Below are 57,671 nucleotides of genomic sequence, written 5' to 3'. Positions count from 1 at the left end.
TTGTTATTCTTTGGCCTTCTTGAACAAGAGCTGTGAACCCTTCTCCATTTAATTTAACTGTATCCAAACCAACATGGATCAGAATTTCCAGACCATTATCCATTTTCAAGCCCAGTGCATGATTTGTCGGGAAGATACTTAGAACTTCCCCATCGATTGGGGATACTAGTTTTCCGTTGACTGGCTCGATAGCAAAGCCATCCCCCATCATTTTCATGGCAAACACTTGATCGGGAACTTGTTCTATCGGTAAAATGGTTCCTTCAATTGGAAGGACAAAGTCATTTGCACCCAAAGCTTGGTTTTCCTCTACTATATCCTCTGCCACTTGTGCAGATGGACTTGTTTTCACTTGGCTTGGGTCGACTCCATCCTTGACAAGCTGTTTCATTGCATTTGCAACGAATTCAACGTTCGTTCCTACAATGACCTGTACACTCGATTTATTCAACTTCATGACACCGCGGGCACCATGCCGTTTTAAGGCTGCTTCATTCACATTTCCTGAATCGGCCACTTGTAAACGCAAGCGTGTTGCACAGTTATCAATTAGCTTTATATTCTCTTTACCGCCAAGATCTTGAATGAAAAGCGATCCCATATCGGTATATTTATCCCCTGTTTTCACAATAGTTTCTTCTTCCACTTCTTCCTCATCGTCTTCACGGCCAGGTGTTTTTAAATCCATGATCTTGATGACAAAATAGAAAATCACGAAGTAAACTGCCGCGTATACCAATCCAATCGGGATTAACCATAGCGGTTTTTGCGCAATACCAAAGTTCAAGAAATAATCAATGGCTCCTGCAGAGAATCCAAACCCATGATGGATATCCAATATAACAGCAAGTGCCAGAGAAACCCCGGTTAAAAGGGCATGTATTACATATAACACCGGTGCGATGAACATGAAAAGAAATTCAATCGGTTCAGTGATTCCTGTAAGGAAAGAAGTGAAAGCCAACCCAACAAGCATCCCCGTCACCAATTTACGTTTCTCTTTCTTAGCAGCTGCAATCATTGCTAATGCCGCAGCTGGAAGACCGAACATCATGATCGGGAAAAAGCCGGTCATGAAGGGCCCAGCAGACGGGTCCCCTGCGAAGAAACGATTTATATCACCTGTCGCTCCATTGTACTCACCAAAGACGAACCAAACCATACTATTCAAGACATGATGCAATCCTACTGGAAGCAATAAGCGATTCAATACGCCGAATACGCCAGCACCCAATGCCCCTGCACCTGTAATCCAGTCACCGACACTATTTATTACATCTTGAATCGGAGGCCACACGAAACCGAATATTCCCGCAAGTATGATCATCGCAAGCGAAGTGATGATCGGGACGAATCGTTTCCCTGAAAAGAATCCAAGCCATTCAGGGAGTCTTATGTCGGAGTATCTATTATATAGAAGAGCGGCAACTATCCCCGATATAATACCGCCTAAAACAGCCATGTTGATTTCTTTATCAATCGCTTGTGTACCATTCGTTAATACAAAGTATCCAACAAGGCCTGATAATGCCGCAGCGCCACTTCCATCTTTGGATAATCCAATCGCTATTCCCAAAGCGAACAATATCGCAAGGTTATCGAATATCGCCTTTCCAGCTGCGGCAATAAAGGCAATATCAAGTAAATCCGGTTGCCCTAAACGAAGCAATAACGCGGCTGCTGGTAAAACGGCAATCGGTAACATTAAAGCTTTCCCAATCTTTTGTAAAAAATTTAACATCGAACTCATCTCCCTTGTACCTAACTTCTTTGATCAACAACAAGATGTATTAAGCGTTTTCATTTTATCAATATAATAACTTTTCTTTGGGATTATACTAGCACAGAAAATATATAGATGTCTATACCAATTTACTTGTAAATATACTATATTCTTCGAAAACATAGTAAAAATATCATTTTTGTTCTTGATACTCCTTAACTGGTCTAGACAACTTTTAATAAAAACGATAAAATGAGGGCAAAATATATGAGACCATTTCATGACTCATTCATTAAGTTTTACTTTCATAAAGGAGATTATGTATGAAAACATTCATTATTAATAATCTGATGGTTCACAGCGAAAAGGAAACATACAAAAATGGGTACATTAAAGTCGTGGATGGAAAAATTGCCGATGTTGGTCCAGCCAGCCAATACAAACAGGACGATGATGCCAAGGTGATCACTCTTTCACCGGATTATCAGGTAATTCCCGGTGCCATCGACATTCATATTCACGGGGCATCCAATTCCGATGTAATGGATGCCACACATGACGCATTATCCACAATGGCAAAGACCCTTCCTAAAGAAGGAACCACCAGCTTTCTGGCCACTACAATGACCCAATCCACCCAAGCCATTGAATCAGCACTTCTTAATGCTGGTAAATATATCGAAAATCAAACTCAGGAAAATGCTGAAATAGTTGGAGTACATTTAGAAGGTCCTTTCATTTCACCGGCCCGTAAAGGAGCACAGCCTGAGGATTATATCGTTGATCCTGATGTCACTCTATTTAAAAGATGGCAGGAAATGGCCGAAAATCTAATCAAGCTTGTAACGCTTGCTCCTGAACAACCGAACGGATTAGATCTTGCCGCCCACTTAAGGGGAACTGGCGTCGTCGCCTCCATCGGCCATTCAGATGCAACATATGACCAAATAGATGAAGCAATCCAGGCAGGGACTACCCACGTTACACATCTTTATAATGGGATGCGTGGACTCCATCACCGCGAACCTGGCGTTTTGGGAGCTGCTTATCTTCGAGATGAGCTATATGTTGAACTTATTGCTGACGGCATTCACTGCAGGCCGGAAATGATCAAGCTCGCATATAACCAAATTACCAGCGAACGAATGATACTGATAACGGACTCACTTCGTGCCAAATGGCTTGAAAAGGGAACCTATGATTTAGGTGGTCAGCCTGTTAATGTTGACGAAACGAAAGCAACGCTTTCAGACGGCACACTAGCCGGCAGTATATTGAAAATGAACGATGCCATCAAGAACACAATGAAATATACCGGTTGTTCCATGACTGACATTATAAAAATGACGGCGGAAAACCCTGCCAAACAACTTCGGATTTTTGACAGAAAAGGAAGCATCCAAGTCGGCAAAGACGCAGATCTTGTAATATTGAATGACCGCTTGGACGTTGAAATGACTTTCTGCAGAGGAAATTTAGCTTTTAAAAAGGAGAATGTATAATGAATATCATACAAGTGCAGGACTACACGGAAATGAGCCGGACAGCCGCAGAAATAGTAATCGGAAAAGTCAAAGGAAATCCGAATATCAAATTGGGCCTTGCAACAGGCGGCACCCCTAAAGGAATGTACGATAATTTGATTGAAGACCACGTGCGCAATCATACTTCATATGAACATGTAACGTCTTTTAACCTTGACGAGTATATCGGCTTAAAACCAAATGATCCAAACAGTTACCATTTTTATATGGATGATTCCTTATTCACTCACATCAATATAAATAAAGAGCGTACTCACCTGCCTAATGGCACAGCCGATGACACGAATGGAGAATGTCAACGGTATGACGAAATGATTGATTCCGTGGGCGGGATCGATCTTCAGATACTTGGCATTGGCCAAAATGGCCATATTGGTTTTAATGAACCTGGAACTTCCTTCACATCCGGTACACATGTCGTGACACTTGAAGATTCGACGCGCCAAGCGAATGCACGTTATTTCGACTCCATAGACGAAGTTCCGACACATGCCGTTACGATGGGCATTTCAACAATCATGAAAAGCAAAGAAATTCTGCTGCTGATTTCTGGTGAAGAAAAAGCCGAAACACTGAAGAAATTGATACACGGTGACATTTCAGAGGAATTTCCTGCATCTATCCTAAAAAAACATAATAGTGTTACAATTATCGCAGACCAAAAAGCGTTATCCGGAGTGATAATACCCTAAAGGAGCGAAAGTCGATGATTGATAAAAACTCACCTCTTCCGATTTATTTTCAAATCGAAGAACAAATAAAAAGAAAAATAGAAAACGGTGAGTTCCAAGCGCACGATGCCCTTCCATCTGAACGTGAATATGCCGAGCAATTCAAAATTAGCCGGATGACCGTCCGCCAAGCCATAAATAATTTGGTGAATGACGGATACTTATACCGTCAGAAAGGAAGGGGAACCTTTGTCGCCGATAAGAAATTGGAGCAGCAGCTCAATGGGCTGACCAGTTTTACCGAGGACATGAAGGCCAGGGGATTAAACCCAAGCAGCAAGCTGCTGAGCTTTGAAATCATTCCGGCTGATAAGAAGATTGCAAGTGAATTGCACATTTCCCTTTATGCTCCCGTTTATGAAATAAAACGCATTCGGTTGGCTGATGATGTTCCAATGGCGCTCGAGACCGTGTACATGTCTGCCAATTTAATTAAAGGATTAACGGAAGAAATCATTAACCTTTCCCTTTACCAATATGTGGAGAACTACGTCAAACTAAAGATAGACTATGCTTCACAAACGTTGGAATCATCGATTGCTTCTGAATTGGAAGTGACCCATTTAGCAATTCCAAAGCACTCACCCATATTATTCATTCAAAGGAATACGTTCTTAATAGACGGAACTCCCCTTGAATATGTTAAATCGGCTTATCGTGCGGACAGGTATAAGTTCACTATCAACATAAGCAGATAAAATGGAATATTTTCATCACTATAGTCTTTTAATTGCCAAAGGTAATCGGAGGGTGTCACATATATGAACTCATACTTTGAAGAAGTGCAGGCTTTACTCACAATTGTGGGAGAACAGGAAAAGCAATCAATTAAGGAATCTGTGAAACATATCTCAAAAGCAGTCATGTCGGATGGGATCATCCATTTATTCGGAAGCGGACACTCCCACATTTTGACCGAAGAGGTATTCTACCGAGCTGGTGGGTTAGCCGCAATTCGTCCAATTTTCGTTGAAGATCTCATGCTTTTTAAAGGAGCTTCAAGATCATCCCAACTTGAACGCCAAAATGACCTATCAGAGAAATTCATGAATGATGAAGATATCCGTCCTGGTGATGTTTGTATTGTCATTTCGTCATCCGGCGTAAATCCCGTTCCGATAGATGTAGCCACTATCGCAAAAGAAAAAGGGGCATTCGTTATTGGACTAACATCACCGGAGTATGCAAAAAGTTGTTCTTCACGGCATAAACAGAAGCATTATCTCCACGATGTCGTTGATTTGGTCATAGACAATCATATTGCCAAAGGTGACACATTACTGAAATCAAATAATATACCTTTTGGTTCCGGATCGACCGTGGTCGGGGCCGTTCTCCTCAATATGGTTTTCACGCAAGTCATCCAAACGATTATTGAATCAGGGGAAACCCCTCCCGTATTCCTAAGCAGTAATATCGAAGGGGCAGATGAACACAATCAAAAGATCATCGCGAAATATAAAACAAGAATCCCCCAATTATAAAATGGAATACATATTTTTTTGTTTCGGTTGTTTATTTCTTACTGTAGGCAAACTCCATCGAGTTGGTCTACAGTTTTTTGAGAGTTTGGAAGTTGAGCGTTGACCTTCACTGCAGGCGGTCCGGGGTCCGGGGAGCCTCCTCGGCGTTTGCGCCTGCCTGCGGTGTCTCCCCTGCACTCGTATTCCCGCAGGAGTCTCGCACCTTCCGTTCCAGTCAACAGAGTTTTAGTAATTAGACAGAACTCCATGGGCCAACAGTCTTTCTGCAACTTTTATTGAAACGCTTTTCCATCCCCTCTTAACTAAAAGTTTCATTTAACGAATGAGTGCAGGGCATGTATTTGTTGATTCCACACATTCGTTTCATGCACCAACAGACCATAACAGATTTGTGTTGTAGACGATAGTAACACCGATTGAGAAAATTGTTAAACCTGAAGCTGTTGAAGATGCAGCTGACAAAACCAGTACGCCTGATTATGTGTATGATGGAACTTATGATTGTTATTTCTTCCTCCACGGGCGAAAAAAGGGTTTCGGAATAGGAGCATTCCGAAACCCTTTTGTCTACAGTCTGGAGGCATCCGAATGGAGGCCTTCTTTATTTTATATTCCCTTTTATTCCTTATTTTTTAAATACGGCCACCAATTCGCGTTTCCAAACGTTGCAACCATCACCGGAATAAACAATGGCAAGATGACAAACGCATATAAAGCAAGCCCCACCAATATTAATGTGGCTATCTCCAAGAGCGATAAAACTCCTGCTGGCATCATGGCAGCAAAGGTTCCGCCCAGAATGACAGCCGCCGAGATGATCACCGTTCCCATTTTTCTCATGGACAGCAACATCGCTTCCTTGACCGGCTTATCTTTCCACTCGTTAAAGCGATCCATCAAGAAAATGCTATAGTCAATGCCAAGAGCAATCAAGATGACGAAGGCAAAGAAAGGAACTGCCCAGCCAATGCCGGCATAACCGAGAATATTAACAAAAATCAACTCTGTAATGGCTGCCGCTGTATAATAAGTCAAAACGAGCGACACTATCAAATAGACAGGCATGATCAAGGATCGCAGCATGAAAAAGAGAATGATTGCAATACCCGACAGCATCAAAACGACCGTCCTTGAGAAATCCTCCCCAGACATCATGCCCAAGTCATGATGTGTACTTGTGATTCCCCCTATCGCCACCTGCGCGTTTTCAAGCTTTGTATCTTTCGTTACTCTTTCAACGGTTGCCTCAATCGAATCAATTTGCTCGATTGCATCATTGGAATAAGGATTCGCTTTGAATACCACATCCATGGTCATGGTTTTACCATCTTCAGATAAATACGCGTTCAATGCTTCCCCGAATTCTTCGCTTTCCACTACTTCTTTGGGAATGTACATGCCTGTTACCGTTTTATCCGTTTTTGCCAGCCCTGATAAATAACCCTGTGCGGACGATAGTCCATCATGGACTTCATTCAGACCATCCGCACTTTCATTTAAGCCATCAGTCAAATCAGTAAGCTGCCCGCCCAGGCTTGAAAAACCATTTAGGAGTTCTTGCTGCCCATTACTTAAGCTAGTAAGGCCTCCTTTAAATCCTGACAGATTATTTATGACTTCCCCCTGACCATTAGCCATGGTGCTTAGACCCTTTTGTAAATTGTCAACGCCTGAAATCAATTGGCTCAGGCCCTCCCCAAGAGAATTTTGACCCTTTACGATTTCTTCCATATTTTCATTCGCCGTATTCAAACCGCCGGACACTGAACCAAGATTCCTATTGAGCTCTGAAAGGCCTGCTGCCATGGGCTCCAAGCCACCCTGTGCCCCTTGCACTGTTTGCTTGATCGTTTGATAGGACTGATCAGCCTGTAATTCTGGATGAGTGGCTTCCATTTGCTCAAAAGAAGGATTTAAACCGGCAAGGCTTTGTGATACACCCGTAAGGTTAGTTTGGATTTCTTTATATCAACCTGTGAGCTCACTTAACCCATTAGCTGATTGTTTATAGCCTTCGAGAAGCTGTCCGCTTCCGGTGGCGAGCTTATCCAAGTTTGCCTTGACCTCATTCAATCCGTTTTTTATGTCCCCGGTTCCTGAAGACCCATCACGAATGCCTGCTTCAATGCTTGTTAACGCCTTCTCCACCTGACCTACGCCGCTCTTTAATTCATTGGTCCCGGATATGAGCCCCCCTATTCCGTCCGTCGCTTGCTTCAATCGCGGTCCTGAATCGGAAAGCTCACTGCCTGCCGTTTTCAATCCATCGCTGATTTGTTTAATTCCTTCATTTCCTTCCCCGATTCCCTTTTCCAAGGTTTCGGCCTGGTTCGCTACAAATAAATCCTTAATCGGTTCACCTGTCGGGCGGGTCATGGATCGAACTACATCGACTTCATCCACCTTGACTACTTCCTGGCTGATTTTTTCAGCAAGTGCGACGTACTCTTCCGAATCCATGCGTTCGTCATTCTTTATGACAATCTGTGTTGGCATCGATTGTCCTGGTCCGAATTCATCGGAAATGATATTAAATGCCATGATGGAAGGAACATCATCACCCGCTTCTTCAAGGGAGTTATATGAAATCTTCCCATCATACATAAACAAAAAGGGAACACAGACGATTGCGACGATCATAAGCGCCAATAATGGGCGGTTCAAGGAGAAGTTACCGAGAATTCCCCATAGTTTACTTTCACTATGCTCAAGTTTCCCTTTTGCTGGCCAGAATAGCTTTTTGCCAAGAACCGCCATGAAAAATGGAACGATCGTATAAAGGGCGATCATTAAAATGAAGACCCCTATGGCAACGGCCGCCGCAGATTGATAGAGCTTAAAAGTAGAAAAACCAATTGCCGCAAAGCCAATCATTACGGTCAGCCCGCTGAAGAAGATAGTCTTACCGGCAGTTCGGTACGTCCCAACGATCGCTTCAGGCAAGGACTCCTGTGACGATAGCTCTTCCTTGAAACAACTAAGCAGCAGGATGCAATAATCAGTCCCGATTCCAAATAGAATACCTACCAGGAATATTTGGGTGTAAGACGAAATCGGAAAGTCCCATTTATCCACCAGGAATGAGACGATGGATTGTGAGCATAAATAAGTGAAACCGACTGTCACTAACGGAATGATCGGTGCCACCACTGAACGGAAGACTATCAGCAATACAGCCAGAATGAAGACAACCGTGATGCCTTCAGTTTTCCTCAGCCCTTCTTGGGAATTGGCATTAAGATCTTCATCGATCATCCAGCTGCTTGTGTAATAATGCTCGACATCCACTTGCTCCAGCTCTTTATAAAGGGCATCGATCACTTCCTTAGCTTCTCGGTCCCCCTTGACCATCGTGATGGATGTCAAAACCGTTGTTTCGTTCTCCGAGACCAACTGACCTTTTAGCGAGGGCTCTTTAAAATGGGTCATGACCTCTTTGATGCCAAGCTCCGCTTTATTCTTTTCAAGCTTTTGGATCGCTACCTCGATCTCTTTCAATTCCGGGGAAGACAGCTTCTTATCACCATGAAATACGAGAGCCACTTGTGACTCATCCTTATCCTGGATCTCTTTCATTAGCTCATTGGCCATCCCAGAGGAATACTCTGCCGGTACATCCAGCTGGCCCTTATTCCGGACAAGCTCAGCCATATTCGGTGCCGCAAACAATAAACTTGCCGTAATGGCAACCCATACGATAATGACCAGCCATCTTCCCTTTATGATCCCCCTCATTTATATTCCTCCCATTCCTCATTCTTCATTTGAATGAAAATTTGTGAAAGCTTCTCATATGTATCAAGGAATTTAACAATCTCTTCATAATCGAATTTCGTCATGATGCTCTCTACCAATTTATGAATCTTATTTTCCGTTTCCTGTAACAACGCTTCCCCCTCTTTGGAAAGCTTCAAATGGAAGACCCTTCGGTCAACCTGGTCCTGTTCCCGTTCTATCAATCCTTTGCCTTCCAGCCTGTTGATGTTGGACGTGACGGCACTCTTATTAATATAAAAGGCATCACTGATTTCCGTCGATGTACACAACCGCTGTTGTTGAATGAACCGTAAAGTATAGTATTGTTCGTTCGTCAGCACATCACAAATCTGATCTTTTATTAAAAGCTCCCCCATCTTATTGACATAGAAAGAAACCTTCATATATCGATCAATCAATCCAGAAACTTTTTCATTCGTCATCGTTGCACCTCTCAAAAAGTAGTTCAGTCATTTAACTATATGTAGAGTACTATTGTTTTATTTATCATGTCAATCCCATGATAGTTTATTATTTCCAGTTTAACTTATGGTAAATAAGGGAAAACCCAAAATAAGCAAACAATCTACTATTCTAAAGGAGGAAATATAAATGACTCAAACAACTATCGAAACTCAAACGAATAGCAAACTTTTAAAAGGGATTCTAATCGGGGGGCTTGTCGGCGGTGCATTGACCTTGCTCGACTCCAATACGAGAAATAAAGTAAAACGATCTGCCATCCTTTTAAAAGACAACTCCATGAATATGATTGAACAGGTCAAGGAAAATCCCGGCGAAATGAAGGAACAGATGGTATCAGGAGTCAAAGGGGCAACGGAGACGATTAAAGAGGCAATCAATGACGTTGAAACACTATATGAAACCGTCAATGAAGACGTGGTGGGTAAAGTATCCGAAGTAAAGGATATCTCCACTGATGCCCTTGGTACAGCGAAGGACGCAACAAGTGAATTAAAAGACATCAGTTCAAAAGTGGTCGTTGCCGGTAAACAGCTGAAAGAAACGCCAGCACAATCATTGAAATCCAATAATGATAAAGGTGAAAAAGAGAGTGATGAAATCGTTAAAAAATCAGGATTATCCAATCAAAAATCCATCTCATCCAACTTCTAATATATAAAAAAGCTGAGGCATTATGCCTCAGCTTTTTTTGTAGAGAAAATGTGCCCGGAAAATGTGCGTTTCATCAAATGAAGTTCCCGAACAACCAAAACAACACCTTCAACTATATAGGGATGGTTTTATCTAATTTAAAAACAGAGTTGATTGGAGTGAAAGGTACGAGACTCCTGCTTAGAAAAGCGCGTCTAGGGGAGACCCCTCAGGCGCATGCCGAGGAGGCTCCACGACCGCCCGCGGAAAGCGAGTGCCTGAAGCGGAAATCAACATCCAAATCGTACAAGCCATAATAAAAGCTGAGGCATTTTGCCTCAGCTTCTTTGTTTCGGTATATCCTTCACTTGATACCTTAGTTAGAGCCCTCCAATTTATTCGTTATATCATGGTCTTTTTTCACTTCGGCTAACCAAACTGGATATTCCTCTTGTAATCTTTCAGAAAGAAGCGTTTCTTTAATTACTTCTTTACTGTCTTCTAAATTAGCTTTTTTTGCTTCCTTCTTACCGGTTACTTTTATGATATGGTACCCATATTCGGTTTTGACTGGATCACTGACTTTATTTATATCAAGATCAAAGGCAACATCTTCAAACTCTTCCACCATATCGCCTTTTCCAAAATACCCCAGACTTCCACCGTTATCCGCCGTTTCAGCATCAGTGGAATATTCAGCTGCCAACTTAGCGAAATCACCGCCTGCCGCAAGTTCTTTCGCAACCTTTTTAGCCGTTTTTTCGTCTTCGACTAAAATATGACTAGCTTCCACTTGTTCCGCTTGAGCAAATGTATCTTTATTATCTTCAAAATACGTACTGATTTCATCGTCCGTTACAGTAATTCTCGGTTCGACCAATTTTTTCGTTTGCAGGTAAACCACGATGTCCTTTTTTAAAGCATCCATTGAAGAACCGCTTGCTTCCAATTGTTCTTTTAACGACTTTTCATCACCATAGGACTCCACCATAACATCGATTTCTTTCTGGATTTCTTCATCCTTAATTTTGATTCCTGCTTTTTCCGCTTCCAATTCCACCAATTTATTCGTAATTAGCAGGTCTAAAGTATCTGCTCCGTACCCTGCAACAAGCGCGTCATACAGCTCATCCTCATTGATTTTCTCGCCATCGATACTCGCAATTGTCTTATCCATGGACGAAATCATCGCAAATGCCATGATCCCGGCAATGATTAAAATGCTCCCTGCCCAAATATATGCCTTCGTGCTTTTTAATAGATTCATGAATAGTCTCCCTTAAGTTTTCTATTACTATTATGATAGCTTGTAAATATTAATTAATCCTTAAGACTTTAACTTAACCTTCAATATGTATGAACTCTATCATTATACTAACATACTTATATCTCTGCAGATATTTTAGAGCATTTCATTCTGTTATGGATTTAAATTAAATTTTGGATGATTATAACAAAAAACGGTATTATACCGTTATATCAACTCTTGATATATAGGTAACAGAGTGTAATTCGGCTTTCACTCGTAAGTTTCGAGCAATACTCGTGAGTTTCCGGCTTTCACTCGTGAATTTCGAGCTTTTACTCGTAAGTTTCAAGCAAACGAAAAAGCATGGTGTACGGAGGGAATTCCTACACCATGCTTTATTTATTTTGTTATTTACGATGCATCTTGAATTCAAGGAAGAGTTCATTGTAACGGGCCAAGTTTTTCTTCCCAAGGTTTTCGTACACTTCCAGTTTCTTCGTCAGTTCAGGTGATGGATAGAAACGTTCATCCTTAACCACTTCTTCAGGCATATATTTAAGTGCTTCTTTATTAGGTGTCGAGTAACTTACATATTCAGCATTTTGAGCTGCAACTTTCGGGTCCAGCATGAAGTTGATGAACTGGTGGGCCGCATCGACATTTTTCGTTGTTTTCGGGATGACCATATTATCAAACCATAAATTGGACCCCTCTTTTGGAACAACGTATTCGAGATCTTCATTTTCAGCCATGATTTCAGAAGCAACTCCCGACCAAACAAGGCCAATCGCCGCCTCCTGGGCTTCCAATAGCATGCGGCTTTCATCTCCCACTATCGCTTTAATATTCGGGGTGAGGGCATCAAGTTTGGTTTTTGCCTCTTGAAGGTGTTCTTCATCTGTATCATTCAATGAATAATTCAAAGAGTTCAGACCCATGCCCATCACTTCTCTAGCGCCATCCGTCAAAAGGATTTCATTTTTTAAATCTTTATCCCATAAATCCGCCCAGGCCGTTATTTCTTTGCCACCGAGCATCTTGGAGTTGTAAACAATTCCAACCGTTCCCCAGAAGTACGGGACGGAATATTTATTCTCCGGATCGAATGGCAGATCGATGAATCGCTCATCGATATTTTTCAAATTCGGAAGCTTGGAATGATCCAAGGGAACCAGTAAGTCTTCTTGCCTCATCTTATCGATCATATACTCAGACGGAATGGCAATATCATAAGTGGTACCGCCCTGTTCAATTTTAGTCATCATGGCCTCATTCGAATCGAACGTCTCATAAATGACCTTTATACCTGTTTCTTCTTCAAAACGTTCGATTAGATCCGTATCGATGTAATCGCCCCAATTATAGATGGTAAGCGTATTGCTGCTCGTAAATCCCTGCGCTGAATTCAATCTTGAAATCGCATATAGCAGCAAAGCGGATACGAGGGAAATGAGCAAAAACATTTGCAGTAGCCTTTTCATCGTTTCCCCCCCATTCCCGTTTGCCTAACACGTTGAGTTATAAAGTAATAGACGACAACCAACAGCAGTGTCACGACGAACAGCAGTGTCGATAGTGCATTGATATTCAATGAAATTCCACGGCGGGCCAATGAATAGATTTCCACGGAAAGAGTGGAGAAACCATTACCGGTCACAAAGAACGTTACCGCAAAATCATCAAGTGAATAAGTCAATGCCATAAAAAAACCAGCAAAGATACCTGGCAAGATGTATGGAAGGATGACTTTCGTCAATACATCCCACCGGCTGGCCCCTAAATCCCGGGCGGCATCAATTAAAGTAGGGCTCATTTCCTGAAGTTTCGGAAGGACCAGCAGCACAACGATTGGGATACTGAAGGCGATATGTGACAACAGTACCGAGTAGAATCCAAGCTTGATCCCGGCCATTGTGAATAAAATCAGGAAGGAAGCACCGATGATCACATCGGGACTGACGATCAATACATTATTCAATGACAATACCGTATTCTTAGCTTTACTGCTCGTAAAGGAGCGAATTCCAATTGCCCCTATCACCCCGATGATCGTTGCGATCAGTGCAGATAATAAAGCTATCACAAGTGTATTCAATACAATGATCAACAGCCTCGTATCTTGGAACAGCTCCTTGTACCACTCCATCGTGAACCCTTTAAAGTCATACATCGTTCCACCGCTGTTAAAAGAGTAAAAGACTAAAAAGAAAATCGGTGCATAGAGAATGAGAAAAATCAAAACGAGAAACGTTTTTGATATTGGTGATAATTTATTGCCCAATTTACACACCCTGCTTTCGGTTACCCGTTACAAACATAATCAGGAACATTATAATAATCAAAAATACCGCGATCGTGGAACCCATTCCCCAATCCTGTGTTACAAGGAAATGCTGCTCGATAGCCGTACCAAGCGTAATGACTCGGTTACCGGCAATCAATCTTGTAAGCATGAACAATGAAAGTGCCGGGATGAAGACTACTTGGCATCCCGTCTTTACCCCATCTAACGTCAATGGAAAAATGACACGGCGGAATGTCATCCATCGGGACGCTCCCAAATCATTGGCCGCATCCAAAAGGGTGGGATTCATTTCATCAAGCGCATTGAATATCGGTAAAATCATAAACGGGATGAAAATATAAACCGAAACGAATATGAAGCTGAAATCCGTAAAGAGAATCTGCTGCTTTCCGATTCCTACCGCCTCCAGAAATCCATTCGCCACACCATACGTGCCAAAAATTCCAATGAAGGCATAAGCTTTCAAAAGTAAATTAATCCAGGAAGGCACGATAATCAGCAAAAGCCACAACTGCTTATGCTTGGTTTTCGTTAACAAATAGGCTGTCGGGTAAGCGACTAAAAGGGATATTCCCGTAATCAGGAATGCATACCAAAATGAGCTCAATGTCATTTTTAAATATACTGGCGTAAAGAACTTTTGATAGTTAATCAATGATAAATTGCCTTCAATGTCAAAGAAGGAATAGTAAAGGATTAACAAAATGGGTGCGATCACGAATAAAGCAATCCATAAGACATAGGGTATGAAGTAAATATTACGGGATATTTTATTCTTCATGACTTTCCCCATCATGATACGCTTCCAGACGCTTATCGAATTCTTCTTCAGTTTCACCCAATCGCATGACATGGATCGATTCCGGTTCGAAATAAAGACCTATTTCATCTCCGACTGCCACTTTTTTCGTTGATTGGACAAGCCATTCATTTCCATCATGGTCATAACAGCTGATTTCATAATGAACACCGCGAAATAGCTGGGAGTCCACCCGAACTCGCAGTTTTCCGCGATCGACGGAAGTAATCTCTAAATCTTCCGGGCGGATGACAATATCGACAGCTTCATTACTGTTCAATCCTTGGTCAACACATTCGAACTGTCTGCCGACGAACTCCACGAGGTAATCTTCAATCATTTTTCCTTTTACAATATTGGACTCACCGATGAAATCGGCAACGAATCGATTCAGCGGTTCATCATAAATATCCGTAGGGGTCCCGCTTTGCTGGATTTTCCCTTTGTTAAGGACAAAAATCTCATCTGACATCGCTAATGCTTCCTCTTGGTCATGAGTGACGAAGATAAACGTGATTCCCAGCCTCTGTTGCAGCTCCCGCAATTCATATTGCATTTCTGTTCGCAATTTCAAATCGAGGGCAGATAGCGGTTCATCCAAGAGAATGACTTCAGGTTCATTAACAATAGCCCTCGCAATCGCTACCCGTTGCCGCTGACCGCCGGACATTTCCCTGATCTCCCGTTTTTCATACCCCTCCAAATTAACAAAGCTGAGGGCTTCCTTCACCTTGATTTCCACTTCCGAATTCTTCATTTTTTTGATCCGAAGACCAAATGCTACATTTTCAAACACATTTAAATGCGGAAACAGTGCATAATCTTGAAATACCGTATTCACTTGCCTTTTATTGGCTGGCACATCATTGATCTTTTTCCCTTCAAAGTAAATATCACCTTTGGAAGCTTCCGTAAATCCGGCAATCAAACGAAGGATCGTGGTCTTCCCACACCCGGAAGGACCCAATAGCGTATAGAACTTCCCTCTCTCGATTTCAAAACTAACATTATCGAGAACCACCGTTTCATCATCAAATTGCTTCGTAACTTGATCGAAGCGTATTATATTCCCATTTGCCATAGCTTCTTCCCTCTCTCCATTCCCTTACTCATCAATCTTCAACGATTGCATTTTTTTGAATTCTATAAGTATGATTCCGTCACCACGAGTAATAACTCGGACGGACCTTCAAAATCATTGATGATTTGATGTTCATCTGAAGCATGAAAATAAATCGATTCCCCTGCCTTGACGAAATACGTATGTGTACCCAGCTTTACAATGACTCTTCCGCTTAATACATAACCGAATGTTTCCGACAAGGATGGTTCAAATTGTTTGAACTCCCCTTTTTCCTGGAGAGTCAGGCGAATAGGTTCCATTTCCTTTTCATTCGATTCAGGCACGAGCCACTGAATTTGGTATCCCCGTTCTTCATCGATGAAAAATGTTTGTGCTTCTTCTTCATACACTACTTTTTGGACTTGATCCTCATCATCGAAGAACTGTTTCGGCTTGCATCCGAGTACTTCTAAAATATTGAAAAGAGTTTCAATCGAAGGGGAACTAAGATCCCTTTCCAACTGTGAGATATATCCTTTGCTTAAATCCGTTCTTTCGCCCAATTCTTCCTGGGTCAATCCTTTTTTCAAGCGAAGGTTCTTTATTTTTTTTCCAATTCGCATTCCATAACCCTCAATCGGTTTACTTATAGTAAACACACAGTAGATAAAGTTTTATATAAGTAAACTTTCAGTTTAATTTTACGAATATCATTATACAGGAAATGCCAGAAACTTCAAACGGAATTTCCGGCATTCATTAAAAAAGGACTGCCGCCTGGCAGTCCCCCTTTTACAACTTCAGACATATCTCTTCCGCTTTCTTTTCCCCATCAGCAATACAATCCGGGATTCCGACTCCATTGTATGAACAGCCCGCAAGTAAAACATTCGGATAATTCTCGGAGATTTTCGCCTCCAGTGATTGAACGATTTGAGGATGTTTAATATGGTAGTTCGGCATATTTTCATGCCATTTCGTCACTTCACTCGTAATTGGATTCCCAGAAATGCTTAGACTGTTCATAATGTCTTGTAAAGCCACAGAGATCAATTCCTGTTTTGTAAGGGACTGTAATCGTTCATAGTCCGGACTAGAGCTTTTATAAAAAAGCCTTACCAAAAGCTGACTGTTTTCAGAAGTATGCTCCCATTTCCGGCTTGTCCAGGTGCATGCATTACAGATCAAATCACTATTATCGCCTGCAATGAAACCTGTCCCGTCTTTAGGAAGCATGCTGTCCGGGATATCGAATCCAAGATAAACGCTAATCATCGAACTATTGATCAAGCCGTTGAAATCCTCATCCAACTCCCGATCCCCCAATAATTTCTGGGCAATTGTATGCGGTGTACTCAATACGATAAAGTCCGCTTCCAGCGTTTCACCGTTTGCCAATGTAATGATGTACGCCTCATCATTTCTTCTGATTTTATCTACACTGACCCCTTTTAATATCTCGACCATATCGAGGCTTTCCTCTATTCTTTCTACCAATGTTGATAAGCCATTTTTAAACGAAAGGAACTTCTTATTTCCCTTGCTTTTGTATTTCTGCTTATTTTCCGATAGACCTCTTATTATACTGCCATATTCATTTTTATAATCCAGCATCTCTGGCAGTGTTTTGGCAATGGTCAATTCATTTAATTTTCCTGAGTAAACACCTGATAGGACAGGAGATATCTGCTTTTGCACCAATTCCTTTCCTAAGAAACTTTCAAGAAATAAACCGATGGAGTCATTCTTCGTAAATGTCTCATTTTTTGTGTAGAAATCCTTTAAGGCGTCGACCTTACCTTGGGCGGAAACCAGATCACTTTTGGCCAGTGACTCCAGGCTCATTGGTATTCCGAATAGGGCATCTTCGGGGATTCCCTTCAGCATCCCATCTGTATGAATGAATGATTTTCCAGTCGCATTATAGACGACTTGGTCCTCCAGGTTCAATTCTTTAAGAAATGGCTGTATATTCTGTTTCCTGGCGACGATCGAATCGGCACCCGCTTCAATTTTAAAAGGACCATCGTGCACAGTCCTTATTTTACCGCCTAGTTCCTCATTTCCTTCTATTAATATTAATCGTACGGAGAGACTCCTCGCTTTAACTGTCTTTTGTAAATAATACATGGTTGATAAACCGGTAATGCCTCCACCTACGACTACGACTGTTTTCATTAGGACTACACCTCGATTAAGATTTTGCAATAAGTAAAGTGTACCATAAGGCAGCGGCATTATTAAAAGCAGCCCTTTTAAAATCTTCGGTTACATAACGAAACCTGTAACAAATTGGACAAAAAAGACTTCCCCTTTTGGAAAAGTCCATTAGCCAATTTCATTTGTTATTCCTCCCTTATTCGATATCCTTGTTCCCCATATCCAATCTATATTCCATTATCTCCATCAACCCGCTTCTGCCTTCCTTCTGAATGCCTGTATCCTGAAACCCCGATTTCGCATAAAGCGTTTTTGCGTTCACGTTCATCACGTCCACTGCCAGAATGATCGAATCCTTGTTTGGAAAAATCCCTTTTGCGAATTCCGGAAGGATTTGCAAGGCTTTCTTTCCAATCCCTTTTCCCTGATGTTTTTGATCAACAAGGAATCCCCGGAGTAAAATCGCTTTTTTATCGCTGGTGAAAGGGTCGGTGTTTTCGCCAATGTGTAAAACGAAAAAGCCAACTGGGATACCATCGGCCAATATTACGAAAGGGTGCCTGTCGCAATCTTCCCGACAATATTTCAGTGACTCTTCCGGCAGAGCTGAAAAAGGAGTTTGTGTATTCGGTAAATAAAACTGGGAAAGCTGGTGAAGGTGTTCCGGTATATAAGGCGTTAAAGTTATGGTCTCGATTTCCTTTTCCATTATGCACACTCTCTTTCATCAATTATTGAATACAATAATGATTCGATGCCCTGTCCGATATTCCCTTCACAAACCGGAAGGAGCACTGTCGATATATTCGACAGTGCTCCTTCTGTATAATCAATGTGTATTTTCATTGATAGTGAGTGCTTCCCGTAAATTGATTTGCTGGCGGAGTATGTTGGCAACATCACGGGAGATTTGTCGTTTTTCAAACATATCCTGCACTTCGTCCCGTTCTGCCTGGATCGCTTTATAGAACAGCTCCCTTTCATACTCAACCATTTTACTCGGGGTACTGCCTCTGTTCTCACGTTTGCATTTTAAAATCAACACTTTATACTCGTCTATGATCATCGAGGATGTCTTATGATTATCGGCTGTAATTCCGGCCTGTATCTCTTGGATGGCGGCTTTATACATCCTGATTTTAAGATCCCTGACCTTTTCCAATCTCTTAAGATTGATTTTTCTTATTTCACTTTTATTTGGGAAAAATAATTTTAAAACCCTCAGCATACTTCTCCTGAACAGCGTTACTGACCTAAAAAAACGGAACTTCAGTCGATTTGTTACGGCACCTTCCATACGCTGGATATATTCCTTGCATATATACGCCGTCTCCCGGTCCACCTTTTCATCCTTAATGAGTTTATCAAGGAATCTTTGCTCTGCTTCAAGGGCCTTGAAGCGAAGATCCTTCTCTTCTTCCCTTAATGCGGCCGGTTCTTTCTCCTGTTCTACATAGGACAGTTCATTAATCTTGGTACAATACCTGGAAATGATCGACAAAGCCGCTTCCCGGTTTTCATCTGTCATTTGGGACTCAATCACCCGTATAGCGGCTTGATGTGAGTGGATGGCAGCAGCTTTCGTTTTGTCAGCCTGCTTATCCACCACTTCCTCTTCTTCCGACCGTGCCACGATTGGCAGAAATACACTCGCAACAATCAGTGTCAGCAATATGACACCTGCTGCAATGAAAATGATTAATGAACGCTCAGGAAAAGGACTTCCATCTGCCAACACATATGGAATCGAGAACGAACCCGCTAACGTTACAGCTCCGCGAACTCCGGAAATGGTAATGATCCCGGCCGCTTTGAAGTCCGGTTTTTGGGCTCCCGCTTTTTTCGTCATCCAGCCAATCGACCAGGCAGCCGTTAGCCAAATGAATCGTAAAGCGAAAAGGAAAAGTGTAATGATCACGATATAAAGGATCACTTGTCCATTATTGAAGGCTGGATCTTGAAAGATCGTTTTCGCAACGCTTGGGATTTGCAAGCCAAGCAAAACGAATACAAGACCATTCAATACATATAAAATGACGGACCAGGTACTCTTTGAAACGACTTGAAGTTCCACTGTTGGTGAAATTTCCCGATCTCGTTCAATGGCATGGACAATTCCCCCAGCCACGACTGCCAAAATCCCAGAAAGGTGGAAATGTTCCACAGCGAGGAAAATAATAAAAGGAGTCAGGATTTGGATAAGCATATGCATCGTGACATCTTCCATCCCTAAACGGCGAAGAAATACACGAAGCCTGATAATGATGAAAGCTAGTATCGCTCCACCTACAAACCCACCAATTGCAATCCATATGAAACTGAAGGTTGCGTCGACTAAGGAGAAAACACCAGTGACTGTAGCTGCAACGGCAAATTTAAAGGCAACTAAACCTGAGGCATCATTCATCAGCCCTTCGCCTTCGAGAAGGTGCATGATGCTCTTCGGCAATTTGACACGACTCGCCAAAGCGCTTACTGCCACTACATCCGTAGGTGACAGAATGGCCGCCAAAGCGAATGCTGCAGGCAATGGTATCGAAGGGATCATCCAATTAATTAAATACCCGCCTGCCCAAACCGTTATGAATACGAGGCCCAGTGCAAGCATCAGAATGGGTGCTCTCAACTTCCATAGTGCTGTTCGGGGTACATTTTTTCCATCATTGAACAATAGGGGTGCGATGAATAATAGCAAAAATAATTCCGTCTCCATCTCAACATGCATGCCCAGGGGTAAAAGTGCCAATATGACACCGAGTGCTATTTGTATTAATGGTACAGGTATAAAGGGTATAAAATGGTTAATTACATTAGACACTCCTATCAATATAAGAAGGGCTAATATAACAAGAAAAAACTCCATACGAACATCAAACTTCCTCTCTCATCTATAATCATAAATATAAGCGTAACATATTTATACCCAGTCAATCATGCATTAACTATTCTAACCTGGAATCCTTCTGAATAATGATACCTTTTATCAAAAGCGAAGGAGCTTACGTTGTGTACGATGAACACCCGCAAAGAAAAAAGCTGATTGGCTAAACCATGATCAGCTTTCCCCACATGTTGAAAGAAATGGGAACTAAACGACTCATTTAGTTCCCGGGACGAATAGACGAAGATGTTTATGCAGTACATTTGCCTGGAAAGGAAGAAGAATGCCTTCATCGCCATCGATATTGACTGCAAGTTCCTCTGACGTGGTTAAATGGAGCTTGGATGTTTTAATATATTCGACTTCGTCATTCCCCATGATCTCCCCCCTGATCAAACTGGGAATGATCTTGACGATGAGAGGAAGAGATAAATCCTTAATGATGAATGTGTGCAGCTTTCCATCATTCACTTCCGCCTCTGGTGCAAGTTGTTCAAAACCGCCGACAGAGTTAGTCATGGTTGCAATCAGTAAATGAGCCTCCCCCATCCACTTCCCGTGATCATGTTCAACCGTTAAAGGAAACGGAGTCTTTTTAATGATCGCCTTTGCTCCTTCAATGAAATAGGCAAAAGACCCAAGACGGGTTTTTTGTTCAACGGAAACATTATAGGTGGCCTCCGCGATTGCCCCTACCGCCAACACATTCATGAAGTATCGGTCATTGATCTTCCCTATGTCCGATTCCTTAATATGCATATCCTTCAATGTCTCGATGGCTGCATTGGGATTCAGTGGTATTCCCAAAGACCTGGCGAAATCATTGATGGTTCCTAGTGGAATGATCCCGAAGGTAGGCCGATGCTGCTGCTCGCCCAAGCCATTCACTATCTCGTTCACCGTTCCATCACCACCCATGGAAATGACAGCATCGAATCTTTCTGCACAGGCCTCCTTTGCAAAACCCGTCCCATCCCCCTCTCCTTCCGTTTTACGAACGCATACCTCATCAAAAATTTCGCCAAGTGCCTTTTCCGCTTTCGGCAAAATCTTCCCTGCCTTTTCCTTGCCTGAAGATGGATTGACGATAATCATCGCTTTCGACATATGCTACCTCCCATTATTGTACTTCTACTAGCAAGTTACCTCTTTACTGAAGTATTAAAACCATCCAGACAGGAACTTACATATAAATCGCTGCCGTTTGGATATTGCTGACATTTTAGAACAAGTTCTTTTATGTTACATCGACTGTAAAACAGGCATTCAATGATCACCCAACCTCCTGTTTCCCATCTGTTATATTAATGCCCCACTCAACACATTGAAAATTGTTTGTCCGTTTCACTCCCTGATTGTTTTTTCGTTTTATAAAAAGCATTATTTCTTTCATTTCCTACTTGCCGTGGAAAAAATAAAAAAATATACAGATGATAAATCCCTTTCCAATAGGGTTTTTACACTATGGGTGAAAAAAATTTCAAATTTTCTGTAAAATACCTATACATTTTCCAGATTCGGGTATATACTGTATTATAACAACAAGCAAATAACAAAAACTGTACTATAAAGAGGGGGAGCGAGACATGCAAGCAAATCAATCAGATTTACTCATAATCGATTCATTTAAACATTGCCCGGAATGTGGTGAAACACATGTGGACCATTCAAATTCCTATCTGATGGAATGCGATCGCTGCCTTTCCAAACGTGAAGAATAAAGCGGCCGGAAAATATATCTAACATTAAAAGGAGGAAATCATCATGCAAATGAAAAAATCCATTGAGTTTTTTAACAATATCCCTGCTAAACATTGCCCTGAGTGCGGTGACCATATTATCGAGCATGCTGAATCCTACTTAATGGAATGTGACCGCTGCCTTTCCAGACGCGAAGACTGATTAAACCGAATCAAAAAGGAGGAACCATCATGCAAACTATAAATCCACTGGAATTCTTCAGGACACTGCCGCCTAAACAATGTTCGGAGTGCGGAACCCATATCACTGAACAAGCTGAATCTTACTTGATGGAATGTGACCACTGCCTTTCCAAACGCGAACACTGATTAAAACCAAATCATAAGGAGGAATCATCATGCAAACCAAAAACCCACTGGAATTCTTCAGGACACTGCCGCCTAAACAATGTTCGGAATGCGGGACCCATATTATTGAACAAGCTGAATCCTATCTCTTGGAATGTGACCGCTGCCTCTCCAAACACGAAGACTGATTAAACCAAATCATAAGGAGGAATCACCATGCAAACCAAAAACCCATTGGGATTCTTCAGGACACTGCCGCCTAAACAATGTTCGGAATGCGGGACCCATATCATTGAACAAGCTGAATCCTACCTCTTGGAATGTGACCGCTGCCTTTCCAAAAAAGATGAATATTAATAAAAGATGCTGACATCAAGGTGCTATATAGGCCATTTTGATGTCAGCATTAACCTTGTTATCTGCCTCCCTTTCCTTGCATTCAAAAAAGGATGTCCCCTGGACACCCTTCAGTCTTACTATCTTTTCATCTCCCAATATATTTATCTACATACTTCCCGCTGATCTTCCTGCTGCTGTATTGTAAGAAGTCCAATGCAAAAATCATGAATTCAAGGCCCAGACGCTTATCGGAGCGCATAAAATCAGAACCTAGCAGTTTCTCCAATTTTTCAAGCCTATGATATAACGTTTGCCGGACAATGAATAATTGTTTTGATGTTTCCTGTTTAGAACCGTTACAGGCAAGGTATGTCTTCAGGGTAGGCATTAGCTCTCCATTGTTTTGCTTGTCGTATTCAATGACAGGACCTAAATATTCATATACCGTTTCCTCCAGATTGCCATGTTTATTTATGAGTGAAATCATGCGATGCATATGTAAGTCCTGATAAAAGAAGCTCCTGTCATCCTCTGGCAATGTATCCTGAAGCAGCAACGTCTCACGGGCCGTTTCATAACTTTTGTAAATCTCACTTAACCTTTGAACATGCTTACCAAAACCAATCGAAAGCAGCCCCATACGATTACGCCCGCTTACATCCATTTTCATGATTCGATCCAGCGCGTTTGTAACCCTTGATTTCCAATCTTCGGATGAACGATTATCACCTAAAATAAAAACAAGATGCTGATGTATTTCCATGGAAAATATCTGAAAGCCGTACTGTTCAAAAACAGTTCTAAACATTATCTTAAAATAGGTTCCATCTAATTTTGCGGAATTTTTATTATACTTTGGGTGTTGTTTGCAAATGCAAACAATTCCGCCATCCAACTGCATTTTCGGATCAATATAGGAAAGCCTTTCCCGGATCGCTTCGTCACTATATTCACCTTCAATCCAATTTGTAAGCCATATACTTTCTTCCGACATTTTCTTTTCTTCTATATATAACTCCCTTAATAGATGCTGTGCCAATGCGGTAGCCGTTCGATCCAAGATCAATGAATCAAAATCAGTCAACTCCCTGCCGTTGCTGCTGATGAGCAGTTCCGCATAATTTTCGCCAAGCACTTGTATCGGCTGTCCAAGAACGGTTTTATCCAATTTCCGCTTCTCTTCATATATGTCCGCTACCATTTGATAGGTTGTTTTTTTCTTTATTTTTGGAATGCTGGCTATATCATTTTCATTAAAGATAAGAATAACCTGTACATGTAAATAGCTGTGGAGAAATTTTAGAATTGGTTCATAATGGTCAATTTCGAGGAGATTTTTATTTAATTGCTGTGAGTAGTTTTCTAAGTTGGAGATCATCTGATATTGTTTATTGATGATAAGGGAATGTATATCCTGCGTGATTTCCACGAAAGGGACTTCTTCATGAAATAGGATGATAGGGAATTGCCGTTCATTAGCGAGATCGATGGCACATTGCGGCACTGCCATGGTGTTGGCGCCAATCTCTATACAGAGTCCAGCTGCATCGCATTCTATTAATTGTCTTAAGTAGGATAGGAATGTGTCATCGCAGTCTTTCCACCCTAAACCGGTAGTCAGTATCAGTTCGTTTCCATTTAACAAATGGCTGATTTGCGTGACCTCCATGCAGTGGACCCACTTCACTTGGCGCTTTATCCCACTGCTGCCTGCAATTATATCCGTCAGATTAAAATGCTTGCGTGTTAGAATTTCCTCGATTGTAATCGATGTATTCATCCAGCCACATCCTTTTATAAAACTGCTTTAAAATCTATTATAAACGGACACCCCTTAAATCTCCAGACACTTGTCAGAAAATCTAACGTCAAAATTCTACAAAAAACTCGAACAAAAAGGACCCATTCGTGAGGAATAGGCCCGGTCCGTAACTTATTCAATTCAATTTTTTTTTGAAAAGCAATGTAGAGAAGTATTTCCTTCCTTCCGGGGTTTTGATGTTCAATTGCTTCCATTCCTGCTTCGTTCCTTCAATCAGTTCAAAATCGAGAAAGGCTCCACTTAAACTTTCAGAAACCCGGGTGATTCGATATCCTCTTTCAAGCAAAAAATCGATTTGTTCCCTTTCTAAGCGATACTCTTGATATTCGGACATTTCCATTCCCCCTTTTTCAAACGTTCTCCTTGCCGGTCGAAGCCGTAAAAACCAACTTTTCCTCAAGTTCTGGACCTTCCCCGATTATCCAATCCCTTCCAACTGAAATGCCTAAATATTTCTCATCGCTCGGATCGATGATTTCAGCTTGTTCATATCGCTTGAACCACCAATACTTAGCTAATATAAAATAACTTGCACCGCCGAGAAGGAAACCGATAATAAACGAATAATTTGAAAAAATCGTGGCACCGATTCCTCCAATCACCCAAGAAATGATTCCTGCCCAATTCACTCCATTCAAGTACTTATACTGGCCTTCACTTTCATAGAGTTCTTGTACATTCACTCTCCGTTTACGAAGGAAATAGTAATCCGCTACCAGGATGCCGACAATGGATGCCAGGATTCCACCAATTATTAATAAAACTTCTATGATGATGCCGAACAGGCTCCATGGCTGAACTACTATCCCAATAACCCCCGCTACAACGACTCCCGCCCAAAATGGCATTTTAGGACCCATGACATTGGAGAAAATGGTAGCTGCGGGAATGACATTGGCCGTAGTATTCGTCGACCATTGAGCAAATACGATCATGATCAAAAGGACGCCGAGGGCAATTCCACTTGCTGATCCCTGTATGGCAACTACAGGGTCATAATTGGAAACAGCCATATAAGAAACCGCTCCGATAATCACCATGAACGTCTGGGTGATGGGATAGGTGATAATATTCCCAATTATTTGCCCCTTATTGCGCTTGAACCAATTTTTTTCATTTTTTGGTGCCTTTATATAGCGGGAAAGCGTCGGCATATCTGCAGTCAATGTGCCCCAAAATCCCATATTTGCCATAATGACGACCATGAAAGCCGTTGCGGCGGCCCCGCCAGTGACCGGACTTTCAATCCAGGACCATACCTCCCTTCCTTGGGCAACAGCCTGATCGGATAGGGTGAAATACATCCATCCAGAAATTAGAATGATGACGGGCGCCGCCAAGTCGGCGAATCGTTCAATCGACTTTATTCCCATTGCCGTGTTGACTAATTGTAAAACGGCAAAAATGAGGAAGCAGATAAACCAATTATCAAAGTCAAAAAGGGTTGTAAAGATAGCGTTCATTGCAGTGGCTCCAAAGTAAGTATTGAGGCCGAACCAGCATGACGCTACAAAACCGCGCACAACCGAAGGGATGTGGGTGCCAATCGTACCGAACGGCGCCCTCATATAGACTGGAAATGATATTCCATGTTCAACACCGATATCTCCTGTCATTGTCATCAAAAAGCCGAGAACCACACAAGCAATGACCGTTGCAAGAACGACCCAGCCTAAGGATAAACTTTGAACACCGTTCCCACCGATCGCGAAGGCAGCCAATACTACAGCCATGCCCACCCAAATGAAACCAAATCCGGCTGCACTTATGTTTTTCTCACTATGAGGTATAGGCAGCAAATCGGGAGACTTTAAATAATCTTTCTTCTCACTCATAAAAATCCCCCTAATTTAATTTGCAAGATTCCTTACCGAAGTTAGACTGTAAGCTTTTTCCCGGTATCCGGCTTCAACGCCGAATTATATTTTGCCCGTTTCAAGAATTGTCCTTTTCCAGCTTCGCCCACAAATTGTTTGTCTTTAATGACGAATTGACCTCTCGATAAAACGGAAACCGGCTCACCCGTAATTTCCATACCCTCAAACGCATTATAATCCACCGCCATGTGATGAGTATCTGCAGAAATGGCCCTTTCAACCTTCGGGTCAAAAATGACAATATCAGCATCCGAGCCTACGGCAATCGTCCCTTTCTTAGGGAATAATCCAAATAGTTTGGCAGCACGTGTAGAGGTCATGTCGACGAATTGATTCAAGGTAATGCGCTCTTTCATGACCCCTTCAGAAAAGAGGATACTCATGCGGTCCTCTATCGTTGGGCCGCCGTTCGGTATTTTCGTGAAATCTTCACGTCCAAGTTCCTTCTGTCCCTTAAAGTCAAAAGAGCATTGATCGGAGCCGATCGTTTGCAGCTGCCCCGTTTTCAAAGCATTCCATAGCACTTCCTGGTTTTTCTTCTCCCTTAACGGCGGGGACCATACATACTTAGAACCTTCAAAATGGGGCTTTTCAAGATAAGACTGGTCAAGAACCAAATATTGCGGACAAGTCTCACCCCAAATATCCACCCCTTTATTCCTTGCCTCAGTGATCTTTTCAACCGCATCTTCACAGGTGACATGAACGACATAGAGCTGGCCATTTGCCATTTCCGTCAGTTTAGCTGCACGTCCAGTTGCTTCCCCTTCAAGCTCCGGAGGCCTTGTTAATGCATGGTAAATTGGATCGGTGTTCCCTTCGGCAAGCGCCTGCTTTGTAAGATAATCGATGACATCACCATTTTCAGCATGAACCATGACAAGTGCGCCAAGTTCCTTTGCTTGCAACAAAGTGCGGTATAGCGTGGCATCATCAGCTTGAAAAACATTCTTGTAAGCCATGAATACTTTAAAGGACGAAATCCCTTCATTATCGATGATACTTGGCAACTCAGCCAATACTTCATCATTAATCTCACTGATCATTAAATGAAAACCATAATCTATGGCCGCCTTTCCATTGGCCTTTTCATGCCATGTTTCAATTGCTTTCTTTAAAGGCACCCCTTTTTCGGTCAGGCAAAAATCGATGATCGTTGTCGTGCCTCCATATGCAGCAGCGATTGTACCTGTTTCATAATCATCCTTTGTCGTTGTCCCGCCAAACGGCATATCGAGATGGGTATGCGGATCTATGCCCCCCGGAAAAATATATGCGCCTTTTGCATCAATGATTTCAGCCCCCTCAGCCGACAGATCCTTGCCAATCATTGCAATCTTCTCATTTTCAATCAATATATCCGCTTGATACGTATCTGCAGCCGTTGCAATCGTTCCATTTTTAATGATTTTCTTCATATTCGACCCCTCCATCATTTTACGAAATCAACACTTTCACTGCTTATGCCCCCAAGGAACGATTGGCGTTCATTCCACGTCATTGGCGGCAATTCATTTGTCAATTCGATCATATCGATCGCCCCATCGGCCGGACAGACGATCGAGCAAAGATTACAGCCTACGCAATCCTCTTCGCGCACTCTCAAGAATGAGCTGCCTGACGTGTCCTTTAACATATCTATACATTGATGCGATGTATCTTCACACGCAATATGGCATTTATTGCAGTTAATGCACACATCATTATTAATGCGCGCAACGACCTTATAATTAAGATCTAAGTTCCCCCAGTCGGAATAGCGCGGTACGGACTTACCGACAATATCCATCACGGAGGATATCCCTTTTTCATCAAGATAATTGGACAGTCCATCGATCAAGTCTTCAACTATTCTAAAACCGTGATGCATGGCAGCTGTGCAAATTTGCACTCCAGTCGAACCCATCAGCAAAAATTCCACCGTATCCTGCCAATTTGAAATGCCGCCAATTCCCGAAATGGGAACATTGATCATTTTATTCCTTGCACACTCTGCCACCATATTCAAAGCAATCGGCTTCACAGCTGGACCGCAATACCCTCCGTGAGCACCCTTGCCGCCTACATGGGGAATCGTATTCCATGAATGGATATCCACTCCTGCCAAGCTGTTGATCGTATTGATCATGCTTATTGCATCCGCACCGCCGCGCACCGCCGCTTCAGCCGTAACCGTAATGTCGGTTATATTGGGTGTAAGCTTGACGATGACGGGCTTGGATGCAGCTTCCTTCGCCCAGTATGTTTGCTTTTCAACCAGTTCTGGAACCTGTCCCGAAGCAGCTCCCATCCCACGCTCAGCCATACCGTGCGGGCAGCCAAAGTTCAACTCGTAACCATCGACCCCTACATCTTCTATGCGCTTGATGATCTCATGCCACTTTTCCTGTTGTGGCTCCACCATCACCGATGCAATGATCGCATGATCAGGGAACCTCTTCTTCGTTTCATATATTTCCTTCAGATTCACTTCCAGCGGACGGTCCGTTATCAATTCTATATTGTTAAACCCGGCAACTCTTTGTCCATTAAAACTGACCGCTGCAAAACGTGATGAGACATTCAGGATGGGGTCACCCAATGTCTTCCAAACAGCTCCTCCCCAGCCAGCTTCAAATGCACGCTGAACTTGATAACCCGAATTAGTAGGTGGTGCTGAAGCAAGCCAAAAAGGATTGGGAGATTTAATACCTGCAAGATCAATTGATAAATCAGCCATGATAAGCCTCCTATTTTTCATAGTTATTTAAGCAATATCCACCGCTCCGCCCATCAAAATCGAATCAATTTCATAGGCTGTCTTTTTCCCTTGCTGGGCAGCTGAAACAACCATTGCCTCACCTTGGCCTTTTCCGAAGATCACGTCACCGCACGCAAAGATCTTTTCATTCGATGTCCTGTAGGAATCACCCTCCAATGTCACGACGCCATCATCATGTTGAATGCCGAACTGTTCAATCAATCCTACATACCTGGATTGGCCTATGGCACGAATGACGCCATCGACCGGAATGACGAACTCTGATCCGGAAATTTGGACTGGACGGCGCCGGCCATCTTCACCTGCCTCGCTAAGCACCATTTTTACGCACTCGATACCCGTTACCTGACCGCTTTCATCCGATAGGATCCTGGAGGGGGCAGTCAGCCAGTGAAAACCGACACCTTCTTGTTTGGCAAACTCATACTCAAAATCATAGGCAGTCATTTCCTTTTGGGTACGACGATAAATAATGCTCACCTGTTCGGCGCCCAGGCGAATAGAACAGGTCGCGGCATCGATCGCCGTGTTTCCAGCCCCAATCACCGCCATCTTCTTCCCAATGAATTTATCAGTGATTGTCCCTGTTTTCGTTGACTTTACGAAATCGATTGCATCATAAACTTCAGCCAAATCCTCCCCTTCAATTCCAAGCTTAGGGACATCGGACATGCCTATCGCTAAAATGACCGCATCATGGTCGGCAGTCAGCTGATTTGCGGAAACATCCACCCCGACCCGTGTATTCGTTTTAATATCAACATCCAAACTCTTTACTTGTTCGACTTCCCAATAAGAAATGCTCTGAGGTAAACGGAACGATACAATTCCGTAAGTATTTAATCCGCCTGGATTCTTTTCAGCTTCGAAAATGGTTACACTGTAGCCAAGCAAGGCTAACTCCCTTGCTGCAGACAAACCCGCGGGACCGCTTCCTACAATGGCAACTTTTTTGCCATTCTTCTTCCCGGCCTTGAATAGGGCTTGTTTATTTTGGATGGCCCAATCTGTGGAATAACGCTGGAGATTGCCGATCATGATCGGCTTTGTAGAATGGTTCAGGACACATGCCCCCTCACATAACTCTTCAGTCGGACATACCCGCGCACAGCTGGCACCGACAGGATTGGCCGTCATGATTGTCTTGGCCGACCCTTTAAAATTACCTGATGCTATCTTCTTGATAAAACCGGGAATATCTATTCCGGTCGGACAGGCTTGGATACATGGGGCATCATAGCAGTATAAACATCGATTCGATTCTTCCAAAGCTTCCCTTGGGGATAATCCCCTCTCCGCTTCCTGAAAGTTAATCTCTAGACCACCTTTTAACGGGCTCGTCATACTCATCCACTATTTCTCCTTCCAAACATTTATTTTTGAAAAATAAAACGGGAGGAATTGCGTGCATTCTCTACTGTCCTCATATTTAAACGATTGAAAGCATTGCCAACATGGTTTCCATCCATTTAATCACCTAACAAGTCATGGCGATTTCCCAGCCAAGAATCTCTCATTTTGTTTATTATTTTCTCTCTCATTCACTCACTGGCCACGCCCCGGTCCCTGTTTCCTTTAAAAAGCCCCCCCTACTAATCTTAAAAACTCAAATCCTGATGATAAATCAGAGAATTGAGTATTCTTTATTCTATAATGTTGAAAAGCAAGTTACATTATACAAAGTGTAAAGTATTTCCAGGCACTAAATTTGCAATATGTAATATTCATGTTATTTTTCCTAACAATAAGTGATAAGCCTCGTCATTTTTCTACATCCATACTTACTTTTCATCATACTTACTGATATTTTTGGCTGATTTGTTCCGATTACCTGCTTATCAACACTTTGTCCACATAAAAAAAAGCCCAGAAACGAAAATTCTTGGTTTCCTGGGTCTTTTCACATTTATCCACAACTTATTCACATATTATATGGTGTTATTCTCTTTGTTTTTGCAGAACAGAGGCACTTCACCAAAAGTTATCCACATTAACGAATCGACTTTTCCACTTATCAACAACCCATTAAAAATTTATCAACAAGCAGGTTCATTCCGGATGTATAACGTATCGTTTATATTTCTCATAATCCGTTTTCTTGCACTCAAGCTTTATTCGATAACCGATTGCCTCATATTCCGTTTCCGTTATGTGACCATTTTCATTGAAATAAGAAACCAGCTGCCCTTGGTCAAATGGAATCAGCATTTCACAGTGAGTATAGTCGACAAAAATATGCTTGCGAATTTGATTTATCAATTCCTCGATGCCAACTTTGTTTTTTGCTGACATATATACAGAGCCACGATTCACCTGAGGGATATCCAAATCGGTAAGGTCCGCTTTATTATACGCAAAGATCGTCGGAATCCCTTTAATGCCTATATCGTTTAAAGTCTTTTCCGTTATCTCTATTTGCTGCTCATGATTAGGATTGGAAAAATCGACAACATGGATCAACAGATCCGCTTCTACCACTTCTTCCAATGTGGATCGGAATGCCTTCACTAGATGATGCGGCAATTTAGACACAAATCCCACCGTATCCGTCAATAAGAATTCCTTTTTATCCGGCAGCGGAATGTTTCGAACGGACGTCTCAAGCGTAGCGAACAGCATATCCTTCTCCAACACCTGCTTTTCGGCAGTTGGATGGAACATCTCAATCAGTGCATTCATGATCGAAGATTTACCTGCATTGGTATAACCGACTAAGGATACGACAGGGATGGCATTCTTTTTCCGCTGTTTCCTCTGCGTTTGCCTGTGTGCAACAAGGTCTTCCAGTTCTTTATTCAAAACACTTATATTTTCCTCGATCCTCCTGCGGTCAAGCTCTAACTGCTTTTCACCTGCTCCTTTGTTTGTACCGACCCCGCCGCTCTGACGCCCTAGTGACTCCCTTAAACCAACGAGACGCGGGAGCATATACTGCAGCTTTGCCACTTCTACCTGAAGCTGTGCTTCCTTCGTTTTCGCCCGATGCGCAAAAATATCCAGAATCAAGATTGTCCGGTCAATCACCTTGCAATCCATGTCCCTCTCCAGATTACGAAGTTGCGAAGGGGAGAGCTGGTCATTAAAAATGACGACATTAGCTTCTTTATGCTCAACGAGATTTTTCACTTCCTCGATCTTCCCGGTACCGATAAAATGTGATGAGTTCACCCGATGCAAATTTTGTGTGATGGTCCCTGCAACCTCTACCTCACATGCTTCCGTTAAATTGGCCAATTCCTCCATCGAATACTCAAAATCCTTTGAACCGTTGAGATTGACTCCAACCAAAATTGCCCTCTGCTGTAATTCCATCATTTCAAATCCCTTCCGTACATACCTTACTCCCTATATTATACTTAAACAAACTGTCATGCTGCCTAAAAGCGAGCCACATTGTAGCATACCAGGCATCGCTTGCATAAAGGTTGCTGCCCTTAGCAAAGTGTTATTATTTGACTTCCTTTTACTTTCAACAAAAAATATGACGACCGACTATTTTTTTCAAAGTTTCACATGAAACAATTGGAAAGCTCAAAATAAAAGCTCCCTGGTGCACCTTAAGATGCACCAGGGAGCCCATATTATTCTATTCTTTTATTCTCAATAACCTAAGACTGTTCAATGTAACTAATAGCGTCGCACCCATGTCGGCAAAAATCGCCATCCAAAGTGTTAACCAGCCCGGCGCTATCAATAATAAGGCCAGGACTTTAATCACCAATGAAAACGTGATGTTCTGCTTAATGATTTTTAATGTTTTGCGGCTTAAGCGGATTGTATAAGGCAGCTTCGATAAGTCATCACCCATTAAGGCAATATCGGCTGTTTCAAGGGCTGTATCCGTGCCCGCCCCTCCCATTGCGATTCCTACCGTGGAAGCTGCCAAGGCCGGAGCATCATTGACACCATCGCCTACCATGGCCACTCGATCGTATTTTTGTTTCCATCGTTTGATGATGGTCAATTTATCCTGCGGCAATAGCTCCGCCTCAATCTCATGAACGCCAGCTGCCGCTCCAATCGCTTTTGCCGTTCCGATATTATCGCCAGTCAGCATGATCGTTTTTTCAATGCCCAAAGCATGCAGTTTCCGAATGGCTTCCTTACTGCTTTCCCTTATTTCATCAGACACCGCGATGAGTGCAAGGAGCTTCACTTGATCGCCAAGCACCATCACCGTTTTCCCTGTATTTTGATAGCCGCTGATTAATTTAAGCACATCATCAGAGAAAACGAAACCTGCCTCTTCCACAAAAAGGTGGGGTTTACCAATGTAATAGATTTCTTGATTGATTTTTCCTTTTATCCCTTTACCTGTAATTGCAGTAAAATCCTCTACCAATAAAGAATGATAGTCCACATCGTAGGTTTCCGCCTTTTGAAGAATGGCCGTGGCAAGGGGATGCTGTGATCTGCTTTCTAAAGCAGCGGCGATGGCCAGCACGTCCTGTTCATTCAACACATCAGATAACATTTTGAAATCGGTCACCTCAGGTACGCCCTTTGTTAAAGTACCCGTTTTATCAAACGCGATTGCCTTTAAGGCTCCCGCTTCCTCCAAATGGACCCCGCCTTTAATCAGCACACCATGTTTCGCAGCATTTCCGATTGCTGTCACGATGGCGATGGGCGTAGAAATGACCAAAGCACAAGGACAGCCGACAACCAGTACAGCCAATCCCCGATAAATCCATTCACTCCAATCCCCGTTAATCACGATCGGGGGTAATACCGCAATGCCCAGGGCAATAAGCATGATGGCCGGCGTATAAAATTTTGCGAATTTATCCACGAAGGCTTGGGAAGGAGCCTTTTCGGCCTGTGCTTCTTCAACAAGGTGGATGATTTTTGCAATCGTCGTATCCTCGACCCGCTTCGTGACCTCCACTTCGAGCAGTCCTTCACCATTTAGGGTTCCGGCAAATACTTCACCCTCAACCGTTTTAAAAACCGGCTCGGATTCACCAGTAATGGCTGCTTGATTAAGTGTCGAGGCGCCCTTCATGATCCGGCCATCCATTGCAAGCTTTTGACCAGGTTTAACGATCATGATGTCGCCCACTTCAACCTCATCAACAGCAACCATCATTTCATGATGCCCTCTAAGGATCAAAGCTTCTTTAGGTGCGATGTTCATTAATGATTCGATGGAATTACGCGCCTTATCCATCGAATATTTTTCCAATGCTTCACTTATCGCAAATAGAATGACGACGGTCGCGCCCTCGCCCCATTCACCAAGCACGGCCGCCCCGATGATGGCAACCGTCATAAGGGTGTGCATATCAAAGCGAAGCCTTACAAGGTTTTTCAAACCATTGACAAATAATGAATATCCTCCAACTATGATTGCAGCCGCATAACCGATTACCGGCATGATGCTTCCATCAGCATACCGCTTATCAAATATCCAGCTGACCAGCAATAAGAAAACCGAAAACACCACTTTAATATTTTCTTTTTGCTTCCAAAATGGTTCCTTTTGAGTTGCCTGTTCCTGTTCACCGCGGATCTTCAGGTTATCGAAAGCTCCCGCCTTTTCAATCTGTTCAATGGTCGTGCTGCCCTGTACCGATATCTTCGAGGCGCCAAAGTTGATTTTGGCATCCTTCACACCCTCTAGTTCACGGACATTGTTCTCGAATTTAGCCGCACAATTCGTGCAGGATAGACCCTGGATACGATATGTTTTCATTGGGGATTCAGCCATCGACCCTTACCTCCTGCTGATGTTCTAATGCAATGAGAATCAATTGCTTAATATGGTGATCATCCAAAGAATAAAAAGCCAACTTGCCTTCTTTTCGATATTTTACGATTGCATGTTTATAAAGGGTACGAAGATGATGTGACGTCGTCGCCATCGAAGCACCAATGATATTGGCCAGATCGCACACACACAATTCCTCGTCCGTACAGAGCGCATAAGCTATCTTCGCCCTATTTTCATCGCCTATAACCTTAAACAGCTTCGACATGCTGGATATATCCACCTGGGTCATTTCCCTTTGAATGCGATTGACCTTCACTTCATCATGCAGGTGAACATCACATATATCTTTCAGTTCCGTCATCTTCTCACACCTCTCATTCAAATCTTCGTTTGATTATAATATAACACAATTCCCTGAATATTTGAATGTATAAGAATCTTTTCCCCTTCCCAAAGAAATTAATGAAAGTGTCCATATGTTTTTATATGTGGGCCATCGTTTTTTTGTTTCCCCTTTTGCTAACAAAAAGGTCATGCTGCCCTCTTCCCTGATCTTCAAGCAAAAAAAAGAAGGGACAAATTCCTTTACGCCCCTTCAATCAATGATTTCAGTAATTACCTATCGTTACCTTGATACGTATAATATATTTAATTTAGTATTTTATAGAAAAACTATGATATACTTAGTCAAACCTTTTTAAGCGTTTTACTTTACTTGTACTATTTACCCTGCTTATCGTTTAGCAGGGTTTTTTGTTATGTATTTTCACAAAACAAAAAAAGACGGACCCTTTAAAAAGGATCCGTCTTTTTTTGTTATCGAAATTATGCTTTTTGAACGTTAGAAGCTTGAGGTCCGCGTTGACCTTGTTCTACTTCAAAAGTAACTTCTTGGCCTTCGTCTAAAGATTTGAAACCTTCGCTTTGGATAGCTGAGAAATGTACGAATACGTCGTCTCCGTTTTCGCGTTCGATGAATCCAAAACCTTTTTCTGCGTTAAACCATTTTACTTTACCTTGTTCCATTGTTGTTGCCTCCTAGTGCATCTAAGCACAATGTATTACTATCCTTGCTCTAAGTCATCATCGAAAACGAAAAGTAGTACTTTTAGTATCCTTAGTACCGAACAAAAATAATTAAGACTAAGCATAACATTAAATGGTAGCGATTGCAAATAGTTTGGGGAAACTTTTTTCCAGCAATTTTTAATACTCTCTAAATTCTATAAAAAAAAGCAGTAATGAAAGTGACTCTATCTATTACACATGAACTCTTACATACATACATTCATCCAAACAAAAACCTCTCGTTTACTAATTTAAAGAGGTTTCATAGTGTAGATAAACTCGATATTTTCTACATTTTTTTGAGGGAGTGTAAAACGGAACGTTGATTTCCTCTCCGGGCGGTCCTCCCTCGGCGCGCTTTCCCGCAGAAGTCTCGAACACCCGCTTCAATCAACTATGTTTAAAAATTCAGATAGAACCCATTTTGTCTCCAAAAACCTCCCGTAAACAAAATTAAGAAAGGTTTTTATAGATGTTTACATCAAATATTTATTTCTCCGTAATGAACTTTTCTACCATTTCTTCTAAAATCGCCGATTCTTTTGCTAAATCTTCATTTTGTTCCTTCAATCCAGCCATTATGGTACTTTGTTGAATGGCAGCTGCCGAGATTTGCTCCGTTGTTGCGACTCCTTCTTCGGAAATCGCTGCAATTTCCTGTATGGATGCCAGGCTTTCATCCGAAGACTCACTGATTTTTTTCGAATGGGCGGCCAATTGTTCTGTGCCTTTCAGCAATTTCTCTACGGATTCGAATATCTTATTGAAAATCTCGCCATTGTTTTCCACTAAGGAAACACCATTTAGTATATCCTGAAAACTCTCATCATTATTTTGGATGACTTTGGCTGTTTGTTCATTAATCCGCATAATCGATTCTGAAATGATATCGATGGATTCATCGGTTTGCACGGCCAATTTTTGCACCTCTTGAGCGACTACGGCAAAGCCTCTGCCAGCATCACCCGCCCGTGCCGCTTCAATGGACGCATTCAGGGACAGCAGGTTCGTTTGGGAAGCAATCACCCTTATTAAGCCAATCACTTCATTTATCTTCACTACATCCTCTTCCAGGCTCACCAAATTAGCTTTATTCGCTTGGCCGTTTTCCATGATTTTATCCATCTGGCTCGTTACATCTTGCACTTGTTTACTCCCTTGCTCAGCAAGTGTATTTGCATGCATCGTAAATTCATTCATTTCATTCGTTTGCTCGTTCATTAAACGGATCGTATCCGTTAAGTCACTGATCATATTGGAAATCCGGTCAATATGATGGGCACGTTCTTCCGAAGCCTTTGCTTCTTCCGTTGTCCCCGTCACTATCTGGCCATAGGATTCCACCATCTCTTCAAAGGATTGCTGAATGGAAACTGTCGTTTGATTCATCGTTTGGGCATGTTCACGGACATTCTGGATAATATGGGACAAACTTAATCTCATATCTTCGAATCCATTTGACAGATCGCCAATCTCATCCTCTCTGCCAACGGGAATCGAATTACTTAAGTCCCCTTTAGCCATTTCATTCGTGTAACCAACAAGTTCATTGACGGGTCCCGAGATCTTTTTCCCGATGACAACGGCGCATAGCACACCCAATATAACGGCACTTGCAAGAAATAGGATATTATAGAATATCATTGTACTTTTCAATTCATCAATGAAGCTTGCATCCATATCGATTCCGACAATCGCGTCCGTTCCTTCGATTGGCGTAAAGTACGACTTATGTGTTCCCCACTTATCTTTATATATTTCACTCAAGACGTCTTCGCTTCCATTTATCGATTTTGCCTGTTCCGGTGTGAAGGGGGATTCCACCATATAGTCATCGCTGCCGCTCAAGGCTACAATCATGTCGGCATCATTCTCCCGCTTCAAAACATAAACATATTCAATTCCCTTTTTATCTACAACAAAGGCATCCAGTTTCCGCTTAATCTCTTCGCCCCGTTCGGAAGGTTTGTTTATCAAAGTGGGATTGAGGCTCGCTGCTAAACTGTGGGCATTTTCAGAAAGGCGATCATCGAATTGCGGAAGGACATTCTCATTGATCATTTTATTTGTAATATAGGAAAAGCAAAGGCCCATGGCCCCTGCGAAAATCACGAAAGGAATAATATAAAACAAGAATAGTTTTGCCAATAGAGATTTTTTAGGATTCAGCTTTGAAAATCTCATTTCCATGCCCCCCTTAGTTGAAAACCAGGTGTTTTATAGTCAAATATGGTATTAAATCCAAATGAAGCAATTGGAGATTTTCATTCAAATCCTCACTTCTATAAAAGATGATGGCCATGCTCCGGTCATTTTGAAAAGGAAGCTGCCTATATTCCAAAACATGATCGAATTCATGAAGAAGTCCATCATGATCAATACGTGCAACATCTTCCAGATTTATTTCAAGCGGAACCTCTGCAAAGAAAAAGCTATATATTCGATCGTCCATCTCTTCCATTATCCGATTCCAATCGGGTTTCGTTCCTGAAAAATAATGTTCATACATATTCATTCCATAGGCATGGTAACCTAGATCCGTTGTACCCGCCCCAGCAAAACGCAGGGGATTGATTTCGATGGGTATCACCCGGCTTCCCTTTTTGCGGATTTCAAAGTGTACAGGATAATTCCTAAGCGGAAGGACCGTTTGGATATTCTTCATGAACTTCAATGCATCATGATAGATTTCATCAATGGCCAACTTCGAAGTATAATAAATTCGATCGGAAGTATCGTAATCATCCTTGAATGATCGTTTGAACACATTCAAAATGACCGGTTCACCATCTTGATTGTAATAACCATCAATGGCATATTCTTCACCCTGAATCCACTCTTCTATCAAAACGGTCTGGGATCCGACCACTTCTGAATCATATAATCCACCCGAATGAAGTAAATCGGCTTTAAGCTGGTTCACGGCTATATACCAATCCTGTTCATTCTTGACTTTGTGCACACCTACACTGGAATAGCCAATATTGGGTTTGATAACTACCGGAAACGGTATTTGATTTATATCCAGCTCACTTATCATGGATAAATCGATATCTTGGAAATAGAAATCAGGATATAAAGATTTCGTCAAATTTCGCACCTGGCTCTTATCCTTCAATAACTTTGACCAAATGTATTCATTGCTATCCGGTTGAAAATGCCCTAGTAGTGTTATGCCATTTTCAGAGTTTGTAAGAATTCTTTTGTCCTTTTCCATGGACTTGAAAAATTCTGTATCCTTTTGAATGTTTAGCTTTTCTGATGTTAATGTGTCTCCCCACTGACCTTGTTCCAATACTGGAATTTGCTGTTCCTCCAACACCTTTAGAAGAATTGGCGACACAATCGACTCATTCAAAATAATCATTTTTTCCACCTAACTTGTACTGTTTTTTGTATCTCCATATTTAATCGGTTAAAACCGGTAAGTTTTTAGCTTATATAGGTATTTATTATTTAAAATCAAGATATCACTATATCTTTTTACCTATCAGTCATAAACTTGAGATCCTTACACATATTCCTTACCGTTAACCATCGAATATTTAATTTCCTTGTATCTTCATGAAAAAAAGCAAACACTATTTTAAGTGTCTGCCATATTTTTGCAAATTTATCATTCAGAAAAGGTTCACCAAAATTTTCGTGGAATAACTAAGACTCGTTCATATTCAATTCATAACTTCTTTATATACTTCTCTGTAATGAAAATCGAGAAAGGATGTATTTACATATGTCAGAAGCAAAAAAACAAAAAGGATGGCGCCAGTTCATTCGATTGGTTCAACAAACGAAGCCTTCCAAACTAATGATAGGGATTGCATTAGCATTAAGCCTAGGCACAACAGGTGTAGCTTTATTAGTCCCATTATTCACAAAAAATCTAATCAATGATTTTTCAGTCAGTTCACTAAACGCTGAAAGAATCACACTTCTCGTTGTTGCCATCATTGTTCAAGCATTGGCCAGTGGATTTTCCATCTATTTATTAAATCGGATCGGTCAATCCGTAGTGGCAGGTATCCGCGATCAACTATGGAAAAAATTACTTGTATTACCCGTGAGTTATTTTGATGATCATCCATCGGGGGAAACAGTCAGCCGAATGACAAATGATACAACTGTAGTGAAGGGATTAATCTCTGAACATCTCTCTAATTTCGTTACAGGAATCATTTCCATCGTAGGTTCCATGATCGTGTTATTCGTACTGGATTGGAAAATGACATTATTGATGTTCACTGCAATTCCGCTCTCTGTTTTAATATTAATGCCGCTAGGGAAAAAAATGCACAAAATATCAAAAGGGATGCAGGACGAGACAGCAAGCTTCACTGCAGTCCTTCAGCAGGTTCTAATGGAAATACGTCTTGTTAAAGCATCAAATGCAGAAGCTTTGGAATATCAAAATGGCCAAAAAGGAATCCAGAAATTATTTCAATTCGGATTGAAAGAGGCAAAAATCCAAGCGTTGATTGCGCCGCTAATGAGTTTTGTCATGATGGCATTACTCGTCCTGATTTTAGGTTATGGGGGAATGCGTGTTTCTTCAGGAGCACTGACTGCTGGGGCTTTAGTTGCTTTCATCATGTATCTTTTCCAAATAATCATGCCAATGGCTCAATTGGCCAGTTTCTTTACACAATTCCAAAAAGCAACGGGTGCAACAGAGCGCATCATTTCCATTCTGGATTCTGTGGAGGAAGAAGATGCGAAGCGGCCCGTTCAAAATATGGGTCAATCCATCAGCGTGGATCACCTGAACTATAGTTACAATAATGGAGAACAGGTACTTAAAGATATAAGCTTTAACGTTGAGGCCGGTAAGGTCACTGCAATAGTCGGCCCAAGCGGCAGCGGGAAAACGACCCTTTTTTCATTATTCGAGCGTTTCTACAAACCACAGGAAGGATCCATATCCATAGGCGGGACATCCATAAATGATTTCACACTGCTTTCATGGAGAAGCCAGATTGGATATGTTTCACAAGAAAGCCCGATTGTATCCGGTACAATTCGAGATAATATTTGTTATGGCATCAATCGGGATATAACAGATGATGAATTAAATCAAGTGGCTAAAATGGCGTATGCGGATCAATTCATTTCTGAGCTTCCGAACGGATATGATACAGAGGTCGGTGAAAGGGGCATGAAATTATCAGGCGGTCAAAGACAAAGAATTGCAATCGCCCGTGCATTTTTAAGAAACCCGAAAATATTAATGCTGGATGAGGCTACCTCCAGCCTGGACAGCAAATCAGAAAAAGTGGTTCAACAGGCATTAAATCACTTAATGAAAGGAAGAACAACAATAGTCATCGCCCACCGCCTATCGACCGTTATCGGTTCGGATCAAATCATCTTCCTTGAAAAAGGGAAAATAACAGGCAGCGGAACACATAAAGAGCTATATAATACGCACTCATTATATCGCGAATTTGCCCAACAGCAGTTGCACAAGCTTGAACTGGCCTAATTCGCCGAAAGGAAAGAAGAAGGATGACAAAAATATTGATAGTCGATGATGATGCACATATTCGCGAACTTATAAATCTGTTGTTAAGAAAAGAAGGCTTTGATCTATATGAAGCGTCAGATGGAATGCAAGCATTGAAAGTAATGGAAAAAGTGAAAATCGATTTGGCAGTCATCGATATTATGATGCCTAACATGGATGGATGGCAATTATGCAAAGAGTTACGGGAATTTAGTGATATCCCCATTTTAATGCTGACTGCAAAAGGGGAAACAACGCAAAAAGTAAAAGGATTCGGGCTTGGGGCAGATGATTATCTTGTAAAGCCATTTGAACCGATCGAATTGGTTGTTAGAATAAAGGCATTATTAAAACGGTATAAAATCACTATTTCACAAACATTAAATATCGGCGAATTAAAGATGAATCGTAACACGCATGAAATGTCATTCAAAGAACAGGAATATACGATTCCATTAAAAGAATTCGAATTGCTGTTTAAATTAGCAAGCTATCCCGGAAAAACTTTTTCCAGGGAAGATCTTATCGAAGACATTTGGGGCTATGACTATGAAGGGGATGAACGAACTGTCGATGTTCATATAAAAAGAGTGAGGGAACGGTTTCCTGAATCGGAATTCCCCTTCCGGATTAAAACGATTTGGGGATTGGGCTACCGTTTGGAGATAACGAGATGAGAGGCAATCGATTTTTCAAACAAATGCTTGGCATGCTGTTTTTTGTAACGTTTATTTCAATTTCCTTTTCCGCCGGGTACTATATCATTGAGCTTTTGCCCTTAAGGTTAACCAATTATGTTCGGTATCTGGCTACAATCGTGACAAGCATCGCAATCATGATATTAATTGGTCACCTTATCCATGCTATCCATCATAATAAACGGGTAAATATTTACCTCGAAATCATAGATGCCTTAAGGAAAATAGCAAATGGCGATTATAATGTACAACTGGATTTTAATATGGACAAGAGAAACGAAATGACCGATATCATTAACCATTTCAATCACATGGCCAAACAATTGAAGCAAATGGAAGAAATGCGGCAGGAGTTCATCTCTAACGTCTCACATGAAATACAGTCGCCCCTTACCTCCATTGTAGGATTTGCCCAAGCACTTCAATTTAATAAGCTGACAATCGAAGAACGAAATCATTATCTTAATATAATAGAGACAGAGAGCAGGAGATTATCCAAATTAAGTGATAACCTTCTAAAGCTTACATCCCTTGAATCCGAGCATCATCCTTTTGAAAGGACGGATTTCCGGCTGGATCAGCAAATACGGACCATTATTTTGGCTTGTGAACCCGCTTGGTTGGAAAAAGAACTCGAATTGGACATAGCCTTGGAAAAGATTCCAATAGTGGCAGACCAGGATTTGATGAGCCAAGTATGGACAAATTTAATACACAATAGCATCAAATTCACCCGCCATCGCGGAAAGATCACGATTCGATTACAACAGATTGATAGCCAGGCATCCATAACGATATCCGACAATGGAATCGGCATTTCCGAAACCGACCAGTTCCATATATTCGAGCGATTCTATAAAGCCGACCTTGCAAGGGAACGCTCAAAAAGCGGCAGCGGTTTAGGACTATCCATCGTGAAAAAGATTATAGAGATGCATGAAGGGAACATATCCGTGAAAAGCGAACTCGAAAAGGGAACGACCTTCACCATTCTGCTTCCTATTTCGTAAAGGAACTACTCAAACTAGCGGCCAAGGATAGCTACTTGTAATGAATGTATTCTTGGAATATAGGCTGAAACATTACAACCTACATCATCAAGTTTTAATATTTCAGCTTATTGGATGCCAACCTAAAAACTAAAGCATCCTGTTTAAAAGGAGAATGTAAAGTGAAAGAAGTTTTAGATAATAAAACAATCTAAAATTTGCAAGCAGGACAAGTTAGGAGTATTTCCATGCGAAATTATATTAAGGGTTATAAAATTAGCAACGCTCAGACATCTTTTAGAAAATCCCAAAAGCCTGTGCTAGTATTGCTAATGTGAGGGAGTTTTTCTATAATTTTCATTTTCACCTGTTGTTCAAGATCTTCCCTCTCTTGGGGAGATGTATTACTAAGGCTTTTTTTTATTTTTAATTGAAATTCATCTAATAGCTCCTCAATATTCTTTTCTTCCAATATTTGATTTTTAATTCTACATTCCATATAACATGTCCCTCCCTTATTATTTGGTTTCTTAATTTGAAATGATTAATTTTAACCTTTTCAATGATTTTTTGTGAAGACTAGATATATTTTGTGCAGATTCATTAAAGCAGTTTGCCACTTCTTTATTAGAAAAATTGTAAATATAAATAAGTTCAAGTATTTTCAATTGCTTTTTAGACAGTTTGTTTAAAGCGTTATATAAAATTTCGTTTTCAATCTGATCTGGTAAAGAACTATAGAGAGATTGAAATTCATGATTATAAACGGATTCATTATTACGTTCCATAAAATTAGTGTTATCTAAAATCAATTGGTAGCGTTTTCGTCTTTTTCTGTCTTTTTTGTCATATTCAATTGAATAATTGTGAATTAAGGTACTCACATACTTAACAATCCTTGCTCTTTGATAATAAGACTTGAACCGATTATCTAGTGAACATGTATTTTCATTTGTAGGGTTTGCTATTACTTCTTCAAGTAATTGCTTGTTTTTTTCATTTTTAAAAAACTCTTTAATTATTGGATGACTAAATGCTTTTTGAGATTTACGAAAGTATAGTTCTACCTTTTGTTTAGGATTCACATTTTTTCACCTCCTTCCTATTTAAATTATAAATTTTCCTTTAATAAAAAGAGAGGAATAAATGATAAAATAATCAACCGTTAAAGAGCGTTGATTGTCTAAATTTTAGCATGTTTTTACATAATTCAACGTAAACAATTGATTTTAAACTAATTCTTGCTCTTTTTGTAATAGTTTATGAGGAGGGGAGTTCTATGGATCATCAACTTGATATTTGGCTATCAACTATTAGTAACTTGGGGTTTCCTGTAGTTATTACGTTATATTTACTTATGAGATTCGAAAGAAAAATAGATCTTTTAACAGAAGCAATTAACAAGTTCATCGAAGTGTCCAAACAAGGTGATACTTGAACCTCATTGTTTATTTAATATTAAAAAGGAGCATTTCAGTGTAAATGCTCCTTTTTAATATCTATTTCATTAAAGAAAACCCTTTAAACCATCAATTTTTACCCCTCTACTCCATTCACGAATTATTTTCAATTCATTATTTATGTTGGCTATTGTGAGCTCTCCTTCTTTTTCATAAATTTCAGAGGAATTCTCATCATACACCTTTAATACAGTTTTGTATGTGTAATCTCTTGTTCCATTCTCATTTATACTTTGTTCTTCAAGATTCACATCTAGTACTTCAATGCTTTTTTTTAGTTCTTTTGCCACCAATTCTGGAATTTGATATTTACGGTCAGCGATTTGAGCTTTATATTGATCTTCGGATATATAACCTTTAATATTATCTGATATTTCATCAAAAGTTGGAGGATTGGATGGATCTTTAATGGTATATAGTTCTGTATAATACCCTTTAAATAATTCTTCTGCATCCTCTACTTTAATTACATCTTCTTTAACAGGTTCATCTTTATCTTTGGCCACATTCTTGTTACAAGCAACTACACCAAAAAACATGAATATTATAATCATTCTAAGTATTTTATTCATATTCACCCTCCATTTCACTTTTTTATCAAGCTCTATTTATTCTGGAAGTAATTAAATTATATCATTTATTTTTTATTGAAATTGGATATATTTCTGTGAGGGCAATAATAGGAATAATCACTTTGATTGATAATTTCTCCCTATTTACCTCTCTTCTATATGAATGCCGGCAAATTTAGAGAAGGAGGAAAACATATGGCAATTAAAATTTGTGAAAAGTACGGGTCAGTTCACAGAATGTATAGTAAGGGTTTTGCTGTAACAAGGGACCACAAAACCCAAGCATTAATTAAAAAATTAGGTGGTTGGTATAAATGTGCTTGTGGAGAACGATTTATTTGCGAAGGTAGTCCGCACTGGAAAGGATGGAGTATCTTAGATTACGTAACTGAAGGGGCAATTAAAAAGGTACAGGTAATCAAGGGACAAGCGTCGTATATGATAGATAGAAATTTAATTCGTCATACTAAAAATTCCACTTTATCTGGGTATGTATTCTACTATAACGGATAAAAAACGCGGTTTATAATATTCAAGCATGGCTATTAATCTGCACTGTTCCCGTTGTAGGACATATCTTCAAAAATCAGGTGCTATAATGGAATAGAAATGAAAAAACTTGTTTATTAAAATGTTAATTTATCTATTAGGAGCGTGTTTTGAACATTTTTTCAACGCACGCTCCTTCTATAAACCCTTTAGACGAATAATTTCTCTTTTGACTTAATAAAGCTTTTTCACCCATTGTTCTAGTCCACAACTGTTCAAATGCGTGGTTATCTTTAATTCATTTCTCTCCCGTAGACATTCTTTTTAGACATAAAAATATCCCTATAGAGAATATTATCTAAAGGGATATTTTCAATATTACATACCATTATTGTTTAGTATAAAGTTTCACCCCTTAATAATCATTTTTTTATTTCCGCCAAAAAGTTGAACAGTCTGCTTTATCAAAAATATTATACTCTATCATTTTCTCAAGTAATGAGTAATTAACCGGACTGTCCCACTTGACACGTACTAACTGCTTGGTATGATCATAGCCAGCCTGCACGATTTCATCAGAGAAGTGATCGATCCCTGCCTTTTCAGGAGCAACAGCCAAATGATGTTTGGCTACGCTAAAGCCAATAATATATGTGTCATGATCGGTAAACATAGGCTGATTCCACGCAATCTTCGGCATTAGATTTGGAAATTTCTTAGTTACCCAAGCCAGGACTTCTTCCGTTCGTTCCCTATGTTGCGGGTTATCAATATTCGCTAAAAATTCTGCAAAGACTTCCATGCTATTCTCTCCTAAATAAAAAAATTTTATGAAGACTTCATTTTCAACATTACCTAAATTTAATGCCAATATGCGTCTCTTTCAACATGCACCATAGGAATATCATTACATTCCTCTAATGGATGCCATGACTACCTACTGATGGATTTGATAGATTGCATTACACTGCACACCGATTCATATTACCTCGGTCTTCTAATCAACTTGTCAACTTGAGAGGTTCTCGTTGTTTTAAACATAAGAAATACCCCTTTGGCTAATCATAGCCAAAGGGGTAAAGCTTCGCAACTTTTTATAATCTACATTGCATTCATTCCAACTTACTCAACCGTTACACTTTTCGCGAGATTACGCGGTTTATCCACGTCACATTCGCGGTGCAAGGCTGCGTAGTAGGCAATGAGCTGCAGCGGGATAACAGAGATAAGGGGTGTTAATAGTTCATTCACTTCCGGGATGACGAAACGGTCATCCTCTTCTTCCAGACCCTTCATGGAAATGATGCAAGGGTTGGCGCCACGGGCAACCACTTCCTTCACATTACCACGGATGCTTAAGTTGACGCCTGCTTGAGTAGCAAGGGCTATGACAGGTGTACCTTCTTCAATCAAGGCAATCGTTCCATGTTTAAGCTCTCCGCCAGCAAAGCCTTCCGCCTGGATGTAAGAAATCTCCTTCAGCTTAAGTGCCCCTTCAAGTACAACATAGTAGTCAAGGGAACGGCCGATAAAGAAGCAGTTTCTCGTAACGGACAAATATTCACGGGCGATGTCTTCCATCTCTTCTTTCGAATCACATAGTGCTTCCATAGCCGTCGCAACGATTCCAAGCTCTTTTACAAGGTCGAAACCGTACTCCATGTTACGGAATTGGCCAGTTACATTCGCCAAGATGGATAAGACTGCCACTTGGGCTGTGTAGGCCTTTGTAGAGGCTACGGCAATTTCAGGACCAGCATGCAGCAAGAGCGTATAATCCGCTTCACGTGACAATGTAGAGCCAGGTACGTTCGTGATGGTCAGGGCTTTATGACCAAGCGCTTTGATGGACACTAACACGGCACGGCTATCTGCAGTTTCACCACTTTGTGAAATGAAGATGAATAGCGGTTTTTTCGATAATAACGGCATATTGTAAGTGAATTCCGATGCCACATGGACCTCAACCGGAATTTCAGTCATTTTTTCGATGAATTGCTTACCAATCAACCCTGCATGATAGCTGGTTCCGCAAGCGATGATATAAATACGGTCAGCCTCACTTACGGCTTCAGTAATGTTATAGTCGATTGCAAGTTTACCTTCTTCATTTTGGTATGCTTGAATGATTTTACGTATTACGGCTGGCTGCTCGTCGACTTCCTTGAGCATATAGTGAGGATACGTACCTTTTTCAATATCACTTGCATCCAGTTCAGCCGTGTAAGGAGCACGCATGACTTCTTCGTTGGAAAGGTTCTTGATCGTTACCTTTTCATTTGTCACGATAACCATTTCCTTATCCATCAGTTCAAGGAATTGATCTGTGACTTGCAGCATCGCCATTGCATCCGAAGCCACAACGTTAAAGTCTTTTCCGACACCGATCAGCAGCGGGCTTTTATTTTTGGCGACTAAGATGGTTTCATCATTTTCAGCATCCAATAGGGCAATGGCATATGAACCCTCTAATAGAGTGAGTGTTTGACGGAACGCCTCTTCCACTTCCATACCCTCGTTCACGAACTTCTCTATGAGTTGAACGATGACTTCCGTATCCGTTTCACTTTTAAAGGCAACATCCTTCAAATATTCACGTTTTAGAATCGCATAGTTTTCAATGACACCATTATGAACTAAAGTCAATCGACCTGAATTACTTTGGTGAGGATGGGCATTTTCACGGCTTGGCACACCATGTGTAGCCCAGCGCGTATGTCCTATTCCGGTATGCGCCATAGTATTTTCATCCACGGCTGCTCGTAAGTCCGCTATTCTTCCCTTTTCCTTAAAGATTGTCACTCCTGCTTCATTTCTCACAGCAATCCCTGAAGAGTCATAACCGCGGTATTCAAGTTTTTCAAGACCTTTTAATAAAATTTCCTTTGCATCGTTAAGTCCAATATATCCAACAATTCCACACATAATTTCTGTTCCTCCAACCGATTTGAGGGAACAGGAATGCACGGGGGCATCCCTGCCCCCTCATCTCTGATATATATTTTTATAAAGGAAATGCCCTAAAGCACTTTTTCCCATTGTGCATTTCCGACCCTTTGTGCAGTAAGTTGCCCTACTGTTTTAAGATTGGAATTATTGCGGCTGTGCACTTCAGCCGGGAGGTATCCGCCGATCATTCGATAAACCTCCTCCTCGTCAACTAAGTCATTTCTCGTCCAGACTTAGTTCAGGCGCTTTTGTGAATCCATTCTCTCCTTGCCTACCCTCCTTTTTAAAACAACCATTTTTAGAAAGTGAGTTGTAAATCAGGATAATCATACCTTAAACAAGGGACATAGGTCAATTCTTAATTACCTTACCAACAAAAAAGACTTCTTTATAAAAATATGCATAAAAGGAAATTTCGTTCCTTTTATGCATAGGATTAGTTATTCGTTCATTCCCATTTCCGCTCTTACAACTGCGACGATGCGCTCTACATAATTAGTGCATTCCTCAGCTGTCGGTGCTTCAGCCATAACACGGACTAGAGGTTCAGTACCGGATGGTCTCACCAAAATGCGGCCGTTTCCGTTCATTTCCCCTTCGACTGCCTTGATGACTTCCTGTACCTTTTCATTATCTGTTACAGCGTGTTTATCGGTAACTCTGACATTGATCAGCGTTTGTGGATATTTCTTCATCTCGCCAGCGAGCTCGGATAAGGTTTTTTGGGTGTCGCTCATGATGTTCACAAGCTGCAAGCCCGTCAATAAGCCATCTCCTGTCGTGTTATAGTCCAGGAAGATGATATGTCCGGATTGCTCTCCGCCAAGGTTATAGCCGCCTTTACGCATCTCCTCGACCACATAGCGATCCCCCACTGCCGTCTGGGCGCTTTGTATACCATGCTCTTCAAGACCCTTATAAAAACCAAGGTTGCTCATGATCGTAGAAACCACTGTTCCCTGTTTCAAACGGTTATTATCTTTCAAGTATTTCGCACAGATATACATGATTTGGTCGCCGTCCACTATATTTCCTTTTTCATCTATTGCAATGACGCGGTCTCCGTCGCCATCAAATGCAAGCCCAACATCCGCACCTTTTTCTTTTAAGAATTCAGCAAGTGCCTCAGGGTGGGTGGAACCTACCTTATCATTAATGTTCAAGCCATTGGGCGATGCCCCCATTGTAGAGATGTCTGCATCAAGATCTGCAAACAAATGCATGGCCAAGGCAGATGTAGCCCCATGTGCACAATCAAGAGCAACATGAATGCCTGTAAAATCTTCATCCACTGATTGTTTCAAATACTGGAGATACTTTTGCCCTCCTTCGAAATAATCGTTCAAATGGCCTAAATCTCCGCCAACCGGGCGTGGAAGCTCATCCTTTTCCTTATCTAATAGTGCTTCAATTTCCGCTTCTTGATCATCGGATAACTTAAATCCATCCGGTCCAAAGAATTTAATGCCATTATCCGCTACCGGATTATGCGAAGCGGAGATCATGACACCTGCTTCAGCACTTAAGGCCTTTGTTAAATAGGCTACTCCCGGTGTCGAAATGACACCCAGGCGCATCACTTCAGCCCCAATGGATAAAAGACCTGCAACAAGCGCACCTTCCAGCATTTCACCTGAAATACGAGTATCGCGCCCTATAAGCACTTTGGGTTTTTCTGTATTTCTAGTAAGAACGTAGCCACCAAAACGGCCTAGTTTAAATGCCAACTCCGGTGTTAACTCGCTATTCGCTATACCCCTTACTCCGTCTGTTCCAAAATATTTACCCATCTTTATCGCTCCTTCTTCGAATCGTTACTGAAATTAATGATGATGTTAAAGGAAGGTCATGTCTCTTCTTCTTTTTGAGTGATGGTGACCGAAACCGTTTTAGAATCCAGTTCCCATTCCACTCCCTCAGGCACTGTTACCGCCAGATCCACATCATGCGTACCTTCATCTAAATTACTCACATCTACTGTAAGATTAATGTCGTCTTTAGTTATTTTCTTCAAATCATCCGCCTCACCAAGCAAAGTGATGCTGGTTACATCGGATTCCAATTCGGCATCTTGGTCATCCCGTATGCCCACAGGAACTATTTGTATATTATTGAAAGTTTTGGACTCAATGGCAGCCGGTTCATCTTCTTCTTCTGGTTCTGGTTTTTCTTCGACTACTTGTTCTTCTTGTTTTTGTTCGGTTTCTGGTTCTTCCTCTTCCACGACTGGCTCTGCATTCTCTTCATCTACATCAACTTTTTCTGTACGAATCTTGACCTGCGCCTTACCCAAGGACATTTTTTGTACACTATCCGGTTTATTAAGATCGAGTTCCAGTTCTGTATCACCATCAATTTTCGAGATATTTACAGGAAGATTTATTTCATCTATTTTCTCCAGGCTCGTTTCCGAACCAAATAAGGTGACCTCTTTTGGATCGACACTTATACTCGTGATCCTGATTCCATCCTTTGCCTTGCCGGTTTGCTTCGGTGCTATCGACACCGTCTTGGAAGGAATGCTCACTTTTAAGGAAACGGCAACAGAAGATGGCTCAATCGTCACATCCAGCTTATTCAAATCCCTGTCCAAGGCTTTAACGGTTGCCTTGCTGTTCACCGTTTCGTTAAGTCCCTTACTTATTTCAAGGTTTGCCTTTACATAGGAAATTTGTTCAATTGCATCTTTAGCACCCGTTATTTTAACAGTTTTCGGGCTGACTGTTGGCTGACCAGCTGTATACCCCTCTTCAAGTAAAGAGCTGTTATACTCGGCCTCAACGGAGAATTCCTTCGTCACCCGTTCCTGAACGTTGACTTCCGCATATTCCGGATCGATCGTCGCCACTAACTTTTCATTCAAATCACTTATTTTAAATGTGACAGTTCTGTCCCCCATTGAGATTGCAGGATCAGAAAGGTCAACATACACTTTAAAATCCCTTTGGTTTTTCGCATTAATCAATAGGCTTTTTGCTCCCTTTAGAGTAACATCAACTGTTTCAGGCACCCCGCTCACCACTAGATTCTCACGGTCATAGTACACTTCAACCGGTACATTTTCGATGGTCTCCGTACTGATTTCAGGGGCAGTCGATAAACCAAGGGATTTTTTATCCGACTCCATCTCAAAGTTAATGGAAATGAACAAAAGTGCTGCCAAGGCAAAAGCTACGATTCTCATAAACCAAGCGCTATTGGTGAATTTATCCATTCTTTTTCCCCCTCCAGTTAAAGATGCTTGAGGAAGTTGATTTGATATTTTCCACTACCAGTTCACTTGTAAGCATGGCCCTAAATGATTCTTGATTCAAATCCCGGTAAAGTTCCCCGTTTTTAGTGACGGATATTCCTCCCGTTTCTTCTGATACGACAATCGTCAGACTATCCGTAACTTCACTCATGCCTATGGCTGCCCTATGCCGTGTGCCAAGTTCCTTTGATATGAATGGACTCTCTGATAATGGCAAATAGCAAGCGGCAGCTGCCACCTGGTTATTTTGTAAAATAACTGCACCATCATGGAGCGGCGTATTAGGGATGAAGATATTAATGAGCAGTTCTGAAGAAATATAGGATTTCAGGGGTATCCCCGTTTCAACATAATCTCCCAGCTCCGTACCTTTTTCTATCGTAATCAAGGCACCAATCCGCCTTTTTGCCATATAGGTGGACGCCTTTAGGATTTCCTCGACTAAACGCTCTTGCTGATTCTCTTCTGGAACGGTGCCCCTTGCAAAGAGCTTCCCGCGTCCTAATTGTTCAAGTGCCCTTCTCAGTTCAGGTTGAAAAATGACGAGAATTGCCAATACTCCCCAATTCATGACTTGTGCCATTAACCATCCGAGTGTATTGAAACCAAACAGGTTGCTTAAGCTTTTTACAATGACAATTACAAAAATTCCTTTTAGCAGCTGAATAGCCTTCGTGCCTCGAATAATAGTTAACAATTTATATATCACAAACCATACAAGGAGAATATCAATGAAATTTACTACATAGTCCCAAACAGTCAAATTGGTTAAAGACATGTTGTTTCCTCCAGTCAGTATTACTCCAAATACCAATAACAATCTTTATTTACAATAACCTTAATAGTATACCATTTTTTAAATGATTCATCTAAAAACTAGTGTGAGAAATTTACACAGGAAAAAAGAACCATTAAAAACGGTTCCCCTTCCTTTAAAAAATAAAGCTGGGCGAAGTCATCGTAAATCAAAAACGATGCCCCTGCCCAGCTTCTATTCCTTATTCCTTTTTCTCCTCTTTGGCAGGAACCAACGAGGTTGCAGTGTCCTTCACTTTATACCACATCCACTCAAAAGCTTGGTCAATAACATAGATGCTTCCGGTCACATTACCTGCTTTAGACATATACTTATGCCCATTTATGACTGTCACATCTCCCTCTACTTCACCATCTATTTGAATATTACCATTTTGAACTACCACATTTCCCTTGATTGTCTCACCCTCAGGCACAATAACCGTTTCACCTTCGACCACTAAGTTAGGCTGCTTTGAAACTGAAAAATGTTCGTCCTGATTATAAGTGGAAAAAACAGATCCTGTCATCAATATGATGAACATCGCTGCCGCTGTCATGAAAGGATGGCTTTTGAACCAACGTTTGGCACCTGTTGTTTTCGTTTCCTTTGGCAATTGAGCCATAACCTTCGCTGTAAAATCATCCGGGGCCTTTATATGGGAAGTGCTTTGTACAAGAGCGACCGCCTTTTTCATTTCATGAAAGTAATCCCGGCATTCAGCACAGTCATGCAAGTGCTCCCGTAAAACTTCTTTATGCTCCGGTTTGATGTCCTCATCTAAATAATCATGCATATATTCAATGATTTCCTCATGGCAGTTCATTTTTCTCACCTTCTTTTTATAAATGGCGTAGTTGTTTACGCAAGGCTTCGCGACCGCGATGTATCCTCGTCTTAACCGTACCGACCGGCAAATCGAGTATCTCACTGATTTCCTTTAGAGATAACTCTTCAATATACTTCAATACGATTACCGATCGGTATTTCTCGGGCAATTTCATTATTTCCACTTGAATGGTTTCCTGCAGTTCTAATGATTCAACCTCTTCCTCGGGTTTCGCCATATCCGATGCAATTTGGGAATACATATTCAATCCCTCTGTTCCTGCCACCTCTGCATCCAGATAGTAGTCCGGTTTTTTCTTGCGAAGCCGGTCAATACAAAGATTGGTCGCAATCCGATATAACCATGTAGAAAATTTCATTGTTATATTGAAACTTCGAATGTTCACGTAGGCCCTTACAAAGGCCTCTTGAGCCAAATCTTCTGCTTCTTGCCTGTTTCCGAGCATCCTGAAACATATTTGGAAAACTTTGTCCTTGTAAATTTCGACAATTTCACCAAAGGCATTATGGTCTCCTTTTAATACTTGATTAATTCTCTCTTTAATGAGTGCATCCATTTTCCGGTATTACCCCCGCTCATGCGGCTATACGATTACTACGAATCGTAAGCTGAAAGGTTTCAAAAATTTAATACATTAATTTTAACAAAGTTTTACATTTTATGTTTAAGAAAAAAAAAACAGGGCTATATAGTAAGAAATTGTAAAATTCAAAGGAGTGATTCTCTATATGAGTACTGAACAAATTTTAGACCATATTGAACAATGCAGACAGAAAATGATGTTTTTGGCTTCCCGTTCTTCCATGGTGGATAATGAAGTTATTGAAGTTAGCAGCAAACTGGATTCTTTAATCATTCAATACATCCATTTAACTAAAAATGAAAATCTCATGGACAGACGTGCTCTCAAGTGAGCATGGATAGAAAATTGCAACCATTTATCTATAGATATGTTTCTGTTACATACACCCTGGTAAATAAACCTACGTCTTCTAGCATATAAAAAACAGTAACCCATTACAAGCCGGTTACTGTTTCTTTTAATTATTAGTTATAATAATTTTTCACCAAATAGCGAACCCAGTAAGGCCACGGCAACGATTGCCGTTTTATTTCGCTCATCTAAAATGGGATTCACTTCAACGAATTCAGCGGATGTAATCAAGTTGGATTCCGCAAGCATTTCCATGGCCAAATGACTTTCCCGATAACTTATACCACCAATCACCGGGGTCCCGACTCCGGGTGCATCTGCTGGGTCCACTCCATCCAAATCCAGTGAAAGGTGGACGCCATCCGTTCTTTCCCTTAAATAATCAATGCATTCTTCCATGACCCGTGTCATTCCCAACCGGTCGATCTCATGCATCGTGAATACTTTAATCCCTTTCTCACGGATAAGTTCCTTTTCCCCTTCATCCAATGACCTCGCTCCAATGATTACGATGTTTTTCGGTTTCACTTTTGGAGCAAAACCATGTATATTGATCAGGTCCGGATGGCCAATCCCAATACTGACAGCCAAGGGCATCCCGTGTATATTTCCTGATGGTGAAGTATCTTCCGTATTTAAATCGCCATGTGCATCGTACCAAATCACACCTAGATTCTCATAGTGCTTTGCGACTCCTGCCAGTGTGCCTATCGCTATTGAATGGTCTCCTCCCAATACAAGCGGAAAGGAACCTTCTTCTATTATTTCATCAACTCTTGTAGCTAACTGGGTATTACCTTTTGCTACAAGCTGTAAGTTTTTTAAATTTGTCCCGGGCTCATCTGCATTTTCAGGACGCCCTACAATTATATCCCCTAAATCCTCTACTTCTATATTCAACTTTTCAAGACGCTCGACAATCTCTGCGCAGCGGATGGCACTAGGTCCCATATCCACCCCTCGCCTTGCTTGACCAAGGTCCATGGGCAATCCGATGACGGAAATTTTCTGAATAGACATACAATTCCCCCTTTCCACCATTTTATATCGTATATGCCAATTGGTTCAACTCGACATTTCCATGTATAAAGATGCACGTTTTCCGATAACATATGTTTTTTGTGAAAAAATATCTTTCTGGGGATTAGTTTACCCAACTATGCCTTAAACAAAAAAAAGTCTTAAACCATTTTTGGCTTAAGACGTAAGTTTTGGTGTATGTAGTTGATGGTGGAGCCTAGCGGGATCGAACCGCTGACCTCCTGCGTGCAAGGCAGGCGCTCTCCCAGCTGAGCTAAGGCCCCTAAGGAATTTAAAATATATTAAGCGGAAGACGGGATTCGAACCCGCGACCCCAACCTTGGCAAGGTTGTATTCTACCACTGAACTACTTCCGCAAATGGCTGGGCTAGAAGGGATCGAACCTTCGCATGACGGAATCAAAATCCGTTGCCTTACCGCTTGGCTATAGCCCAATATATGATATGAATGATTAATGTACAACAAAATAAAAAGGTGGTAATCATATATTTCCCCAATACAGAGAATATATAACTGATCCACAGGATTTTATTAAAATGGTGGAGGGGGGCAGATTCGAACTGCCGAACCCGAAGGAGCGGATTTACAGTCCGCCGCGTTTAGCCACTTCGCTACCCCTCCGCAATATATGGTTGTAAATGGTGCCGGCAAGAGGACTTGAACCCCCAACCTACTGATTACAAGTCAGTTGCTCTACCAGTTGAGCTACACCGGCAAGTAAAGAATAAAATGGTGGAGGATGACGGGATCGAACCGCCGACCCTCTGCTTGTAAGGCAGATGCTCTCCCAGCTGAGCTAATCCTCCGGATTAATGATTTAAAATGGTGACCCGTACGGGATTCGAACCCGTGTTACCGCCGTGAAAGGGCGGTGTCTTAACCGCTTGACCAACGGGCCGAACTGTTTTTTTGTTCATAGATAGATTGGGAAGCTCCCAAGCGGATTCGAACCGCTGACCTCTTCCTTACCATGGAAGTGCTCTACCTACTGAGCTATGGAAGCATATGGCTCCGCAGGTAGGACTCGAACCTACGACCGTTCGGTTAACAGCCGAATGCTCTACCACTGAGCTACTGCGGAATAATATAATGTTTCCTAAAACCCATTAAAGATTTAAATGAACAGCTTGGCGGCGTCCTACTCTCACAGGGGGAAACCCCCAACTACCATCGGCGCTGAAGAGCTTAACTGCCGTGTTCGGAATGGGAACGGGTGTGACCTCTTCGCTATCGCCACCAAACATAAAAGGAACGTTGTTCCTTCAAAACTAGATAATAAGAAGGTATTTCATTTTTTAAAAAGCGTTGGTTAAGTCCTCGATCTATTAGTATCAGTCAGCTCCACATGTCACCATGCTTCCACCTCTGACCTATCAACCTGATCATCTTTCAGGGATCTTACTAGCTTGCGCCATGGGAAATCTCATCTTGAGGGGGGCTTCATGCTTAGATGCTTTCAGCACTTATCCCGTCCGCACGTAGCTACCCAGCTATGCCTTTGGCAAGACAACTGGTACACCAGCGGTGCGTCCATCCCGGTCCTCTCGTACTAAGGACAGCTCCTCTCAAATTTCCTGCGCCCGCGACGGATAGGGACCGAACTGTCTCACGACGTTCTGAACCCAGCTCGCGTACCGCTTTAATGGGCGAACAGCCCAACCCTTGGGACCGACTACAGCCCCAGGATGCGATGAGCCGACA

General features: G+C 41.5%; 52 protein-coding genes, 9 tRNA genes, 2 rRNA genes and 1 pseudogene (2 of these 64 running past the window's edge). 16 read left to right on the top strand and 48 right to left on the bottom strand.

Annotation, left to right across the window (positions count from 1 at the left end; translation table 11 throughout):
• On the bottom strand, positions 1 to 1,741 hold the 5' portion of the coding sequence (gene nagE / locus AC0VX1_RS01245) for an N-acetylglucosamine-specific PTS transporter subunit IIBC (protein WP_098866091.1). It extends 170 nt beyond the left edge of the window; the window shows 1,741 of its 1,911 coding nt (coding positions 1-1,741); its start codon is at positions 1,739 to 1,741; the stop codon falls past the left edge of the window.
• A 305-nt stretch (positions 1,742 to 2,046) separates the two neighbouring features.
• Here nagE and nagA point away from each other — a divergent pair, with 305 nt between their 5' ends.
• From nagA to AC0VX1_RS01225, 4 genes are all read left to right on the top strand, one after another.
• The gene (nagA, locus tag AC0VX1_RS01240) at positions 2,047 to 3,225 is read left to right on the top strand and encodes an N-acetylglucosamine-6-phosphate deacetylase (RefSeq protein WP_475469630.1); all 1,179 of its coding nucleotides are present in this window, start codon (positions 2,047 to 2,049) and stop codon (positions 3,223 to 3,225) included.
• Complete coding sequence (nagB, locus tag AC0VX1_RS01235) at positions 3,225 to 3,959, top strand: glucosamine-6-phosphate deaminase (protein ID WP_034304857.1); 735 nt, start codon at positions 3,225 to 3,227, stop codon at positions 3,957 to 3,959. The genes nagA and nagB overlap by 1 nt, the downstream gene beginning before the upstream one ends.
• 14 nt (positions 3,960 to 3,973) lie before the next feature.
• Positions 3,974 to 4,696, top strand: coding sequence for a GntR family transcriptional regulator (locus AC0VX1_RS01230; protein ID WP_413023331.1), 723 nt, complete (start codon positions 3,974 to 3,976; stop codon positions 4,694 to 4,696).
• Positions 4,697 to 4,759: 63 nt separating this feature from the next.
• Positions 4,760 to 5,482, top strand: coding sequence for an SIS domain-containing protein (locus AC0VX1_RS01225; protein ID WP_098187326.1), 723 nt, complete (start codon positions 4,760 to 4,762; stop codon positions 5,480 to 5,482).
• Positions 5,483 to 6,100: 618 nt separating this feature from the next.
• On the opposite strand, the pseudogene AC0VX1_RS01220 reads toward AC0VX1_RS01225, so the two are convergent.
• A pseudogene (locus tag AC0VX1_RS01220) lies at positions 6,101 to 9,217 on the bottom strand (MMPL family transporter).
• On the bottom strand, positions 9,214 to 9,681 hold the full coding sequence (locus AC0VX1_RS01215) for a MarR family winged helix-turn-helix transcriptional regulator (RefSeq protein ID WP_057276336.1): 468 nt from the start codon (positions 9,679 to 9,681) through the stop codon (positions 9,214 to 9,216). Before AC0VX1_RS01215 ends, AC0VX1_RS01220 begins: the two are co-directional and overlap by 4 nt.
• A 169-nt stretch (positions 9,682 to 9,850) precedes the next feature.
• Here AC0VX1_RS01215 and AC0VX1_RS01210 point away from each other — a divergent pair, with 169 nt between their 5' ends.
• Positions 9,851 to 10,375, top strand: coding sequence for a hypothetical protein (locus tag AC0VX1_RS01210; RefSeq protein ID WP_057276337.1), 525 nt, complete (start codon positions 9,851 to 9,853; stop codon positions 10,373 to 10,375).
• Between the two features lie 355 nt (positions 10,376 to 10,730).
• Here the strand turns inward: AC0VX1_RS01210 and AC0VX1_RS01205 are convergent, their stop codons facing one another.
• The 11 genes from AC0VX1_RS01205 to AC0VX1_RS01155 form a co-directional block, all read right to left on the bottom strand.
• Positions 10,731 to 11,621, bottom strand: coding sequence for a peptidylprolyl isomerase (locus tag AC0VX1_RS01205; RefSeq protein ID WP_475469629.1), 891 nt, complete (start codon positions 11,619 to 11,621; stop codon positions 10,731 to 10,733).
• 389 nt (positions 11,622 to 12,010) lie between these two features.
• The gene (locus AC0VX1_RS01200) at positions 12,011 to 13,084 is read right to left on the bottom strand and encodes an ABC transporter substrate-binding protein (protein ID WP_057276338.1); all 1,074 of its coding nucleotides are present in this window, start codon (positions 13,082 to 13,084) and stop codon (positions 12,011 to 12,013) included.
• The gene (locus tag AC0VX1_RS01195; RefSeq protein WP_413010799.1) at positions 13,081 to 13,884 is read right to left on the bottom strand and encodes an ABC transporter permease; all 804 of its coding nucleotides are present in this window, start codon (positions 13,882 to 13,884) and stop codon (positions 13,081 to 13,083) included. The genes AC0VX1_RS01200 and AC0VX1_RS01195 overlap by 4 nt, the downstream gene beginning before the upstream one ends.
• 1 nt (position 13,885) lies before the next feature.
• Entirely contained in the window at positions 13,886 to 14,689 is an 804-nt protein-coding gene (locus AC0VX1_RS01190; RefSeq protein ID WP_034305104.1) for an ABC transporter permease, read from the bottom strand.
• Positions 14,679 to 15,788, bottom strand: a complete 1,110-nt coding sequence (locus AC0VX1_RS01185; protein WP_063574518.1) for an ABC transporter ATP-binding protein — start codon at positions 15,786 to 15,788, stop codon at positions 14,679 to 14,681. Before AC0VX1_RS01185 ends, AC0VX1_RS01190 begins: the two co-directional genes overlap by 11 nt.
• Positions 15,789 to 15,850: 62 nt before the next feature.
• Positions 15,851 to 16,393 (bottom strand): helix-turn-helix domain-containing protein, encoded by a 543-nt coding sequence (locus tag AC0VX1_RS01180; RefSeq protein ID WP_475469628.1) that lies wholly within the window; start codon positions 16,391 to 16,393, stop codon positions 15,851 to 15,853.
• Between the two features lie 169 nt (positions 16,394 to 16,562).
• Positions 16,563 to 17,948 carry a protoporphyrinogen oxidase gene (locus AC0VX1_RS01175; protein ID WP_475469627.1) on the bottom strand — a complete coding sequence of 462 codons (1,386 nt, stop codon included), beginning with the start codon at positions 17,946 to 17,948 and terminating at the stop codon, positions 16,563 to 16,565.
• 178 nt (positions 17,949 to 18,126) lie between these two features.
• Complete coding sequence (locus AC0VX1_RS01170) at positions 18,127 to 18,639, bottom strand: GNAT family N-acetyltransferase (protein ID WP_034304887.1); 513 nt, start codon at positions 18,637 to 18,639, stop codon at positions 18,127 to 18,129.
• Positions 18,639 to 18,776, bottom strand: coding sequence for a hypothetical protein (locus AC0VX1_RS01165; protein WP_156404321.1), 138 nt, complete (start codon positions 18,774 to 18,776; stop codon positions 18,639 to 18,641). Before AC0VX1_RS01165 ends, AC0VX1_RS01170 begins: the two co-directional genes overlap by 1 nt.
• The gene (locus tag AC0VX1_RS01160) at positions 18,760 to 20,793 is read right to left on the bottom strand and encodes a Na+/H+ antiporter (RefSeq protein WP_063574522.1); all 2,034 of its coding nucleotides are present in this window, start codon (positions 20,791 to 20,793) and stop codon (positions 18,760 to 18,762) included. Before AC0VX1_RS01160 ends, AC0VX1_RS01165 begins: the two co-directional genes overlap by 17 nt.
• A gap of 234 nt (positions 20,794 to 21,027) precedes the next feature.
• On the bottom strand, positions 21,028 to 21,918 hold the full coding sequence (locus AC0VX1_RS01155; RefSeq protein ID WP_475469626.1) for a diacylglycerol/lipid kinase family protein: 891 nt from the start codon (positions 21,916 to 21,918) through the stop codon (positions 21,028 to 21,030).
• 479 nt (positions 21,919 to 22,397) lie between these two features.
• Here AC0VX1_RS01155 and yhfH (AC0VX1_RS01150) point away from each other — a divergent pair, with 479 nt between their 5' ends.
• The 5 genes from yhfH (AC0VX1_RS01150) to yhfH (AC0VX1_RS01130) are packed head-to-tail and all read left to right on the top strand — an operon-like array spanning position 22,398 to position 23,216.
• Positions 22,398 to 22,532: a protein YhfH gene (yhfH, locus tag AC0VX1_RS01150; RefSeq protein ID WP_258249957.1), complete on the top strand. Its 135-nt coding sequence runs from the start codon at positions 22,398 to 22,400 to the stop codon at positions 22,530 to 22,532.
• 43 nt (positions 22,533 to 22,575) lie between these two features.
• Entirely contained in the window at positions 22,576 to 22,713 is a 138-nt protein-coding gene (gene yhfH, locus AC0VX1_RS01145) for a protein YhfH (RefSeq protein ID WP_082162914.1), read from the top strand.
• Between the two features lie 29 nt (positions 22,714 to 22,742).
• Positions 22,743 to 22,880, top strand: a complete 138-nt coding sequence (gene yhfH, locus AC0VX1_RS01140) for a protein YhfH (protein ID WP_475469625.1) — start codon at positions 22,743 to 22,745, stop codon at positions 22,878 to 22,880.
• 29 nt (positions 22,881 to 22,909) lie between these two features.
• Complete coding sequence (gene yhfH, locus AC0VX1_RS01135; RefSeq protein WP_082201097.1) at positions 22,910 to 23,047, top strand: protein YhfH; 138 nt, start codon at positions 22,910 to 22,912, stop codon at positions 23,045 to 23,047.
• Positions 23,048 to 23,075: 28 nt separating this feature from the next.
• The gene (gene yhfH / locus AC0VX1_RS01130) at positions 23,076 to 23,216 is read left to right on the top strand and encodes a protein YhfH (RefSeq protein ID WP_475469624.1); all 141 of its coding nucleotides are present in this window, start codon (positions 23,076 to 23,078) and stop codon (positions 23,214 to 23,216) included.
• 127 nt (positions 23,217 to 23,343) lie between these two features.
• Here yhfH (AC0VX1_RS01130) and AC0VX1_RS01125 read toward each other — a convergent pair whose 3' ends face one another.
• From AC0VX1_RS01125 to AC0VX1_RS01070, 12 genes are all read right to left on the bottom strand, one after another.
• Positions 23,344 to 24,978 carry a PucR family transcriptional regulator gene (locus AC0VX1_RS01125; protein ID WP_413023320.1) on the bottom strand — a complete coding sequence of 545 codons (1,635 nt, stop codon included), beginning with the start codon at positions 24,976 to 24,978 and terminating at the stop codon, positions 23,344 to 23,346.
• Between the two features lie 157 nt (positions 24,979 to 25,135).
• Positions 25,136 to 25,354, bottom strand: a complete 219-nt coding sequence (locus tag AC0VX1_RS01120) for a hypothetical protein (protein WP_034304894.1) — start codon at positions 25,352 to 25,354, stop codon at positions 25,136 to 25,138.
• A gap of 16 nt (positions 25,355 to 25,370) precedes the next feature.
• Complete coding sequence (locus AC0VX1_RS01115; RefSeq protein WP_475469623.1) at positions 25,371 to 26,855, bottom strand: NCS1 family transporter; 1,485 nt, start codon at positions 26,853 to 26,855, stop codon at positions 25,371 to 25,373.
• A gap of 41 nt (positions 26,856 to 26,896) precedes the next feature.
• Positions 26,897 to 28,315 (bottom strand): dihydropyrimidinase, encoded by a 1,419-nt coding sequence (gene hydA, locus AC0VX1_RS01110; RefSeq protein ID WP_475469622.1) that lies wholly within the window; start codon positions 28,313 to 28,315, stop codon positions 26,897 to 26,899.
• A 14-nt stretch (positions 28,316 to 28,329) separates the two neighbouring features.
• On the bottom strand, positions 28,330 to 29,616 hold the full coding sequence (gene preA / locus AC0VX1_RS01105; protein WP_034304903.1) for an NAD-dependent dihydropyrimidine dehydrogenase subunit PreA: 1,287 nt from the start codon (positions 29,614 to 29,616) through the stop codon (positions 28,330 to 28,332).
• Positions 29,617 to 29,643: 27 nt separating this feature from the next.
• Positions 29,644 to 31,002, bottom strand: a complete 1,359-nt coding sequence (locus AC0VX1_RS01100; protein WP_475471675.1) for an NAD(P)-dependent oxidoreductase — start codon at positions 31,000 to 31,002, stop codon at positions 29,644 to 29,646.
• 705 nt (positions 31,003 to 31,707) lie between these two features.
• Positions 31,708 to 32,973 (bottom strand): GTPase HflX, encoded by a 1,266-nt coding sequence (hflX, locus tag AC0VX1_RS01095; protein ID WP_034304908.1) that lies wholly within the window; start codon positions 32,971 to 32,973, stop codon positions 31,708 to 31,710.
• Between the two features lie 271 nt (positions 32,974 to 33,244).
• Complete coding sequence (locus tag AC0VX1_RS01090; protein WP_475469621.1) at positions 33,245 to 35,368, bottom strand: heavy metal translocating P-type ATPase; 2,124 nt, start codon at positions 35,366 to 35,368, stop codon at positions 33,245 to 33,247.
• Positions 35,361 to 35,732, bottom strand: a complete 372-nt coding sequence (locus AC0VX1_RS01085) for an ArsR/SmtB family transcription factor (protein ID WP_475469620.1) — start codon at positions 35,730 to 35,732, stop codon at positions 35,361 to 35,363. The genes AC0VX1_RS01090 and AC0VX1_RS01085 overlap by 8 nt, the downstream gene beginning before the upstream one ends.
• Positions 35,733 to 36,196: 464 nt before the next feature.
• A complete protein-coding gene (locus AC0VX1_RS01080) occupies positions 36,197 to 36,397 on the bottom strand; it encodes a cold-shock protein (protein WP_034304915.1) in 201 nt (66 codons plus the stop codon).
• 531 nt (positions 36,398 to 36,928) lie between these two features.
• Positions 36,929 to 38,623, bottom strand: coding sequence for a methyl-accepting chemotaxis protein (locus tag AC0VX1_RS01075; protein ID WP_475469619.1), 1,695 nt, complete (start codon positions 38,621 to 38,623; stop codon positions 36,929 to 36,931).
• Positions 38,624 to 38,636: 13 nt separating this feature from the next.
• Entirely contained in the window at positions 38,637 to 39,806 is a 1,170-nt protein-coding gene (locus AC0VX1_RS01070) for an ATP-grasp domain-containing protein (protein ID WP_475469618.1), read from the bottom strand.
• Positions 39,807 to 40,160: 354 nt separating this feature from the next.
• Here AC0VX1_RS01070 and AC0VX1_RS01065 point away from each other — a divergent pair, with 354 nt between their 5' ends.
• Genes AC0VX1_RS01065 through AC0VX1_RS01055 form a run of 3 tightly spaced genes read left to right on the top strand, consistent with a single transcriptional unit; the run spans position 40,161 to position 43,647 of the window.
• A complete protein-coding gene (locus tag AC0VX1_RS01065; RefSeq protein WP_475469617.1) occupies positions 40,161 to 41,918 on the top strand; it encodes an ABC transporter ATP-binding protein in 1,758 nt (585 codons plus the stop codon).
• A 23-nt stretch (positions 41,919 to 41,941) separates the two neighbouring features.
• Positions 41,942 to 42,616 (top strand): response regulator transcription factor, encoded by a 675-nt coding sequence (locus tag AC0VX1_RS01060; protein ID WP_057276352.1) that lies wholly within the window; start codon positions 41,942 to 41,944, stop codon positions 42,614 to 42,616.
• Positions 42,613 to 43,647, top strand: a complete 1,035-nt coding sequence (locus tag AC0VX1_RS01055) for a sensor histidine kinase (protein WP_475469616.1) — start codon at positions 42,613 to 42,615, stop codon at positions 43,645 to 43,647. The genes AC0VX1_RS01060 and AC0VX1_RS01055 overlap by 4 nt, the downstream gene beginning before the upstream one ends.
• Positions 43,648 to 43,912: 265 nt before the next feature.
• Here the strand turns inward: AC0VX1_RS01055 and AC0VX1_RS01050 are convergent, their stop codons facing one another.
• Both AC0VX1_RS01050 and AC0VX1_RS01045 read right to left on the bottom strand, forming a co-directional pair.
• Positions 43,913 to 44,125: a hypothetical protein gene (locus AC0VX1_RS01050; RefSeq protein ID WP_096340836.1), complete on the bottom strand. Its 213-nt coding sequence runs from the start codon at positions 44,123 to 44,125 to the stop codon at positions 43,913 to 43,915.
• 31 nt (positions 44,126 to 44,156) lie between these two features.
• Complete coding sequence (locus AC0VX1_RS01045; protein ID WP_413010785.1) at positions 44,157 to 44,711, bottom strand: sigma-70 family RNA polymerase sigma factor; 555 nt, start codon at positions 44,709 to 44,711, stop codon at positions 44,157 to 44,159.
• Between the two features lie 194 nt (positions 44,712 to 44,905).
• Between AC0VX1_RS01045 and AC0VX1_RS01040 the strand changes: the two genes are divergently transcribed.
• Complete coding sequence (locus AC0VX1_RS01040; protein ID WP_241637720.1) at positions 44,906 to 45,064, top strand: YvrJ family protein; 159 nt, start codon at positions 44,906 to 44,908, stop codon at positions 45,062 to 45,064.
• Positions 45,065 to 45,133: 69 nt separating this feature from the next.
• On the opposite strand, the gene AC0VX1_RS01035 is transcribed toward AC0VX1_RS01040, so the two are convergent.
• Positions 45,134 to 45,658 (bottom strand): hypothetical protein, encoded by a 525-nt coding sequence (locus AC0VX1_RS01035; protein WP_241637719.1) that lies wholly within the window; start codon positions 45,656 to 45,658, stop codon positions 45,134 to 45,136.
• 195 nt (positions 45,659 to 45,853) lie between these two features.
• On the opposite strand from AC0VX1_RS01035, the gene AC0VX1_RS01030 reads away from it, so the two are divergent.
• Positions 45,854 to 46,171 carry a hypothetical protein gene (locus AC0VX1_RS01030; RefSeq protein WP_096340841.1) on the top strand — a complete coding sequence of 106 codons (318 nt, stop codon included), beginning with the start codon at positions 45,854 to 45,856 and terminating at the stop codon, positions 46,169 to 46,171.
• Positions 46,172 to 46,577: 406 nt separating this feature from the next.
• Here the strand turns inward: AC0VX1_RS01030 and AC0VX1_RS01025 are convergent, their stop codons facing one another.
• The 7 genes from AC0VX1_RS01025 to sigW form a co-directional block, all read right to left on the bottom strand.
• Positions 46,578 to 46,949 carry an iron chaperone gene (locus AC0VX1_RS01025; RefSeq protein ID WP_475471673.1) on the bottom strand — a complete coding sequence of 124 codons (372 nt, stop codon included), beginning with the start codon at positions 46,947 to 46,949 and terminating at the stop codon, positions 46,578 to 46,580.
• 320 nt (positions 46,950 to 47,269) lie between these two features.
• Positions 47,270 to 49,072 carry a glutamine--fructose-6-phosphate transaminase (isomerizing) gene (gene glmS, locus AC0VX1_RS01020; protein WP_034304927.1) on the bottom strand — a complete coding sequence of 601 codons (1,803 nt, stop codon included), beginning with the start codon at positions 49,070 to 49,072 and terminating at the stop codon, positions 47,270 to 47,272.
• A 464-nt stretch (positions 49,073 to 49,536) separates the two neighbouring features.
• On the bottom strand, positions 49,537 to 50,886 hold the full coding sequence (gene glmM, locus AC0VX1_RS01015) for a phosphoglucosamine mutase (RefSeq protein ID WP_106028286.1): 1,350 nt from the start codon (positions 50,884 to 50,886) through the stop codon (positions 49,537 to 49,539).
• Between the two features lie 56 nt (positions 50,887 to 50,942).
• Positions 50,943 to 52,310 carry a CdaR family protein gene (locus AC0VX1_RS01010; RefSeq protein WP_413003604.1) on the bottom strand — a complete coding sequence of 456 codons (1,368 nt, stop codon included), beginning with the start codon at positions 52,308 to 52,310 and terminating at the stop codon, positions 50,943 to 50,945.
• Positions 52,303 to 53,127, bottom strand: a complete 825-nt coding sequence (gene cdaA / locus AC0VX1_RS01005; RefSeq protein WP_034304935.1) for a diadenylate cyclase CdaA — start codon at positions 53,125 to 53,127, stop codon at positions 52,303 to 52,305. Before cdaA ends, AC0VX1_RS01010 begins: the two co-directional genes overlap by 8 nt.
• Positions 53,128 to 53,347: 220 nt before the next feature.
• On the bottom strand, positions 53,348 to 53,971 hold the full coding sequence (locus tag AC0VX1_RS01000; RefSeq protein WP_098866070.1) for an anti-sigma factor family protein: 624 nt from the start codon (positions 53,969 to 53,971) through the stop codon (positions 53,348 to 53,350).
• 16 nt (positions 53,972 to 53,987) lie between these two features.
• Entirely contained in the window at positions 53,988 to 54,551 is a 564-nt protein-coding gene (gene sigW, locus AC0VX1_RS00995; RefSeq protein ID WP_048685727.1) for an RNA polymerase sigma factor SigW, read from the bottom strand.
• Positions 54,552 to 54,723: 172 nt separating this feature from the next.
• On the opposite strand from sigW, the gene AC0VX1_RS00990 reads away from it, so the two are divergent.
• Positions 54,724 to 54,909 (top strand): aspartyl-phosphate phosphatase Spo0E family protein, encoded by a 186-nt coding sequence (locus AC0VX1_RS00990; RefSeq protein ID WP_268938269.1) that lies wholly within the window; start codon positions 54,724 to 54,726, stop codon positions 54,907 to 54,909.
• Positions 54,910 to 55,046: 137 nt separating this feature from the next.
• On the opposite strand, the gene rocF is transcribed toward AC0VX1_RS00990, so the two are convergent.
• The 12 genes from rocF to AC0VX1_RS00930 all read right to left on the bottom strand — a co-directional run.
• On the bottom strand, positions 55,047 to 55,949 hold the full coding sequence (gene rocF, locus AC0VX1_RS00985) for an arginase (protein ID WP_475469615.1): 903 nt from the start codon (positions 55,947 to 55,949) through the stop codon (positions 55,047 to 55,049).
• Between the two features lie 208 nt (positions 55,950 to 56,157).
• A tRNA-Ala gene (locus AC0VX1_RS00980) sits at positions 56,158 to 56,233 on the bottom strand.
• Between the two features lie 21 nt (positions 56,234 to 56,254).
• Positions 56,255 to 56,326 (bottom strand) — tRNA-Gly (locus tag AC0VX1_RS00975).
• A 3-nt stretch (positions 56,327 to 56,329) separates the two neighbouring features.
• A tRNA-Gln gene (locus AC0VX1_RS00970) sits at positions 56,330 to 56,404 on the bottom strand.
• Between the two features lie 103 nt (positions 56,405 to 56,507).
• Positions 56,508 to 56,591, bottom strand: a tRNA-Tyr gene (locus AC0VX1_RS00965).
• An 18-nt stretch (positions 56,592 to 56,609) separates the two neighbouring features.
• A tRNA-Thr gene (locus tag AC0VX1_RS00960) sits at positions 56,610 to 56,685 on the bottom strand.
• Between the two features lie 15 nt (positions 56,686 to 56,700).
• Positions 56,701 to 56,776: transfer RNA gene (locus AC0VX1_RS00955), tRNA-Val, on the bottom strand.
• A gap of 17 nt (positions 56,777 to 56,793) precedes the next feature.
• A tRNA-Glu gene (locus tag AC0VX1_RS00950) sits at positions 56,794 to 56,868 on the bottom strand.
• 32 nt (positions 56,869 to 56,900) lie between these two features.
• Positions 56,901 to 56,973, bottom strand: a tRNA-Thr gene (locus AC0VX1_RS00945).
• A gap of 3 nt (positions 56,974 to 56,976) precedes the next feature.
• Positions 56,977 to 57,051: transfer RNA gene (locus tag AC0VX1_RS00940), tRNA-Asn, on the bottom strand.
• A 44-nt stretch (positions 57,052 to 57,095) separates the two neighbouring features.
• Positions 57,096 to 57,211 (bottom strand): 5S ribosomal RNA (rrf, locus tag AC0VX1_RS00935).
• A 64-nt stretch (positions 57,212 to 57,275) separates the two neighbouring features.
• A 23S ribosomal RNA gene (locus tag AC0VX1_RS00930) occupies positions 57,276 to 57,671 on the bottom strand (it continues 2,537 nt past the right edge of the window).

The sequence above is a fragment of the Peribacillus sp. QJM3NY_7 genome, from assembly GCF_056173225.1.
Note: the sequence above shows the minus strand (reverse complement) of the source record. Positions and strands in the feature narration are given on the sequence as shown.

Excerpts from the sequence above, each read along its gene's own strand:
- nagA (WP_475469630.1), top strand. The coding sequence starts at position 2,047 with ATGAAAACATTCATTATTAATAATCTGATGGTTCACAGCGAAAAGGAA.
- nagB (WP_034304857.1), top strand. The coding sequence starts at position 3,225 with ATGAATATCATACAAGTGCAGGACTACACGGAAATGAGCCGGACAGCC.
- AC0VX1_RS01230 (WP_413023331.1), top strand. The coding sequence starts at position 3,974 with ATGATTGATAAAAACTCACCTCTTCCGATTTATTTTCAAATCGAAGAA.
- AC0VX1_RS01225 (WP_098187326.1), top strand. The coding sequence starts at position 4,760 with ATGAACTCATACTTTGAAGAAGTGCAGGCTTTACTCACAATTGTGGGA.
- AC0VX1_RS01215 (WP_057276336.1), bottom strand. The coding sequence starts at position 9,681 with ATGACGAATGAAAAAGTTTCTGGATTGATTGATCGATATATGAAGGTT.
- AC0VX1_RS01210 (WP_057276337.1), top strand. The coding sequence starts at position 9,851 with ATGACTCAAACAACTATCGAAACTCAAACGAATAGCAAACTTTTAAAA.
- AC0VX1_RS01205 (WP_475469629.1), bottom strand. The coding sequence starts at position 11,621 with ATGAATCTATTAAAAAGCACGAAGGCATATATTTGGGCAGGGAGCATT.
- AC0VX1_RS01200 (WP_057276338.1), bottom strand. The coding sequence starts at position 13,084 with ATGAAAAGGCTACTGCAAATGTTTTTGCTCATTTCCCTCGTATCCGCT.
- AC0VX1_RS01190 (WP_034305104.1), bottom strand. The coding sequence starts at position 14,689 with ATGAAGAATAAAATATCCCGTAATATTTACTTCATACCCTATGTCTTA.
- AC0VX1_RS01185 (WP_063574518.1), bottom strand. The coding sequence starts at position 15,788 with ATGGCAAATGGGAATATAATACGCTTCGATCAAGTTACGAAGCAATTT.
- AC0VX1_RS01180 (WP_475469628.1), bottom strand. The coding sequence starts at position 16,393 with ATGCGAATTGGAAAAAAAATAAAGAACCTTCGCTTGAAAAAAGGATTG.
- AC0VX1_RS01175 (WP_475469627.1), bottom strand. The coding sequence starts at position 17,948 with ATGAAAACAGTCGTAGTCGTAGGTGGAGGCATTACCGGTTTATCAACC.
- AC0VX1_RS01170 (WP_034304887.1), bottom strand. The coding sequence starts at position 18,639 with ATGGAAAAGGAAATCGAGACCATAACTTTAACGCCTTATATACCGGAA.
- AC0VX1_RS01165 (WP_156404321.1), bottom strand. The coding sequence starts at position 18,776 with ATGAAAATACACATTGATTATACAGAAGGAGCACTGTCGAATATATCG.
- AC0VX1_RS01160 (WP_063574522.1), bottom strand. The coding sequence starts at position 20,793 with ATGGAGTTTTTTCTTGTTATATTAGCCCTTCTTATATTGATAGGAGTG.
- AC0VX1_RS01155 (WP_475469626.1), bottom strand. The coding sequence starts at position 21,918 with ATGTCGAAAGCGATGATTATCGTCAATCCATCTTCAGGCAAGGAAAAG.
- yhfH (WP_258249957.1), top strand. The coding sequence starts at position 22,398 with ATGCAAGCAAATCAATCAGATTTACTCATAATCGATTCATTTAAACAT.
- yhfH (WP_082162914.1), top strand. The coding sequence starts at position 22,576 with ATGCAAATGAAAAAATCCATTGAGTTTTTTAACAATATCCCTGCTAAA.
- yhfH (WP_475469625.1), top strand. The coding sequence starts at position 22,743 with ATGCAAACTATAAATCCACTGGAATTCTTCAGGACACTGCCGCCTAAA.
- yhfH (WP_082201097.1), top strand. The coding sequence starts at position 22,910 with ATGCAAACCAAAAACCCACTGGAATTCTTCAGGACACTGCCGCCTAAA.
- yhfH (WP_475469624.1), top strand. The coding sequence starts at position 23,076 with ATGCAAACCAAAAACCCATTGGGATTCTTCAGGACACTGCCGCCTAAA.
- AC0VX1_RS01125 (WP_413023320.1), bottom strand. The coding sequence starts at position 24,978 with ATGAATACATCGATTACAATCGAGGAAATTCTAACACGCAAGCATTTT.
- AC0VX1_RS01120 (WP_034304894.1), bottom strand. The coding sequence starts at position 25,354 with ATGTCCGAATATCAAGAGTATCGCTTAGAAAGGGAACAAATCGATTTT.
- AC0VX1_RS01115 (WP_475469623.1), bottom strand. The coding sequence starts at position 26,855 with ATGAGTGAGAAGAAAGATTATTTAAAGTCTCCCGATTTGCTGCCTATA.
- hydA (WP_475469622.1), bottom strand. The coding sequence starts at position 28,315 with ATGAAGAAAATCATTAAAAATGGAACGATTGCAACGGCTGCAGATACG.
- preA (WP_034304903.1), bottom strand. The coding sequence starts at position 29,616 with ATGGCTGATTTATCAATTGATCTTGCAGGTATTAAATCTCCCAATCCT.
- AC0VX1_RS01100 (WP_475471675.1), bottom strand. The coding sequence starts at position 31,002 with ATGACGAGCCCGTTAAAAGGTGGTCTAGAGATTAACTTTCAGGAAGCG.
- hflX (WP_034304908.1), bottom strand. The coding sequence starts at position 32,973 with ATGATGGAATTACAGCAGAGGGCAATTTTGGTTGGAGTCAATCTCAAC.
- AC0VX1_RS01090 (WP_475469621.1), bottom strand. The coding sequence starts at position 35,368 with ATGGCTGAATCCCCAATGAAAACATATCGTATCCAGGGTCTATCCTGC.
- AC0VX1_RS01085 (WP_475469620.1), bottom strand. The coding sequence starts at position 35,732 with ATGACGGAACTGAAAGATATATGTGATGTTCACCTGCATGATGAAGTG.
- AC0VX1_RS01080 (WP_034304915.1), bottom strand. The coding sequence starts at position 36,397 with ATGGAACAAGGTAAAGTAAAATGGTTTAACGCAGAAAAAGGTTTTGGA.
- AC0VX1_RS01075 (WP_475469619.1), bottom strand. The coding sequence starts at position 38,623 with ATGAGATTTTCAAAGCTGAATCCTAAAAAATCTCTATTGGCAAAACTA.
- AC0VX1_RS01070 (WP_475469618.1), bottom strand. The coding sequence starts at position 39,806 with ATGATTATTTTGAATGAGTCGATTGTGTCGCCAATTCTTCTAAAGGTG.
- AC0VX1_RS01065 (WP_475469617.1), top strand. The coding sequence starts at position 40,161 with ATGTATTTACATATGTCAGAAGCAAAAAAACAAAAAGGATGGCGCCAG.
- AC0VX1_RS01060 (WP_057276352.1), top strand. The coding sequence starts at position 41,942 with ATGACAAAAATATTGATAGTCGATGATGATGCACATATTCGCGAACTT.
- AC0VX1_RS01055 (WP_475469616.1), top strand. The coding sequence starts at position 42,613 with ATGAGAGGCAATCGATTTTTCAAACAAATGCTTGGCATGCTGTTTTTT.
- AC0VX1_RS01050 (WP_096340836.1), bottom strand. The coding sequence starts at position 44,125 with ATGGAATGTAGAATTAAAAATCAAATATTGGAAGAAAAGAATATTGAG.
- AC0VX1_RS01040 (WP_241637720.1), top strand. The coding sequence starts at position 44,906 with ATGGATCATCAACTTGATATTTGGCTATCAACTATTAGTAACTTGGGG.
- AC0VX1_RS01035 (WP_241637719.1), bottom strand. The coding sequence starts at position 45,658 with ATGAATAAAATACTTAGAATGATTATAATATTCATGTTTTTTGGTGTA.
- AC0VX1_RS01030 (WP_096340841.1), top strand. The coding sequence starts at position 45,854 with ATGGCAATTAAAATTTGTGAAAAGTACGGGTCAGTTCACAGAATGTAT.
- AC0VX1_RS01025 (WP_475471673.1), bottom strand. The coding sequence starts at position 46,949 with ATGGAAGTCTTTGCAGAATTTTTAGCGAATATTGATAACCCGCAACAT.
- glmS (WP_034304927.1), bottom strand. The coding sequence starts at position 49,072 with ATGTGTGGAATTGTTGGATATATTGGACTTAACGATGCAAAGGAAATT.
- glmM (WP_106028286.1), bottom strand. The coding sequence starts at position 50,886 with ATGGGTAAATATTTTGGAACAGACGGAGTAAGGGGTATAGCGAATAGC.
- AC0VX1_RS01010 (WP_413003604.1), bottom strand. The coding sequence starts at position 52,310 with ATGGATAAATTCACCAATAGCGCTTGGTTTATGAGAATCGTAGCTTTT.
- cdaA (WP_034304935.1), bottom strand. The coding sequence starts at position 53,127 with ATGTCTTTAACCAATTTGACTGTTTGGGACTATGTAGTAAATTTCATT.
- AC0VX1_RS01000 (WP_098866070.1), bottom strand. The coding sequence starts at position 53,971 with ATGAACTGCCATGAGGAAATCATTGAATATATGCATGATTATTTAGAT.
- sigW (WP_048685727.1), bottom strand. The coding sequence starts at position 54,551 with ATGGATGCACTCATTAAAGAGAGAATTAATCAAGTATTAAAAGGAGAC.
- AC0VX1_RS00990 (WP_268938269.1), top strand. The coding sequence starts at position 54,724 with ATGAGTACTGAACAAATTTTAGACCATATTGAACAATGCAGACAGAAA.
- rocF (WP_475469615.1), bottom strand. The coding sequence starts at position 55,949 with ATGTCTATTCAGAAAATTTCCGTCATCGGATTGCCCATGGACCTTGGT.